This window comes from Clostridium sp. CF012, from assembly GCF_018861755.1.
Classification (GTDB): Bacteria; Bacillota; Clostridia; order Clostridiales; family Clostridiaceae; genus Clostridium_AD.
In genome coordinates this window covers 230,687-288,357 of the sequence record NZ_JAHLEF010000002.1, presented here as the reverse complement: position 1 = coordinate 288,357, position 57,671 = coordinate 230,687, and the positions used below count along the sequence as shown (strand labels likewise).

The window sequence follows — 57,671 nt, the reverse complement described above, 5'->3', positions numbered from 1 at the left end:
ATGGAAATTTTTAATCCACAAAATATTAAACTTACAAAATATTTATTTTATACAGGGAAGGGAGGCGTAGGTAAAACTTCAACGGCTTGCGCTACAGCAGTTAATCTTGCTGATAGAGGAAAAAAAGTGCTTCTTATTAGTACTGACCCTGCATCAAATTTGCAGGACGTTTTTAACACTGAACTTACTAATAAAGGTATACCAATTAAAGAGGTGCCAAATCTTGTCGTTGCTAATCTTGACCCAATAAAGGCAGCAGCAGAGCACAGAGAGAGCGTTATTGCCCCTTACCGTGGCAAATTACCTGATTCAGTGCTTAATAATATGGAAGAACAGCTTTCTGGTTCTTGTACCGTTGAGATTGCGGCCTTCAACGAATTTTCGAAATTTATAACGGATGAAAAAGTCCAGGAAAAATATGACCATATTATATTCGATACGGCTCCCACGGGTCATACTCTTAGAATGCTTCAATTACCGTCAGCCTGGAGTAATTTTATTAGCGAAAACACTCATGGCGCATCTTGTTTAGGGCAACTATCTGGTCTGGAGAGTAAAAAAGAAATCTATAAAAAGGCAGTAGAAACCTTAAGTGATGGAGCTTTAACAACGCTTATGCTTATTTCACGTCCTGAAATGACACCTCTTAAAGAAGCAGAAAGAGCCTCAAAAGAACTTTCAGAAATCGGTGTAAACAATCAAACTATGATAATCAATGGTGTACTGAATTCCTATGATGACAGTGTATCTGAAAGTCTGTACCAGAAACAGCAAAAATCACTCCAGGCAATGCCACAGGGCTTACAGGGAATTACCACCTACATGGTACCGCTCAGAGCCTACAATATAACTGGTATGGAAAATGTGCGTGCATTACTTACCAAAGACAATTACAGTATCAGTAGTGAAAAGATAAAAGCTGAAACAATTCCACAGCTTAAAGATGTCATTGAGGATCTATACAAAAGCAATAAAAAAGTTATTTTTACCATGGGAAAGGGCGGAGTAGGTAAAACTACAATTGCAGCGGCTATTGCACTAGGATTATCTGCAAGAGGCAAAAAAATTCACCTTACCACAACTGACCCCGCGGCTCATCTAAAATTTGTAATTAATGAGAGTAGCAATATAACTATGAGTCACATTGATGAGCAAGCTGAACTTGAAAAATATAAGGAAGAAGTGCTATCCAAGGCAAGAGAAACCATGGCTGATGAGGATATTGCCTATGTAGAGGAGGACCTTAGGTCACCATGTACACAGGAGATTGCAGTGTTTAGAGCCTTTGCACAAATAGTAGATAAGGCAGAAGATCAAATTGTTGTAGTGGACACAGCTCCAACAGGGCACACTCTCTTGCTACTTGACTCCACACAAAGCTATAACCAAGAAATCAAGCGCTCACAGGGGGATATCCCGGAATCTGTTAAAAGGCTATTGCCAAGGCTCCGAAACGCTGATGAAACTGAAGTCATAATTGTAACCCTTGCTGAAGCTACACCTATATATGAAGCAATGCGTCTTGAAGAAGATTTGAAACGTGCAAAGATTGCCACAAAATGGTGGATTATAAACTCATCACTGCATGCCACAGTTACTACGAATAAACTGCTATCTGCAAAGGCCAGCAATGAAATAGAATGGATTAACAAGGTTGACGCAAATGCTAAGGGTAAATTTGCTGTAATACCTTGGAGTCCTGATGAAATCAAAGGTGATAAGTTAAAAGATTTATTAGTATAAAAACTTATCAAATACACTATAGGATATAAATTGCTCCAAATAATTAGACATAGTTCTCTAATTATTGGGGGCTTTTTTATGGTAAAAGCAGAGAAAAGTGAGAATATAATTCATAATATAAAAGAATTACTTTATTTATGTACAATATGAACATAAATAGTGTTTTAAAATAAATTATGTTTTTTATTGAACCTTAGTGTAAAATAGTGGTACAATAAAAATGTTGATTTAAGAACGTTTACATTTTATAGATATTTACATATATTAAATAGGGGGGGATTTGGTTGCGTAAAAGTATAATATCGTTGATAGTGACAATTGGATTAGTTACTACAATGAGTATAACCATATTTGCAGAACCATTATCAGATAGTTTTAGAAATAAAAAGGACACCTATGAGCAAGCACAAAACAAGGTAGAGGATATACAAATTTCCATTGAAAAATTGGATTCAAATATAGAAAAAATTTATGCAGAAATGGATAAATCAAAAGTTCAAATGGGTCAAACTCAGAAAAAGATAGAAAAAACAACAAAAGATATAGAATTTGCAGAAGTTAATATTAAAGAAGAAGAAGACCTATTTAATAAGAGAATGCGAAGCATGTATATGAATGGTGTGGATAGTTATTTAGAAGTTTTATTAGATTCTGAGGGAATAGAGGATCTTATTTCAAGAGTTGAAAACATCAAAAAGATTGTTGAATATGATAATAAAATTATTGGAGAATTAACAGATAAAAAAAATGGAATTGAAAATCAAAGGCAAACGCTTGAAGCTGAAAAAACTAAGCTAGTGCTTTTGACAACTGATAATAAAAACAAAATAGTGAAGCTTGAAGGTAAGAAGAAAGAACAAGAAATACTAATTGCAGAAGCTAAGGTGCAACGAGAATTATATGCTGGTCAAGTTAGTGATGGACAAGCTATCGTAAATGTTGCTATGGTGCAAATAAATCAAATAAAAGCAAAGGCACCTAAATATACCCCATCTAGAGGATCCTCATCACTTAGCTCGAGTTCCGTAGTGGCTTATGCAAGTAATTTTTTAGGAACACCATACGCTTGGGGGGCTAATGGTCCTAGTAGTTTTGATTGTTCTGGTTTTGTGAAATATGTATATGGTCATTTTGGAGTTTCCATGAGTAGATCTACCACAACACAGGTAAATGAAGGTTCCTATGTAGCTAGAGATAATTTAGAGCCAGGAGATTTGATTTTCTTTGGATCTGGAAGTCCACATCATGTGGGAATGTATGTAGGTAATAACTCATATATTCACTCGCCAAGTACTGGAGATGTGGTTAAAATATCAGCACTTACAAGAAGTGATTACCTTACTGCTAGAAGAGTCAAGTAATTTTAGATATGGACAAGTTAATTTAAATTGGACATTTTAGAATATATATTCTAAAATAATTATTGATTTTGATTATAAATATAGTATAATATATTTATAAAATAGGTGATGGAGTTCACCTTAACTATTGCGATTTTGCAATTAATGACTCCTACTTAGAGCTTGGCTTTAAGTAGGAGTCTTTTATTATGGAAAAATTTCGAAGGAAAGGTAGTGATTACAAAATGGCAATGAGTTTAGCAATTATAATTATTTTAGGACTAATATTCAATAAGTTATTTGTTAAATTAAAGCTTCCTGGGCTGCTTGGAATGTTAATCCTTGGTTTGTTACTAGGACCCTATGGAGCAAATATAATAAGCAAGGACATACTTAGAATTTCTCCGGATTTAAGAAAAATTGCACTGATTATTATTTTATTAAGAGCGGGTCTTGGAATTAAAAAGGAAACTTTGAATAAAGTAGGTGTTCCTGCATTAAAAATGAGTTGCATACCTGGTATTTTTGAAGGGCTAAGCATAATGTTTATAGCAAGTTATGCACTTGGAATATCAAAAATTGAGGCTGGGATGCTTGGATTTATAATAGCGGCAGTTTCACCGGCGGTAGTTGTACCACCTATGCTTAATTTTATATCCAGAGGAAAAGGAGAAAAAAAAGGCATACCAACCATAATACTAGCAGGGGCATCAATTGATGATGTTTTTGCAATAACTATATTTTCAGCCTTCTTAGGCTTGTACACTGGTAAAAATGTAAATATTCCAATGAAAATATTGGAGATTCCTATATCTATATTACTTGGAATAACAATAGGTGTTATTGTAGGAATTGTATTAACGTTAATATTTAAAAAATATCACATACGGGATACTAAGAAAACTTTTATATTAATAGCATCAGCAATAATGCTCACAGGAGTTGAAGATGTATTTGTGAATATAGTACCCATTGCAAGTCTTCTAGGGGTAATGACTATTGGGTTTGTATTGTTAGAAAAACACTCTACAGCAGCGAATAGGCTATCCTTAAAACTTAATAAGGTATGGGTAATTGCAGAAATTTTTCTTTTCGTATTAGTGGGAGCACAGGTTAACATATACGTTGCCGTAAGTTCTGGTGTATTAGGGATAATTATCATTATCCTTGGGTTAGTAGCTAGAAGCATAGGGGTATTAATATCACTTCTGGGAACTAATTTAAATGCAAAAGAGAGGCTGTTTTGTGTGATTTCATATATTCCTAAAGCTACTGTTCAGGCAGCTATGGGCGCGGTACCTCTAGCTTCTGGAGTAAAATCGGGGGAACTTATATTAGCAATTGCGGTATTATCTATATTTATTACAGCACCATTAGGAGCCATTGGTATTAAAATAGCAGGCGAAAAATTGTTGCCAGATGATTAAGCAATAAGAAAAAAAACCTGACATACTGACTTGTTTGTTCCTTTATGTATTAAAATTTATAAAGTGGTTAATAATTATAAATAGCTATAATATCGTTAAAACGTTTACAGGGAAGAGATATTATAGCAAATATAATGCCATAAATCAATATAAATTATAAAGTAAGTTGATTATATATCATGAATTATATATAATAGAAGTACACAAGAAAAAACATGCAATAGATATAATAATATTATCCATATTATATAAGGAGGAAGATAAATGAATATAGATGTAAACACACCAATTGACGACCTTTTAGAGACTTGGGCTACCTATTCAAAAACACTTTTCTCCACAATGCTAATTAACAAATCAGAAATAGATGAATTTAATAAAGTAAAATTAGTTTTAAAAACAAAAGGGATTACAAATCTAGAAATACATAATGTTTATGAAAAAGAATATATTTTGCACTATACGAAACAAGGCGGACTATTTAAAAAGCAATTCATTATAGATAAATAACTTAAAAGGCAATTTGTAGGAAAAATAGTGCACACTATTATAAAGTGCCATATTTTCTTCAAATTGCATTTTTCGTTATAGAAAAGACAAATAAGAGGTCTTTGAAACATAGGAAATCCATGGGTTTAAAGATGTTAAAAGAAATTGGTGAGAGCACCTTTTAAGAATAATTCACACTGTAAAAAGTGTAATTTTCAGGTTGAGAAATTATTTCTCAACCTTTATTATATTATAATCGAATATAATCGAATATAATCAAATGTAATATGGTATAATTATATTTAATTAATACAATTGGAGTTTTTATAAATTTATTAAAGTTAATCGCATTTAATTAGATAATTAAAGTATTACAAAATATATAGTTAAATAAAGAGAGTGATGTTTACTTAAAAAGCAACACTTTGAAATATAGGTTTCTTTAAAAATAATTTAAGAAAGGAAAAGACATAACTGTATTAACAAAAATATAAAAAAAGGGTAGGTGAAAATCCTGATTTATGGTTAGTTAATAGGAATAAAATACTTGGAATAGTGTGTTTTTATAACGGTACTGTTTGTATAACAGAACTATTTGTATAACAGAACTGTTTGTATAGCAGAACAGTTTGTATAACAGACCTGCTATAAATAACATAGCGAACCTAAGTAGTTGAATCCTGTGATACACCATGCTGTTTAGTCGACAGAACGAAAATATTGGATGAATAGATTGCTTAATATTTAGAAATCGGGAAAATATTGAATAATAATAATTATAAAAGCAAAGTTAAAAATAAAATCAGAATTATTCCACTAGGTGGACTTGGAGAAATTGGAAAGAATATTACTGCAATAGAATACAAAGATGAAATTGTTGTTATAGATTGTGGAATTTCTTTTCCAGATGCAGATATGTATGGAGTGGATTTAGTTATTCCAGATGTAACATATCTTCTAGAGAATAGAGACAAGGTAAAAGGAATTTTTCTAACCCACGGTCATGAGGATCACATAGGCGCTTTACCTTATATTTTGAAACAAATCAATGTTCCGGTATATGGAACACGTTTAACCTTAGGACTTGTAGAAAATAAATTGCAGGAACACGGGATAATAGCAGACTGCACGCTAAATGTAGTAAAACCTGGTGATATTGTAAAGCTAGAAAAGCTTAGTGTAGAATTTATAAGAGTTAGTCATAGTATAGCAGACGCTTGCTCTATTGCTATTCATACGCCTATTGGTAGAATTATACACACAGGAGATTTCAAAATAGATTATACTCCTATTGATGGAGAAGTTATAGATTTAGAGCGTTTTGCAAAATTAGGTGGTCAAGGAGTACTATTATTAATGGCTGATAGTACTAATGTTGAACGTCCTGGATTTACTATATCTGAGAAAGTAATTGGAGAAAATTTAAATAAACTATTCCAAAAGGCAGATGGCAGAATAATAGTAGCTTCATTTGCATCAAATATCCATAGAATACAACAAATTGCCAATGCTTCAATTTTAGTTGGAAGAAAAATAGCCTTTAGTGGAAGAAGTATGGAGAGAATCTCACAAGTAGCTATTGAACTTGGATATTTGCATATACCACCAGAAGCTATAATTACTGTGGCAGAGATTCATAATTATCCTAATGAAAAGGTAACAATAGTAACTACTGGTAGTCAAGGTGAACCCCTTGCTGCATTAACAAGAATGGCATCATCAACGCATAGGAGTATTGAAATACAAAAGGGTGATTTAATCATTATATCTGCATCACCTATTCCTGGAAATGAAAAATTCATATACAATGTTATAAATGAATTATTCAAAAAAGGTGCTAATGTAATATATAACACTACAGAAGAAATCCATGTTTCTGGGCATGCTTGTCAAGAAGAATTAAAATTAATTCACACATTAGTTCGCCCTAAATTCTTTATGCCAGTACATGGTGAATTTAGACACTTAAAACAACACGCGCAACTGGCAGAAAGAATAGGAATGAATCCTGATAATATTTTCATTGGAGAAACAGGACAAATATTAGAAGTATCACAAAATGAATGTAAATTCGCTGGAAGAGTACAAACTGGAGCTATAATGGTAGATGGACTTGGCGTAGGAGACGTTGGGAATATTGTACTTAGAGACAGAAAACACTTAGCTGAAGAGGGTATTCTTACTGTTGTAGTTACTATAGAAAGAGAAACTTATAGTATCCTAGCAGGACCGGATATAATAACTAGAGGATTTGTATACATGAAAGAATCTAATGAACTTATTAATGAAGCTAGGGACATTGTTAGAAAAGAGTTAGAGCAATGTTTAGATAATAAGATTAAAGAATGGGCAGTAATAAAATCTTGCATAAGAAATGCATTAGGTCAGTTTTTATATATAAAAACTAAGAGAAGACCTATAATTATACCAATAATAATGGAAATATAATAAAGACTAAATAAAAAACCCATTTCTTAATTTAATTAAGAAATGGGTTTTTAATTTTGTGGAACCATCATTTTATCTGAATATTAATATAATATATATTAGTACTAATATGATTTTTGAATGGTTTTTTTACTTATATTTATAAAAATTAAAAAAAATAACCATTTGTTGAAATATATTGTTAAAAGGTGTAAATAAATGTATAATAGAAATAGTAACAAATAAAATTAATAGATGTATAATTGAAATAGTAGCAATTATGCATATTTGCGAGGCGAGGTGCATATGAGTAATTTAACCCTTAATAATATTACAATGGAAGATCTCAACAAACGAATAAATGATCTAAGAGATATTTTAAATGAAATCTGCTGTACAGACCAGAATACCGAAGTGCAAGAACAAAGGCTTATTACAAGTAGGAATTTAGACGAATTAATTGTTAAATATATGAAGGGAATTGAGAATTAGGAGCCATGAAAGATAAATATAAGTGCCACTCGCGTGGCAAGTACGAATCCTGTGGCAAATTATTAAATTAAGGCATGAAGATGAAAATTAACTAAAGTATAAATTAACATAGGAGGATAAAAGCATGGACGTTTTTCTAGCCAGACAACCCATTCTTGATAGAAATGATAAATTAGTTGGATATGAATTATTATTTAGAGATAGTGAAAAAAACATATACCAAAGCGATGATGGAGATAAAGCGACCATTGCAGTTATAAGAAATAGCTTTGTAAATATAGGGATTGATAAAGTAACTGGTGGTAAAAAGGCTTTTATTAACTTCACCGAAAATATATTAAAATCTGACATTTTTGAGGTTTTGCCTCCTCAATCAGTTATAGTTGAGATACTGGAGAATATAGAGCCTACAGAGGAAGTATTAGATCTATGTAAAAAATTGAAAGCATCAGGCTATACTATAGCCTTAGATGATTTTGTCTATTCTAATAAATATAGAGAACTAATAGAAATAGCAGATATTATTAAGGTGGATTTTCAGGTAACTAAAGGATCCCAAAGAAGAAAAATAATGGAACAGGTGAACTCTAAACATATAAAGTTCCTTGCAGAAAAAGTTGAAACTATGGAAGAGTTTAATGAAGCATTATCCCTGGGATATACATACTTTCAGGGTTACTATTTTAGTAAACCTACAATACTTTCAGGCAAAAGGATATCAGAAAACAAGGCTGTTTATATGAAACTATTGCATGAAATCAGTAGTAATAAATTCGCAATAGATAGCATAGAGAATTTAATAAAAAAAGATGTATCCTTATCCTTTAAACTATTAAAACTCATAAATTCAGCAAATTATGGTTTTGTAAGTGAAATAAAGTCAATGAAACAAGCACTGGCACTTCTTGGAGAAAAAGAAATAAAAGATTGGCTATATTTAATGGTCTTTAGGATTATGGGAGAAGATAAGCCTGAAATCCTAATAATTAATTCTTTAACAAGAGCAAGGTTTGCAGAATTAATTGCGAGTAAAATGGGGAAAAAATTTAACCCTTTTAATGCTTATTTGGTAGGAATGTTGTCTATGATAGATTTGCTCTTAGATAGGCCCTTAGAGGAAGTACTGCAGGAATTATTAATACCCGTTGAAGTAAAGGATGCTTTAAATGGAATTAATGATAATAGCTATAGTAAATTACTCAATTTAATTGTAGCCTATGAAAATGGACAATGGGATGAGGTATCAAAAATTTCAAAAGAGCTTAATTTAGATGAAAATTCTTTGCCAGATGCATACTATGAAGCCATTTTCTTTACGAAAATTTAGTGCCACCCACGTGGCAAGTGGCAAGTTGTAAGTATCACCCGGGTAGGTCACTATGATTTCTAAATCAATAAACAAAAAGGAATGGGTTGTAATACAAACCATTCCTTTTTTTGTTTATTGTAGAAAATTCTATTCTTCAGCGACACGGTCTATAGCCACATCTGCAACTTTTGAATTTTTAAGTTTTTGTTCTTTAATAAAGAATAATTTAAAGACAATCCATGCAAGTAAAGTACTGCCAGCTGCAAATATTGTAGGGAGGTTTATACTTATAGAAGTTATAAAACCCGCAATAATTGGAGGTATAGCTTGAGCAAGAGACAAAATAGATTGGTTTATACCTAAAATTTCTCCTTGCTTATCCTTGTCTGCTAAATTAGAGATAATGGCTGTGCTATTTGGTTGAGTAAGTCCTTGAAATATAGCTATAAAAGGTATCAATACGTAAATCCAAATAGCTTTAGTAGGTATTAACAATAGTGGGAAGGTTAAAGCTAATAATATTATGGAAACACTTAAGATGCTCATAGGCTTAAATTTTTTAGATAAGGGGCGCAAAATTGCACCTTGAGTAACTGCAATCCAAAGTCCCATATAAGCAAATAAATCACCTATTTTAGACTGATTAAATTGAAATTTACCTATTAGAAATACTTGGAAAAACTGAGTGAAGAAATTAAAACCTACAGTTAATAGAAAAGCAACTAAAAACATAGTTCTTAATTCCTTATAAGAGAAAGCCTTTTTAATATTCTTAAAACCCGTAAGTAAGCTAACTTTAGTCGCTTGCGTTGCTTTAACTAAGGTTTCTGGGAAGTACAATAAAACTAACAATATATTTATTGATGTTAGTATAACGGAAAGCCAAAATGGTGTAGCGTAAGTAAACCAGCTTACAATAGAAGGATCTGCGATCTTTCCACCTACGTAAGGCCCAATAATAAAACCTAAACCAAAAGCCATACCTATAAGTCCAAAATTTCGAGATTTTGTTTCTGGAGTGCTGATATCAGCTATAGCAGATTGTGCAATAGAGATGTTACCACCAGTAAAGCCATCTAAGATTCTGCCAATAAACAAAAGGTAAATATTACTATATATGATTCCAAGAGCAAATAAAACATAACCAACTAGGGTTCCGATTAATGAAACTGTTAATAGCTTTTTTCTTCCCTTTTGGTCAGCTAAGGCACCTAAAATAGGGGCACCGAAAAATTGAGCCAAGGGGTAAGAGGCTATTAAGAACCCATATATTAAGGTTCTAGTTGAGAAATCATAACTAAAAGGTAATACTGCGGAGCGAGGATCTAATAGAACCGCTGGTAATATGGGAATTACAATACCAAGACCTAGCAGATCTAAAAATACAGTAAAAAATATGGGTAGTATGGTGAATTTCTTATTTTTCAAATTTATCACTCCTTTATAAAATATTTATTATTAGCTAAGAAAATATATATATATATATTATAGTGAACGTTGTTCATAAGTGCAACAAATATTCAAAATATTTATTTGAATATTTTGAATATTATAGGAAATAAGATATATGCAATATACTAAAAACAATGTATAATATATATGATTGGTGTCATATAAAAGAGTATATAGCTCATTATTATATAATTGAAAATTATGAATAATCATAGATAAATGGTGAAAACCGGAAAATAATGAGAAGTTTTTGACTGAAAATGAAGATTTATAAAGGAGCTTGATATGGAGATTATTGAAATAATCAAAGAAAGATTGTCAATATTTAAAAATTTATATGATACAGTAAGAGTTGTAGATCCAATTAATAAGAAAGTCGTGAATTTCGAAGGAGGTAATACCGAAATAGTAGCAGATTCATGTTTTGGGTTTTGGAAAACAGATGGATATTGTAAGAATTGTATTTCCATGAGAGCTTGTCTTGAAAATGATACTTTTATAAAAATGGAGGTAATAGGAGCAAAAGTTTTCCTTATTATTTCTTCTCCTGTTACTATAGAAGATAAAGTATATATTGTAGAAATGTTAAAGGATGTATCGCAAACGGGAAGCATAATTAATAATGAAAAAAAAATAATCAATATTGAAAATTTAATAAAAGAAATGAATGATGCTGCAATTAGAGACGAACTTACGGGAATGTATAATAGAAGATATATAAATGAAAGACTTCAATTAGATATAAATGATAGCATGATTAGTAACAAGCCACTATGTGTAGTTATGGCAGATTTAGATTTTTTTAAAGATGTAAATGATAATTATGGACATGTTGTAGGAGACTGGGTTTTAAAGGATTTTGCAAAGATTCTTTCATCATCTGTAAGAAGTGACTCAGATTGGGTTGGGAGATACGGTGGGGAAGAGTTTCTAATAGTTCTAAGGAATACTGATGGCAATAATGCATTTGAAGTAATAGAGAAAATTAGGAAATTAGTTCAAGAAAATGTTTTTGAATATAAAGATATAAAAATTAAAATAACATCAAGTTTTGGTGGCTATATCACTATGAATGAGAAAATTACCATTGATGAACTTATAAATAAGGCAGATAAAAATTTATATTCCGCAAAAAATAGCGGAAGAAATAAAACAATTATATTACACAGTGAAGACCACTTTGAATGAATACCTCGTTATACTCTTGCAAATCTTTTTCATGTAGCTGAGCAACATGAAGAAGATTTTTACTCCTTATTTAATAGGGAGTATTTTTTTGTCCGAATCGGTGAAAGGGTAATAGGTTCACCTACGTAGTTTTATTAATTCGTATAATATAAATGGAAACATCCCAATGATGAAAGAGAATTTCTTATCTAAATACCAATTCACAGTACCTTCTAAACTCCATTGCATAGGAATTTTATCCGGTAAAATAGGTATAAGTAGTACTGAAATAATTACTGGTATTATTAAGATTAATAAGTCTTTTTTATTAAATTTCATTTAAGCCACCCCCATTTTATAAAAGTGCATAATAAATATGTATATACTTTTATTATATCTAAAATTTATGTTAATACCAATAGTTCATATACTTATATAGATTTATCTTTAAGATAATGACAGATAAAAATTCACAGCATAACGGCTAAAAGATAGATTTTTCAATAAACTTAAATGCTGTTAACGAATGCACTACTATCTATAACATTCCTACGTCCTTTCACCTTCGTAATTATAAGTTATAATAGTCATTGACATCTCAGAAGGATAATTTCTTACTTCTATGAGTGGATTTATATGATTAGATAAAATTAAAAGTATGAAATTTGTCCAGAGTGACTTGCAATACGATACGAAGAAGCTGTTGAAATTAGAATTTCTTAATCGAATTTCCAGTTTCAAGTTCGTTTGCAAGGCACGTAGGAGAAATTTCATACTTTCGCTACTTTTTTTAAATAATTAAAGCCCGCGATACTTATGATCTATATATTCTTTACTCTTTTTGCTCCCCGCTATTCTATTTATTTCATTCTGTTTCCTTTGGAATATTTTGGCTTCCTTTTGTAGGGCTAAGTAGCTTTTATATCTTTTTTCATCCATAATACCATCTTCAATAGCTTGCTTTATGGCGCAACCCGGCTCTTTTTTATGCAAGCAATCAGAAAACCTACATTGGGCGGCTAAGGCTTCTATATCTTCAAAGGCTTCACTTATACCTTCAGTGCCACCCCATAGCTGTAACTCTCTCATTCCGGGGGTATCTATCATAATAGCCCCACTATCTAAAATAAACATCTCTCTAGAGGTTGAGGTGTGTCTTCCTCTATCATCATAGGCTCGAACTTCCTTTGTCTCTTGAACCACGTCTCCCGCTAGGTAATTAAGCAAGGTAGATTTACCAACCCCTGAAGAACCCAGCAGTGCTATGGTTTTACCGGGCTGTAGATACTGATTTAGTTCAACCATGCCCCTGGCATCAATTGCACTTATTACATGAATTGGTACTCCCATAGCTACTTTTTCTGTTTGTTTTAGCTTCGAGTCTAAATCTTCACATAAATCAGCTTTACTAAGCAAAATAACTGGATCAGCGTTGCTCTCCCAGGCCATAATTAAATAGCGCTCTATTCTTCTCGCATTAAAATCCTTATTTAAGGAATTTACAAGAAAAATTGTATCTATATTTGAAGCAACAATTTGCTCCTTAGTATTAATCCCCGCAACCTTCCTTGAAAACTTACTTTTCCTAGGAAGCACTTTATGAATAGTAGCTCTCATTTCAGAAGTTCTAAGACTTACTACTACAAAGTCTCCAACTGTTGGAAATTCCTCGTCACTTATTGCCTCATGTCTTAGTTTGCCTGATATTTCAGAAAGCATTTCCCCATTCTCTGTATAAAGTTTATAAATATGCTTATGCTCTGCAAAAACTCTTGCGACGGTATAACCATCTTCTATAAAAGTATCAAATTCTTCTTTATAAAATTCGTCCCAGCCTAATTGTTTTAAACTATAAATAAATATCCTCTCCTATGCATTTAATTTTGACTTTTCATTATTCATATTAATCATCTACTTCGAAGCTGCAATACCAACGACTTCAGAAGGAGATTTTCACTCCCATTAAAATTTGACCTTCTTATAGTAATTCTCTCCACTTGCAGAAATGATGGACTTACCTTCTGAATTGCCGTTGGAAATTATCTTTCTAATGCTATCCTCTGATAGATTATAAGATTCTGTAAGTTTAGTAATTGTAGTTCCAGCTTTATAAAATTTATATATTTCCATATTACGTTTTCTTAGAATATTACGAGTACCATTATTCTCACCCCAAGCCTTCCGAACATTAGCCTCTTTTGGAATATATATAATCTCTCCTTGAATATACTTTTGCAGTTCCTTTAAAAGTGCTGCTGGCAATACATCCTTCCCATTCTTGTAACACAATATAAAATTCCTCCTCTTTATTTTCACTGATAATCAATAAAGTATTAGAAATTCCCATTGAAACCACCTCCTGTATTTATTTGTAGGGATAACAACTATGAAATGTTATCTTATTTATTTTTCTATAGAAAAATCCCGTGGATATAAAAACCATCCACGGGAATATTAAAAAAGGCAATAAAAAAACACGATAACTTCGTGCATTCTGCCAAACTTTAAATTCGTTTTAACGTTTCAGATGACGGTTATTAATTATATTTCGAAAGCACACAAAATAATGGGTCACTGAACCCAATTTCATATTTTATAGATATAGTAAAAAACTTAACTACAAAATTTTATGTTGCCTTTCGAACAATATTCAGTTATTGATTAAGCACCTCAAAAGCTACAATTAAATTCATCATATATCAACATCTCCTTCATCTGAATTATTTTTATGTTTAAATTGATTATTCACACAATTACATTTTAGTATAAAAATCCTTTTATGTCAATAATAATTGGTGACACCCACGTGGCAAAGTTCATATAAAAGGAGGCAGGTAGCCTCCTAGTATTGATCTGAGGTAGCTAAAAATTATTAATTGTTAGCTACCTCAGATTTAATGGTAAACTTTTAACCTTTTTAGGTCAAAAGCCACCTCCTAGTTATGATCAATGTTACCATCTCCTTTCACTAGATTACTGGTTAGTTATATTATTACATATTTTTAATTGTATTCTCAAGTTAAAGAATTATTATAATTGTTTTTTCCTAAAAATTCACGCAAAATCAAAGACGATTTATCTGTTTTATGTCTTGGATTGTTGACTCTACACAATGTAATACGAGCGTAATTGTGTTACATTCAAAAAACTTCAAAACATAATAAGCATTTAATTTTACATTTAACTTTAGCCATAAGGATATTATCATTTTTAACAATAAAAATGGTAAAAAAATATGTGGAAACAAGTTCCACAAAATGAATTTATTTCTTCGTAACTACTTCACAAAGTGTTAATTTTAATATATAATAAAGTTGATAATAATTTTAATATAAAATATTATAAATATTTTAATGTGATTAAAAAATATATACAAAGGTTGTGTTTTATAATGACAATATCTAACGAAAAGAAATTCCAATTAAAATTAGACAAAACAAGTAAAACATTATTTGTAGAGGTTTCTGGTTCTTTTGGACCTACCGATGCTAATGTCTTTTTACAGGAATATACTGAAATTCTCAAAAGTATTAATCCAAAGGAATATAAACTATTGTTTGACGGCAAGGAGTTAAAAGTTTCAGGAAAAGATGCAAAATCAGGAATTGATATGACTGAAATGCTAAAGGGCTGTGTTCAACAATACAAGAAGGATGATTTTAAAGAAGTGATAATTGATTGTGGAACAAATATTGTAATGAAAATGCAATCAGCGAGAATTGCAAAAGAAGTCGGTCTTCTGAATTTTAAAGCTATTTAATTAAAAAAACGTGGAAATCTCCACGTTTTTTTTAATATCTTATAAGCATAGTACATATAGTCCAATGAGTACCAACTGACCATAAACAAACAAGGTCTCCTCTTTTTATCTTACCAGTTTTGATTCCTTCATATAATGCTATAAATGGACTGGTTGTTCCCGTATATCCATATACGTCACCTATATAAATGAATTTATTTATATTTACTCCTAACTTTTCTGAACCAAGGGTTTGAAATACTTTTGCATATTGAGAAAAACAATAGCTATTTATATCTTCCATTTTAAGCTTGTTTCTATCTAATAGTGTATGAATTGAAGATACTGCATAATCAATCGCAAATGTACCGTCAAAAGGTGTGAAATCCATCCTTCTATCTTCAGATGATATATTTTCTTTATATATATTTGAAATGCCACAGCCTGGGTATTTAACTAAGTCCCATGTAGCACCATTGCTTTTACACAAGCTATCTACGAACCCGCTGTCTTCTTCTGTTTTTTCTAAAATAATAGCGCACGCTCCGTCTCCAGTTAGAGGGTAAGTCATTTCATCATCTTTGCTACAGTGAATTGAAACATAATCAGACCCTACAATTAATGCTTTTTTTACATAAGGATTACTCATCATAGCCCGTATAGTACTTTCAACTGTTACCAACATGCCAACACAACTCGCATTAGTATCCATACACATGCAATCTTCTTTTCCTTTTATTGCATTATGGACTATAAGTGATTGGCTTGGGGCGGTATATTCGGGAAATTGAGAAGAAAATAACACCATGTCAATATCTTTTCCTCCTAATTTGGCAAGCTTTAATACTCTTTTGGCTACTTCTATACCCATAGTAAGAGTGTTTTCGTCGTCATTGTCTATAATATATCTTTTTTCTCTTCCAAGAGCTTTTAATAAGCCTGAAATATCTTTTCCTTGTTTTTTAAAATGTTCAAAATAAAAACTATTATCTACCTGTTTCTCAGGATGATAAACGTCTATCGCCATAATTTGTATGTTTTTCACTGATTTAAGTCCTCCTTAGTTTAATTAAAATATAATTAGAAATTAGTTTGTTGAAGTAAAAATATAATAAAAGGATATATATATATATACTACAAATATTGTAATATATTACATTATATTAATACATTTTGTAACATTTTAGCATATTACAAGTATATATGCTACAAATTAATTTTATGGTATTAGCCAAAGAAGGGTTGCAATGAATTTTGTTGAGGGTGTAACTGAGGTTAAGTCTCTTTTTCTTTTTTTCTCAGCCATTGCGTGATGACTGATTTTGAGTGGGATGAAGACATAAACAGAGGTGTAATTCTTTATGCTAGAATTAAAGACGGTGTATTAGTAGAAGGTGCTTTAAGCAAATTAGAAGATGTTGAGTACATTGAGACTGTAGAGGAAAGAATAAGATATCTCTAAAATTACAGAGAACATAACTAAATGAGGCTATTTTAATTTAGAAAGTAGATTCTACATTAAAACAGCCCCTAATTTAGCTTAAATATTTTTTATTTATAATTTAATTATCCCTATCGAATTCAAGAAAACAATTATAAGTAGAATTGGTGTGATAAATTTAATAAATACGTACAAAACATTTATTACAGCACCATTATTTAAAGTTCCTTGATTGGATAGCTCTAATTTAAAATCTTCCTTTTTAACAAAGTATCCAACAAAGATTGCTGTTAAAAGCCCGCCTACTGGAAGTAATATATTTGAAGATAAGTAATCAAAGGAATCGAAGAATCCCTTTTGTCCTAAGATATGAATATTACCAAGGACACTTGATGGATGAGCAGATAATGTTGCTAGTATTCCAATGGACATCATTATGCCTGTTGTAAGTAATACTGCGCTTTTTCTGCCCATGCCTTTTTCTTCCGTAAAATATGCAACCGGAACTTGGACATTTGATATCATTGCTGTTGTAGCTGCAATAGCAGTTAATAAGAAAAATGCTACTAATAGTACATTACCAAAAGGCATTTTTGAGAATACAAGTGGAATGGTTTTAAATAAAAGTCCAGCGCCTTCACTAGGTTTCATACCAAAGGAGAATACGGCTGGGAATATTGCAATTCCTGCAAGTATTGAAACTAGTGTGTCTGACATTGCAACCCTTGCTGAAGTTGCTATCATATTATTATTTTGTGTAAAATAACTTCCATATGTAATCATTATTCCCATTCCCAATGACAATTTGAAAAATGCTAGTCCAAGAGCAGTTAATATAACAGCTCCATTTATCTGTGAAAAGTCCACATGGAATAAAAATCTTAATCCTTCTGATGCCCCAGGAAGTGTTAATGCAGTTACATCACATATAAGAATTAGTATAAATAATACAGGCATAAGTGTTTTTGTTATTCTTTCAATACCATTTTTAACGCCTGCAAGTAAAACTAATGAAACTACTGCAAGAACTATAAACTGCCATACAAGTGGAGGCATTGGTCCAACTAGTGTTGACATGAATTTTGTGGAAGAGGTAGCTGAGGTTACCCCCGCGAAATCACCCTTTATTGCTTTGAAAACATAGGAATAAACCCAACCCGCAACACAACTATAGAAAAACATAATTAGAAAGGCTGAAACTACCCCTATAAATCCAATACTTTTCCAACCTTTTGCAGCCTTTAACTCTTCAAAAGCTCCCACTGCATTTTTTCTTGATTTTCTACCGATGTAAAATTCACATACCATAATTGGGATACCAACCAATGCAACACATAAAACATATATTAAGAGAAAAGCTCCTCCACCATTGGCTCCTGTTAAATAAGGAACTTTCCATATATTACCTAAACCTACTGCTGAACCTAAGGTTGCGAAAAATACTGCAAATCCTGATGAAAAGGTCTCTCTCTTTTTTTTCTCCGACATTACAAATCACTCCTCTTTATATTTAATTAAATCATCACCTGCGGTGATCCATAGCCTAAAATAGCACAAAAAAATAGACTTGTCTTTTCTCTATGAGGCAAAAAGATGTCTACGTTACCACAAAAATTTATAATGTACTTTTGACCCTTAGTTTGCATAACCTTCATATCTTTTCATGCCTTTAACAAAGTATCATGTATATATTGTTAAGTCAACAGAGAAATCGAACATAACAAATCATATAAAAAATAGCTATAGATGAGGCAATACCTATTTGAAAAACCAATTTGCATATGATTAAAGTAGAGTGTAAGCTTTATGTGTATTAATTTAACTAGAGTAAAAAGGTTACAATTAACCACTCTAAGAATAAAACATTATAGTAGGGATGTAATCCTATAAGGCCTCTGGAAAAAGTAACAAGCGAGTATGTTATTCTATTTTTTTCAGAAGCCTAAAAATATTTAACCCTACAATTTTTTGAGGAGGAATTAAGATGAATCAAATTATAAAGCCAGATGAAATGACGCCCAGAGAAAGAATGGAAGCTTTTTCAGCTGGAAAACAAATTGATAGAATCCCTTGTAGTCCATTTTTAGGGGAAGCCTGTGCACCACTTTTTGGACATACAATCAAAGAACATAATTTTTCAACAGAAGTGATTATAGATGTAGCAGTGAAAAGCTTTGAAACGATTAGACCTGATAGCATAGGGATTGGTCCAGGACTCCAGGGTATACCTGAAGCTATGGGAAGTGAATTTAAGTTTCCTGAAAATGGTACCCCATATTTTAGCAGTCCTATATTAAGAGACTATAAGGATTTAGGTAAATTATCACCTTTAAATCCTTATAAGGATGGAAGAATATCATATTTTCTTGAAGCACTTAAGGTAACGAGTGGAAGAATTGGGCATGAAGTATTCGTAGGAAGTTCTATGGGAGGCCCCTTTACTACTGCGGCTTTTCTAAGAGGAACAGAGGATTTTCTAAAGGATATAACTAGAAACCCTGAAATGGTACATAAGCTACTTGAGCTATCCACCCAAAGTGTTATTAACTATATTGATGCAGTATGCGATTTAGGCTTAAGTCCAAGTATAGCTGAACCTGTTGCTTCTGGCACTATGATTAGCGCAAGGACCTTCAGAGAATTTGCAAAGCCATATTTGAAAAAATGTATGGATAGAATTATTGAAAGACGAGGAAGTGGCACCACCCTACACATCTGTGGCACAACTAAAAAAATATGGGCAGATATGGTGGAGGTTGGTATTGCAAATTTAAGTTTGGACAATATTGATGACATAGGCGAACTTAAAGAGCAATTCGGAGATAAGGTTTGCTTAATAGGAAATGTAGCTCCAGTTGAAACTATATTAAGAGGAACTATTGAAGATATACATAATGCAGGAAAATTGTGTATAAGTAAAGCAGCAGATAGTCCAAAAGGATTTGTTTTAAGCTCAGGTTGCGATATACCTATAGGAACCCACCCAGATAAAATAATAGCACTTATGGATTCAGCAAGAATATATGGTCGAAGGAGCTAGTGCCATCCACGTGGCAAGTGGCAAGTTGATTACAGTAGATATTGCCACCCAAAGGGCTTGTGGTAAGCAGTAGGTTTTTCATAAATTTTAAAATTAGAAAGTGAGGTGGATACTGGTTTTTAAATTAAATGTTTAGATATATTTAGATTAAAAAACCAGTAGTAATATATGTCAGATTTAAAAGAAAAATTATTACAAGCAATTTCTGATTCCGTGGTAGACATGGAAGAGGAGAATACTATAGAAATCACTAAACAATTTATTGAAAATAATTTTGATGCTTACGAGGGTATTGATATGGGACTCGCTCATGGAATGCGTAGAGCGGGACAATTATACGACGAGGAAGAATATTATATTCCAGAATTATTAATTTGCTCAGATGCTATGTATGCAGGTCTTGATATATTAAAGCCTCATTTAAAAAGTAAAGATGGGGATAAAAAACATAAGGTAGTCATAGGTGTAGTAGAAGGTGATACCCATGATATAGGTAAGAACTTGGTTAAGATTATGATGGAAACTGAAGGTTTTTATGTAGAAGATTTGGGTAGAGATGTACCTGCTATTAAGTTTGTAGAAAAGGCAGTGGAAATAAATGCAGATATTATATGCCTATCTACGCTTATGACTACAACTATGTGCGGTATGGAAGAGGTTATTAAAATATTAGAGAGTGAGAATTTAAGAGATAAAATTATGGTTATGATAGGAGGAGGCCCGGTATCATCTAGCTTTGCTGAAAAAATAGGAGCAGATGTATATACCGCGGATGCATCTAAAGCTGCTAAAACGGCAAAGAATTTGGTTAATAAAGCAAAGGAAGCCGTTAAAATATGATTACTCCAAAGGAAAGATTGTTTAGGGTTTTAAAAGGGGAAAAGGTGGATCGTCCACCTTGCATTTGCCCTGGTGGAATGATGAATATGATAACGGAAGAGTTAATGGATATTACAGGAGTTAAGTGGCCAGAAGCTCATAGTGATGCTGGAATGATGGCAGACCTTAGTTTGGGTGTTTACGAAAATGGTGGCTTTGAGAATTTTGGAGTGCCATTTTGCATGACAGTAGAAGCAGAAGCCATGGGAGCGTATGTATATATGGGTACGAAAATTAATGAGCCTAGGGTTACTAAGTATCCAATTAATAATGCTTTTGAATGGGGTAAATTGACCGATATAGATGTAAATGTGGGTAGAGCAAAAGTGGTGTTAGATGCAATTAAAATTCTAAAAGCAAAAAATCCACAGGTACCTATAGTGGCAAATTTAACAGGACCTGTGAGTTTAGCTTCTTCACTAATGGAACCTATGGTTTATTATAAGGAGCTTCGGAAAAGTCCGAAAGAAGCTCATAAACTTATGAAATTTGTTTGTGAGAATCTTATTATCTTTGGGAAAGCGCAGTTAGAAGCTGGAGCAGATATTTTAACTATTTCTGATCCTAGCGGAACTGGTGAAATATTAGGCCCCAAAATGTTTAGAGAATTTGCTTTGCCTTATTTGAACGCAATAATTGATGCACTAAAAGAAGATTGCGCGGGTGGAACCATCATTCATATTTGTGGAAGATTGAAAGGTATATACAGTGAACTAAAGGAGCTACATAGTAATGTTATAAGTTTTGATGCAATAACTAATGTTACTCAAATGGTAGAGTTTGTTGATAATAAAGTTATTATGGGAAATGTAAGCACCTTTGCGCTAGAGAATAATTCTAGGGAAGATATAAAAACTATAGCTGAGAATTGTATGAATGGTGGGTGTGATATTTTATCTCCTGCTTGCGGAATAGGTACAAAAACCAGTATGGATAATATTCGAAGTATGGTAGATGCGGCAAAAGAATATAGTAGGAAGATATAGTGAATTAATATAATAAATAATATAGAAATAGATACAGTTAATCAATAGAGAAAATATAATATAGGAAATAAACAATGAGGTAATATAATATGAGTTATTTAACAATTGCAAATACTGGAGAAAAATATGAATTTATAAGGAAAATTTCCCTATTAAATATAATACAAGAAAAGGGAATAGGCATGGAGGGTCCATGTGGTGGACAGGGCAGCTGTGGGAAATGTAAAATAAGAATCTTAAAAGGTGAGATAAATCAGCCAACAGAGGAAGAAGCTATCCATTTGACAAAAGAAGAAATAGTTCAGGGAATACGGTTAGCTTGCTATGTAAAACCTCAAAGTGATTTAACCGTAGGATTATTAGAAGACAAAAACATTAAACATGAAATTTTAACGCAGGGGTATATGCCTTCTCTAAATATAAATCCAATGATACACAAAAAAACTTACAAACTTATGAAAGAAAGCTTTAAAAAAGATTTATCCTATACAGAAATAATAGAAGAGGTTGTTCAGCAGAAAATACAACTTAATAACATTGATTTACTTAAACTTTTGCCAGAGGTTTTTCAGCAGGGTGAATTTACTACAGTTAATTCAGGTGAAGATATTATAGGCATAGAAGCAGGTAACACTATAGAAGAAACTTATGGAATAGCTGTGGATATTGGAACCACAACTGTTGTAGCATCACTAGTGGACTTAGTGGTTGGGGAAGAAATTGCCTCAGTGAGTGAAATAAATCCTCAAACAGAGTATGGGTTAGATGTACTTTCTCGAATTGCCTTTGTTCAGTATAATCCTAAGGGGTTAGAGCTATTACATAAGGGCATTATCAATTGCTTAAATAGCTTAATTTCGAAGTTATGCCAAGAGAAAGGTATAGAAACTCCTAGTATATATGAAATAACAATAGCTGCAAACGCAACCATGCTGCACTTACTATTAGGTGTTAATACAAATTCTATAGGAAAAGCGCCCTATACACCAGTGTTTAAAAAGGCTCAAAATATTTCAGCAGGGAGCCTTTCCATAAATATATCACCCTTTGGTAGGGTATACTGTCTGCCCTCAGTGTCTAGTTTTATAGGCGGAGATATTACAGCAGGAATAGTAGTTTCAAAGCTTTCAAAAGTAGATAAAAACGTATTGTTTATTGATATAGGAACTAACGGGGAAATAGTAATATCAAAGGCCGGACAACTTTCTTCCTGCTCCTGTGCTGCGGGGCCGGCACTGGAGGGTATGAATATTAGCTGTGGCATGAGAGCGGCAGAAGGTGCCATTGAAGGTATAAAAATTTATGAAGATAAAATAAGCTTAAAAGTAATAGGTAATAAAAGCCCTGTAGGTATTTGTGGTAGCGGAATTTTGGAGTGTATTTCAGAGATATGGCGGGTAAGACTTATTGGAAAAACTGGCCGTATAAAAAAGAAAGAGGAAGTATTGGAAATCAATCCTGGTCTACAACATTTAATAGTAGAGGAAAATGGGAAACGAAAGATACATATTGCAATGGGAACTGTGGAAATATATATAACACAAAAGGATATTCGTCAGGTGCAATTGGCAAAAGGGGCTATTTCATCTGGTTTTTATGCGTTACTTAATTTAATGCAAATAGATATGTTAGATTTACAAGAGGTGATTATTGCAGGACAATTTGGTAAACATTTAAATGTGGATAGCTTAATAGGTATAGGCCTAATTCCGGAAGACTTAAGGGACAAAATAACTTATGTGGGAAACTCATCTAAATCTGGGGCAGCCATGTGTTTATTATCACAACAGGTAAGAAATGAAATAGAAACTATAGCTAAAGATGTAAATTATTTTGAGCTTTCTACCATGGAGGGCTACGAGAAACTATTTACGAAATGCTTGGGATTTTCTTAGAAAAAATGTAGTGCCACCCAAGTGGGTGGCACCTAGGAGGTAAAAATGCAGGATAAATTGGATTTTAAGTGCGTTGGAGATAATTTTGAACAAATACCAGAAGAAATTATTGAAGATTTAAGATTAAAATTTCCAGAGATACATAATAACTCGGGTGATATGGTAAAACTATCTATAGAACTAAAAAAACATAATAGGGATGGTTTATGTAGATTACCCTTTTGTGTAACGGTAGAAGCAGAAGCTCTAGGCGGGGACATAAAACTTGGAGATGAAAAAATAGGTCCAAGAGTTAATAAATATGCATTTGATAACTTAGAAGGATTAAAGAATATTAAAGAAATTGAATTTACAAAAGGACGCATACATAAAGTACTCGCAGCAGTGGAAGAATTAAGTAGCCAAGGAGAAATAACGGTTTTAAATGTAGTAGGTCCAATGACAATAATATCCTCACTTATGGATCCAGTAGTATTTTATAAAGGCATAAGAAAAAACAGAAAAATTATTGATGATTTTATAAAAGTCATTGAAAATAGTATTGTGGAATATATTATGGAAGGCTTTAAGAGTGGCGCAAGCATAATATCCTATGGCGACCCAGCTGGAGCTTTGGACATAGTTGGTCCAAAGATATTTAGTGAGATAAGTGGAAAAGCTACTTATAGTATATTGAAAACAGTTAAGGAAAAGTCAAATCATGGCATGATTCATATTTGTGGAAAAACCTCTACAGCTTTAGAAAAAATGGGATTTGTACAATCAGAATCTACGGTATATGATAATCAGCTTACTTATGGTGCTGCTCTAATAGACTTGTTAGAAAAAAGCAAAGAACTTGTGTTTATAGGGCATAGGTGCATTAAAACAACGCCTTATAAAGGCGGAAATTGTAATATGTGGAACATTAAATTATCTTGAGGATAACCACTTTAGAAGGAGAATTATATAAAATACCATAAAAATCCTAGGAAAAAATCTATTTTTGTGATATATTTATTAGAATATAGAGAAAATTTAAAAGCCAGCGAAATTACAAGTATACTAGCTTACAAGTATGATTATTTGCTTGTAAGGCGCTTACAAATAATAAAATTATCCGTAAAACTTACGCATAAGTCAGATTAAAAGGAAGGTGACAAATATGGAAAACAAAACTATTTCATCAAATTTTATAAGAAATATTGTTATGGATGATTTAGAAAGCGGAAAACATAGTGAAATCATAACTCGTTTTCCACCAGAACCAAATGGATATTTGCACATTGGGCATGCAAAATCAATTATTTTAAATTTTGAATTAGCAGATGAATTTAAAGGTAAGACAAACTTACGTTTTGATGATACGAACCCAGCAAAGGAAGATAAAGAGTACGTTAATTCCATAGAAGAGGACATAAAATGGCTTGGATATGAGTGGGATGAACTATTTTTTGCATCAAACTATTTTGATGAAATGTATGATCGTGCTGTATTACTAATAAAAAATAACAAAGCATATGTTTGTGATTTAACAGCGGGTGAGATGAAAGAATACAGAGGAACACTAAGAGAGCCAGGAAAAGAGAGCCCATATAAGAATAGAACTGTGGAAGAAAACTTAGATCTATTTGACCGTATGAGAAAAGGTGAATTTGCAGACGGAGAAAAGGTTCTAAGAGCTAAAATCGATATGAGCTCACCTAATATAAACATGAGAGATCCAATAATTTATCGTATGTCTCATGCAGAGCATCATAATACAGGTGATAAATGGTGTATTTACCCTATGTACGATTATGCGCATCCAATTGAAGATGCGATTGAAGGAATTACACATTCAATTTGTACCTTAGAATTTGAAGATCATCGCCCTCTATATGACTGGGTTATAAACAATTGTGAAATGGAACATAAACCAAGACAAATAGAATTTGCAAGATTAAATATAACAAATACTGTAATGAGTAAAAGAAATCTTAAGCAATTAGTAGACGAGGGCATAGTAGATGCTTGGGATGACCCACGTATGCCAACTATAGCTGGACTTAGACGTCGTGGCTACACTGCAAATGCTATACGTAATTTCTGCAGAGAAATTGGAGTTGCAAAATCTAACAGTACAGTAGATGGCCAAATGCTTGAGCATTTTATAAGAGAAGATTTAAGCGCAAAAACACCTAGGACTATGGCAATTCTAAAACCATTAAAAGTAGTTATTACAAACTACCCAGAATCTCAAGTTGAAATGCTAGAAATTGAGAATAATCAAGATGATGCATCTATGGGAACTCGTCAAGTATCATTCTCAAAAGAAATATATATAGAACAAGAAGATTTTGTAGAGCATCCACCAAAGAAATATTTTAGATTGTTTCCTGGAAACGAAGTAAGACTCAAGGGAGCATATTTTATAAAATGTAATGATTTTGTTAAAGATTCAGAGGGGAATGTATGCGAAATACATTGTACTTATGATATTGAAACTAAGAGCGGCAGTGGATTTACAGGAAGAAAAGTTAAAGGAACAATCCATTGGGTAGATACAACAAATGCAGTGTCAGCAGAATTTAGGTTATATGAGCCTTTAATTTTAGATGAAGAGCAAGAAGAAGGAAAGACTTTCTTAAATCAAATTAATCCAAATTCAATGGAAATTTTGCAAGGATTTGTAGAACCAAGCATGGAGGAGTCAAAGCCACAGGATAAATTCCAATTCTTTAGACATGGATATTTCAATGTAGATTCTAGGTATACGTCGCAAGATAAACTAGTGTTTAACAGAGTAGTGTCTTTAAAAAGTTCTTTTAAGGTTTAAACAAAATATAATATTTAACAAACATAATAAAAACCGGTTCAGGAATTCCTGAACCGGTTTTTATTATAATAGTCTAGTTTCTATTTCATTTTTAATTCGTGCAATAAAGGAATCTAGTGCAATTGCACCTTCATCATCATTTCTGCGACTTCTAACAGAAACTTCATTTAATTCAGCTTCTTTTTCACCAACTATTAGCATGAAAGGTGCTCTTTCATTACGAGCTTCACGGATTTTGTATCCGATTTTTTCTGCTCTAAAGTCTCCCTCTACTCTGATGTTCGCTGCTTTGAGCTTTGCTACTACCGTATCTGCATAATCATGATACTTTTCAGAAATAGGTAATACCTTAACCTGTAATGGTGCAAGCCAAGTTGGGAAAGCACCTGCATATTTTTCTATTAAAAGGGCAAGTGTTCTCTCATAGCAACCAATTGAAGTTCTATGGATAACATATGGACGTTTTTTAACTCCATCTTTATCAACATAAGACATATCAAATCTTTCTGGTAGTGAGAAGTCAATTTGTACAGTAATTATAGTATCTTCTTTACCATGAACATTTTTGATTTGAAGGTCAAGCTTAGGGCCGTAGAAAGCAGCTTCACCAATAGCTGTTTTATAGTTTATTCCTAAGTGGTCTAGTATATCCTTCATCTTAGATTCAGTATCTGCCCAAGCTGCTGGGTTGTCGATATATTTTTCTTTGTCATTTGGATCCCCTTTAGAGAATCTATAAGTGATATCATCTTGGAGCCCTAATGTTTCCATGAAATAGTTAATTAAAGCTACAACATCCTTAAATTCTTGTTCTAGTTGATCAGGCCTAACAATTAAATGACCCTCAGATATAGTAAATTGTCGTACCCTGATAAGACCATGCATTTCACCTGAAGACTCATTTCTAAACAATGTTGAAGTTTCAGCATATCTAATTGGAAGGTCACGATAACTCTTTTGATCAGCATTATAAATTGTGAATTGGAATGGGCAAGTCATTGGGCGAAGTGCCATAACTTCCTCTTCTTTAGATTCATCCCCAAGGACAAACATTCCGTCTTTATAATGATCCCAGTGACCAGACATTTTATATAAATCGCTCTTAGCCAAAAGAGGAGTCTTAGTTATAACATAGCCTCTTTTTTGCTCTTCATCTTCAACAAAACGTTCGAGTAGTTGGATTACCCTTGCACCATTAGGCATAAGTAGTGGTAAACCTTGACCAATAACATCAGAAGTTGTAAAGAATTTTAGTTCACGCCCAAGCTTGTTATGGTCTCTTTTTTTAGCTTCTTCCACTCTTTCTATATGAGCATCTAAATCAGATTTTTTTGTAAAGGCAGTTCCGTATATACGACTAAGCATTTTGTTTTTTTCGCTACCTCTCCAGTATGCTCCTGCAACTTGAGTAAGTTTAAAGGCTTTTACATACTTTGTAGACATTAAATGTGGACCTGCACAAAGATCTGTAAATTCTCCATGTTTGTAGAAGGATAAAACTGCATCCACTGGTAGATCTTCGATTAATTGAACTTTAAAATTTTCATCTTTTTCTTCCATTAAAGCTATGGCTTCAGCCCTTGAAAGTTCAAATCTTTCTATTTGTAAATCTTCTTTAACAATTTTCTTCATTTCTTCTTCTATTTGTTTAATTTCCTCAGCAGAGAAAGAACCTTGTTTATCAAAATCGTAGTAGAAACCTCCATCTATAGCAGGTCCTATGGCAAGTTTTGTACTAGGAAATAATCTTTTTACTGCTTGAGCTAAAATGTGAGTAGCACTATGTCTGAAGGCTCTTTTGCCTTCCTCATCATCAAAAGTTAATATACTAAGTTCAGAGTCCTCAGTAACTTCGAAACGTAAATCTACAGTTTTACCATTGACCATGCCAGCACAAGCAACTCTTGCAAGTCCCTCGCTAATATCTCTCGCAATTTCGATTACTGTCATTCCAGATTCATAAGCTTTCATTGAACCATCTTTTAATTTAATATTTATCATATATATTACTCCTTTCTTTTTTACCTTCCAAGGTATCTTAAAAAAATAACTAGAGCATAATATTATGCACAAGTTTTTAAAAACATATTTTTTATTTTTTATAAAACAAAAAAAACCTCATCCCAATTCTAACTATAGAAAAGGGACGAGATTATAATTTCCCGCGGTTCCACCCAAATTGTTTATAAAAATAAACCACTTTATAATTATAACGGAATTACCGGACTTTATTGGAGTCACTCAGAGGTAGTCTTCAGCTACTTCCATTTAAGAACACTTTCAGCTAATGTATTCTCTCTCTGTAAACGGTATATGGCTTACTTTTCTCTTCGCAGTATTAAATTATTTAATTAAGAGTAATTATAGCACTTACAATAAGAATGTCAAGGTAACAATAATATTAGTCTATGTTATATGATTCGTTTATGTTACTACTTTAAATTGTGGTGCATAAATATCCTTAGAAAGTACATCAAAGATAAATCCTTGATTTTTGAGACCCTGAATGATTTCAGGTAAGGCTTGTACAGTAGTAGTCTTTGGTTCTAAATCATGCATCAATATAATGGGGTGCTTAATTTGACTACTTTGATTCAAAACTGCTTGTACAATAATATTTTTGTTTTGACGATAGGTGGAAGCATCGCTAGAATCAACATTCCAATCAAAGTATTTATAGCCTGATGCATTCATCTCTTTAATTATGGCAGTCATTATTTCCTTACCACCGTAATCAGAACTGATATTATTATTAGATCCACCCGGATATCTTAAAATATGATTAGATTCCTTGCCAGTTACTTCAGTAAGAAAGTCATCTAATTTTTTTGTATCTCTTTTATAATTTTCCACAGATGAATAAACATTTTTATAATCATGACTATAAGTATGATTTGCCAAGGCATGTCCATCATCAGAAATTTGCTTATATAAATACCTTAAATTAGGGTGACCATTTACAAAAAAAGTAGCTTTTATGTCATATTGTTTTAGGATTTTTAATATCTCTAGTGTGTTTGCTGATGGCCCATCATCAAAAGTTAAATAAGCTATTTTTGCATTTTGTGAAGTTTGTTTATAGGAAGTTTCATTTTTTTTGATACTGCTTTGAAGATTTTTATTTTCTGATCTTAACTTCTCATTATGGGAATGCATTTGGTTTATTTCTTTATGTAATAAAGCACTTTCATTTACACTTTTTACAACGGTTGCTTCACCAACAGCTGCTTTCACAATTGAAGAAATAAATAAAGTAAGAATAAAAACTTTTACTAATAGAAGTGATATTGAACCCTTTTTCCTTTTTCTTGAAGTTCTCATAGTACAACCTTCCTTTTTTAATTTATTTTAATTTTCTTATATTAATTTAAAGTAATTTTTAATTTACTAACTTTTTCTTCAACCTTCGCATTTGTTTTAAGGAGCTGATAATTAATTTCCTTTAAATTTTTATTTTCAGATTTTAGGGACTGAAATTTGGTTTTTAAATAATCATTTTCTATTGTAGTATCTTTAATTTTGCTATTATTTATAAAATAAACAAATATTGAACCTAAAAATAATATAATAAAAAGAATAGTGGCAAGTACATTGTTTTTTTTCATTTCATAAGCTCCTTTATTAAATATTTACCGATATATAATATAATACGATATATTATATTATAATACATTACGATAAGGTTACAAACATAAATTTTAACAATATTAGCTAAAATATAGGATGAAATTTATTGAAAATTATTCTATTATATAAGTATATACAAATTTATGGTTTATATTGTATAATTATACTTCCTGCAATTAATTATAGAAACCTTAATTTTTTTAAAAAAAATTAAATATAAATTGTTGAAAACTATTAATAAAAATCATAATTTGACGATAATTATAAAGGATAATGTTAAAGTGAAAATAAAATATAAAACGGGCTGAATTGCACTGTAAATGTTAATAGGAGGAGTCTAGGTGAATGAAAAAAAAATTGACTTAAATAAGATTGCAAAAAAACAATTAAAGATGAATAATGAGGTACCTAATATTGATTGTTTATTTCAAGATGATACTGGACTAAAAAGGATGCCACTGAAAGTAACTTTGTTTTATGCCTTAATTGGTGGACTTTGGATATTATTTTCAGATAGAATTTTAAACTATCTTATTGAAAGTAAATCTTTAATGGTACATGTGCAAACCATCAAAGGATGGGCATATGTCTTAATATCGTCTTTTATAATATATATTTTAATTAATGAATTTACTAAGAAAAGTAATTCTTATTCTCATACATTAAAAGGGAATTATCAAGAAATTCAAGCTACCTATGTGCAATTAATAGCTGCAGAAGAGGAGCTAAGGGCACAATTTGATGAATTGAATGAAAAACAAGCAATAATTGAAAAAAGTGAAGAAAGATATAAATTGGCTTTAGAAGGATCTAATGACGCTATATTTGAAATTGACCTTATAACTAATGAATTTTTTTCTTCGGATAAAATTAGTGAGATTACGGGATATGACAAAGATTCAATAACCTCATTAAATGGTTTGCTTAAGCTAGTTTCAAAAGAAGATAGAAGAATTGCGGTAAATGATTTTAAGGATCACATTAGTGGTAAAACATTACATTATCAAAGCAGCCTTAAAATTATGTTTAACGGCGGAGGGGATAAATGGGTTTTAATTAGAGGCAAGTGCCTGAGAAATAAAAAGGGCATTGCAACGAAAATTTCTGGCTCTGTCACAGATATTTCTGGACAAAAGGATTTTGAAGAAAAAATTAATAAATTGAAGTATTATGATATATTAACAGAGATACCTAACAGAAGACTATTTATTAATACCCTGGGGAATGAGATTATTAATGGAAGGGATAAAACCGTTAAACATGCTGTATTGTTTATTGATTTAGATAATTTTAAAGAGATTAATGATACATTAGGTCATGATTATGGAGATGAATTACTGAAAGAGGTTGCAATATCTCTAAAAGCCTCTATTAGACAAGGGGATCTTGTTGCAAGGGTGGGCGGAGATGAATTTTTTATTTTAATGAAAAATACTGAGGATTACACAATCATAAGCAACCTATGTGAAAAAATATTAGGTGTGCTAAACTGTGAAATAAGTATAGCTGGTAAACAAGTATATACTTCAGCAAGTATTGGTATTACTGTTTTCCCGGATGACGGTAACGAAACTAATATACTATTAAAAAATGCAGACACTGCAATGTACAGTGCTAAATATAATGGTAAAGCTAAATATTCTTTCTTTAATAAGAATATGAGTGATATAGTGGTGAGAAGGGTTGAAATAGAAAAAGGCTTAAGGAATGCACTTCAAAATAATGAGTTTGAAATTTATTATCAACCACAGATAGACATTATAAACAATAAAATAAAAGGGTTTGAGGCACTTTTAAGATGGAACAATTCTGAGCTTGGAAGAATATCTCCCGCAGAGTTTATACCTGTGGCAGAGAATAGTGGACTAATAATTCCTATGGGTGACTGGATTATAAAAACTGCTTTCCTACAAAGTAATTTATGGAAAAGCAAAGGATATATATATGATACTATTGCAATAAACTTATCAGCAGTTCAACTTCAGAATGACAAATTTGAAGAAAATCTAAAAAGGATTATAACTGAAACAGAAGTGAATCCGAGATTTGTGGAACTGGAAATTACAGAAAGTATTCTCATGAAGAATTTTGAAAAGAGTGTTAAATTACTTACAGAAATCAGAGACTTAGGTATAAACATTGCCTTAGATGACTTTGGAACAGGATATTCTTCTCTTAGTTATTTAAAACAGCTACCTATAAATACATTGAAAATAGATAAGTCCTTTATCGATAATATTGTTACAAATGAAAGAGAAAAAGCCATAGTAGATGGAATAATACAACTTGCACAAAAAATTGACTTAGACGTTATTGCCGAAGGAGTAGAAACAAAGGAACAAATTAAACTATTGCAAGGCATAGGTTGTAATCAGATTCAAGGCTATTATTTTAGCAAACCTCTTCCAGCGGATGAAATTGAGGAAAAATTCTTAAAAACAAATTGGATTCAACCATATAATTAGAAACAAAGAGCTGTGATTTTTTAAAATCACAGCTCTTTGTTTCTAAAAAAAATAATAAATATTAATAAGGTATGTTCAATAGAAAATATTTATGCTACAATAATACATAAATGTATAATTAAGTAAAAAATAAACCTTCACAGAAACTACGTAAGGTTTTGATACATTTTGTGTATGATTTATTATTAAAGCCTAAACAACGAGGGGGATGTAAAATGAAGCATGTTTTTAAAAATATGGCAATTGTGACAACCTTATTTTTTACTTTAAATATAACTGCATTAGCGGCTGAGACAAATGCTAAGTTACAACCACAGAAGGATTTACTAACTAAAATCCAAACCGAAAGTCAAGCAATTGAAAGAAAAATAGAAGAATTTGATAATGAAATTGAGAAAAATATGGCTAAAACAGAGGAGAATAAAATTAAAATATTACAAACTGAGAAGGCAATTAAAAGTGCAGCAGAAGAGATAAGTATGGTTGAAAATAAAGCAAAAAAGGAACAAGAATTATTTGATAGTAGAATGCGAACCATGTATATAAATGGCTTTGAGGGGTATACCAGTATATTACTAAATTCAGAGAGTTTTGGAGATTTTATATCAAGAGTAGAAAATATAAGAATAATAATAAAGTTTGATGAAAAAATAATGAATGAGTTTGAAGCCATCCAAGATAAATTAAATGAAACCCAGATTTGTTTAAATAATACGAAGGTTGAATTACTAGATTTGCAGTTAGACAACAATCTAAAGTTAGAGAAGATAATCCTCGCTAAAGAATCACAAAAAAAATTGATAAACCAGCTAAATATCAAGGAGAATCTTCTTATAGATGGGACAAGTAAGTCTCAAGTATTATCAAATAAAAGCACGACAAAACCAAGCGAAATGCAAAAATCAGTGGCTAAAATTATGCCTTCAAGAGGAGCAACTAATTTATCAAAAGATTCTATAATAGACTATGCTTCTAACTTTCTTGGTACACCATATTTATGGGCTGGGACATCACCTTCTACGGGCTTTGATTGCTCAGGATTTACTCAATATGTATATGGACATTTTGGGATATCGGTAGGAAGGTCCACATCTGATCAGATAAATGATGGTATACGGGTAGCTAAAAACAATCTTCAACCGGGGGATTTAGTGTTTTTTGGAAGCGGCAATAATCCTCAGCATACAGGAATTTATGCTGGGAATAATAATTATATTCATTCTCCTCGCAGCGGAGATGTGGTTAGAGTTTCACCTATGACAAGAACAGATTATATAACAGCTAGACGAGTGAGGTAACTGCCAGTCTAGTAAAACAAAAAAATATACCCTCAGACGGGCATTCAAATAAATAACAAGTCATTAGCCTTAGCATATTGACTTGTTATTTATTTTTAAGCGTCTAAGGGATTAATAATTTGCTGATTATAATATCATACAAATTTTCTTCATCACTACCCACTAATAGTTCCTTGTTAACCATAGCTACAGGATGTGACTTACATTTATGACACTTTCCAAAACATTTTTTCATGGATATCTTTATATTTGGATGAGTTTCAGTTATCATAGTAATAACAGTATCGTTCCATTGATTATGCTTACAAAATTTAACTTTCATCGGATCAACTCCTTAAAATGTAGCGCATTTAGATGGAAAAAGTATATATTTATATTCTATGCTAAATCTTAGGGGAATAGTGCAAAATAATGGGGGACGGTTAACAAATGATTAAACAAATCAAAAATAGTGGGGGACGGTTAACAATTAATTGCTTCTATATTCATTAATATTTGTAAATTGGATTTTAAAGAGGAGTGATTTGACATGGATAATATATTAATTATTGAGGATGAAGAAAAGGTTTCGGAAATACAGAAGGCATATCTCGAAAAAGCAGGGTATAATGTTTATTGCACCACAAAGGGTATGGATGGCATAAGGCTTTTCGAGAAAATACCATTCAGCTTAGTTATATTAGACTTAATGCTACCAGACATATCTGGGGAAGAAGTGTGCAGTATTATAAGAAAAATTTCCCAGGTTCACATATTTATGCTTACTGCAAAGAGTACTTTAGAAAACAGGATAGAAGGATTAAACCTTGGGGCAGACGAGTATTTAGTTAAGCCTTTTAGCCCACGAGAACTAACGGCAAGAGTAAATGCGCTATTTAGAAGACTTAATATACATGAATCTGAAACAAGAGTTTATAATAATGGCGATTTGGAAATTAATTATGAAAAAAGAATAGTTAAGGTACGCGGGGCGGAGATATCTCTTACACCAAATGAATTTGACATAGTAAATATTCTCTCATCTAATGGGGGCAAAGTATTTAGCAGAGAGCAGCTCATTGAGAGAATTATGGGGATAGATTTTCAAGGGTTTGATAGAACAATAGATGTACATATTAAAAACATACGTAAAAAGATAGAAGAGGACAGCAGGAATCCTAAATATATAGTAACCGTAACTAGAATTGGTTATAAATTTGGTGGTGAATAATTTATGCAAAGCATAAGAAAAAGATTAAGTATTATTTTAGTATGTACTGCTATATTGGCGCTTTTTATATCCACGCTATTGGTAAATATAACAATATCAACAACCTTTAACAAGTACTTATTGGAAATACAGAATAAGAGGAATACTAGAATAGTTACATATTTAGAAGATGTATATAAGAAAAATGGTAAGTGGTCGGAAACTTCCGGAATAGAAATTTCCCATGAAGCTTATATGAGCAACTATTGCCTTACACTTAAAGATGTAAATAACAAAGTGCTTTGGGGAATGAATCCTAATGAAATTGTTAACAACATGAATGTCAATATGCAAGTTAAAGATGGAGGAGTTTATAATACAAGCACCTTCGATATAAAATCTGGGGGCAAAATTGTAGGGTATATAGAAATAGGACAATACGCACCAGTACTATTATCCAAAGAAGATGTAGATTTCAAGGTCTCAATAAATAAGAGCATTATTTTAAGTGTTCTACTTTCAATTTTAATAACAATATTAATTAGTTTATTTATTTCAAAGCAATTTTCTAATCCTCTTAGGCAAGTTTCAAAGATATCAGTTCACCTTTCAAATGGTAATTATGATGAAAGATCACAGGATAAGAGCAATATTTTAGAACTTGAGGATTTGAGAAATAGCATAAATACACTTGGAGACAAGCTTCAACATCAGGATGTTCTTAGAAAAAGATTGATATCAGATATATCACATGAAATTAGGACGCCTCTTAACATTCTCCAAAATAATTTTGAAGCAATGATCGATGGTATTTTTCCAGTGGACAATGAGAGACTATCTTATCTTAATGAAGAAGTTATTAGGTTTGGAAAACTTATAGATAATTTAAATGGACTAAAGGAAATTGAAAGTGAAGAAACCAGTTTAAGTATGGAGAAGATTTCACTGAAGGATATTTTATCCTCAGTTGTAAATGAATTTGAACTAGTAGCAGAAAATAAGAATCTTAAAATGACATTAGAATGTGATATAAGCAAACAATTCAATATTTTAGGGGATACAGATAAAATAAAACAAGTAATTATTAATATACTTTCAAATGCGGTTAAGTTTACTAAAGAGAATGGTAAAGTAAATATTACGTTAAAAGAAGCAGATGAAAAAGTAATATTAAAAATAAAAGATACAGGCATTGGAATTAGTAAGGAAGATCTACCTTATATATTCGAGAGGTTATATAGAGGAGACAAAAGTAGACATGAAACAGCAGGCACAGGAATAGGGCTCACCATAGTAAAGAATATATTGATCCTTCACAAAGCAAGCATAGAGGTGAAAAGTGAAGAAGGGAAGGGTAGCGTGGTTATTGTTTATTTTAAAAGGGGTTAGTCACTTGGACTGACAAGTGGACACTGACAAACAGGGACGAACAGGAACAGGGACGGTTAACAATTAGATTAATAAATTAACAGGAACAGGGACGGTTAACAATTAGATTAATAAATTAATAAAAGAATGGGCTAAATAGTGGGGGACGGAAACAATTAGTTAGCCTATTCCTTAAAAGGTAGAAGTTTTTTAAGAAAAACTTCTACCTTTTAATTTTTAAATACATTTATTAACGGCTTGTTTTAATTACTTTTAGGATATATGCGTATATTTCTTTATTTTAGATGATTGTCCAATTTTAATATATTAAAAATAAGTATCAACTATTTTCAGATTTTTTGTAGTTAATACAACAGAACAGTGAATATATCTTTTGGGTAAATATTTAAAATGAAATTTAATTATTAGCTTTAGATTAGGTATCAAGGCTAATAATGAAAGAGATAATAAAGCACCTGTATATGAGTATTTGCTAAGTATAACATTTAATAAAATCTCCGATAATACTTTCATATTTTTCGTCAGTACTAATTAATTCAATGCCTATGACAGTTAATTGAGACACTCTAGCCTGCGTAATATTTCCAAGAATGATGGATATATCACTGGACTTTAAATTACCAAGGCTCCTCATTAGAACAATTGTTAATGCTTTTGCATGTACAAGCTTTCTACTATACTTAACATTAAGAAGAAGCTTTGATACATTCATCTTTGAGGTTATGAAATCTATTATATCTTCAGGCGTGAAATATCTGAAAAGTACATTTCTTCCACTTCTATATTCTGTTTTTTCATCTTTAAATTCGATCTCTTCTTTTAATTTTTCATCGTTGCATCCAAAAACAAGACTATAGTAGTTTTTCCTTGCAGTGCCAAGGTCATTGCCAAAAAAGCCCAAGACAAATCCATAATCAACTATGTTGAAATGGTCACGTCTTTTACCAATATATATTCCTAAACTAGAAAAAGCATATTTCTCAGGACAACCTTTAAATTCTCCTATATCTGTAGGATTATTATGTATATATAAGGAGACAGTCTTCAAGTATTGGCCATTATCAACTATTATACTCTTGAATCTATCTTTAAAAAGATGTCCATCTCTTTCATGTTTTTTATTAAAGTACATTGCGTAAGAAAAATTTATTCCGTGCATGACTTTTGATATATCTGCACCATTAGCATCGACCAATAAATGTGCATGGTTATCCATAAGGCAATACCCGTAAATTTTAACATTATAGAGCTTTTTATACTTCTTCACAAGTGATAAATACTTTTCCTTATCTTCAGAATCCCTGAATAAATCTACCTCGCTGATACTTTTGCACATAATATGAAATATAGCATCAGGTGCCTTTAATCTTGCCTTTCTTGCCATAAAAAATCAACCCCTACTCCTAAGCTTTTTTTAAAATTATTGCCTATGGATCGAGATGATATTCACATTCTTATGCATAATTTAATTATTTAAACAGTTATTAACCGTCCCCACTATCCCGTCACTATTCTCATTGAAAAATAAAAAAATATAATGTTTTGACGAAAGTTGAGGTATAATGGAGTTATTAGAAAGGAAATTTATAAATTTTTTGTAAAATTGTCATTATAATTGCATAGAAAAAATATGCTTTAATAGTAAGAGGATTTTAAGGGGATAAGATTTATAATTGATATCCCTATCATAGATGGACAAGGGGGAATGGTTAGATGAAAGGTAAGGAATTTTTCATTTCATTAACAATAATAATGGCATTCTTTGCAACATTAAGTATAAGTAAACAGCCCATAGTAGCTAGAGAAAATATTGCTACGTTTGATTATATTTCCACTTATAATAAAAGTAATAATTATGGAATATCCAAAGCCATATCTAAAATGGACTATGAAGATCTAGTGTATAAACAGGAATTAGAGCACAAGCTAAGTAAAGTAGCAGAAAATGCTGTGAAACAAGCTCAGTTAGACAACTTAGAAAAAGAGATTAAAACTTTTTTAGGAGAAAATATAAACAAAGTTGGTTTAGTTTACTATGATATAAATTCTAAAAAATTTATTGAAATAAATCAGGACAAACAGTTCGTAGCGGCTAGTACAATAAAAGTACCTATAAACATGCTTATGTATGATATGGTTCAGGAACAAAAAATTGATATAAACGAAAAATTATTATTTAAAGAAGGCGATTTCGAAGAAGGTGCAGGAATACTTCAAGAAACGGATTTAAGTAAACCTATTGCACTCAAGACCTTAAGTGACTATTCGATTAGGTATTCGGACAATATAGCTATAAATATGATTTTAAGAAAAGTAGGTAATGAAAATAAATATGATTATATCGAAAAAATCGTTGCACATCCTATAGTACATAGTGGAAATAATACTACACCAAAGGATTCTTTTAAAATCTTAGAAAAATTATATTTAAATCTTGATAAAAATAAATACTACAGTGCTATGATTGAAACCATGAAAAAAACAGAGTATCATGATAGGATAGATAAGTATATTCCTAAGGCAATTGTAGCTCATAAAATAGGCGACTATGGCGAATGTGTAAACGATATTGCCATTGTAAATAAGGAAAATCCATATATTCTTGTAGTTTTCACACAGAACCTGACCGAAGCAAATGAAGTTATCGCACAAGTGTCTAAGCTTGTATATGAAGCCCAAGAATAATAAGGGACAAGTACTCTAGAGTAATTATGAGATTTAAAATATTTAAAGCATGTATGCCAGAATATATTTTGGCATATAAGAAAAGTATAACCCACGTAAAATTAATTTTACATGGGTTATACTTTTTTTATTTTCAGTGACGATTTCAACTTTAAATTCATAATATAATGCAAAGGCACATTCCAATAAATATACTATCGCCTTTGGCATCTTAGTTATTATCATGTGCCTAAATACCTTAACTTAGCGAAGAGGTGATAAAATGGAAAATACATCAATAAAACTAACAGAAATTGCCGTAGGCAAAAAGGTCCAAGTGGTAGAATTATGTTCAATAGGCTTATCAAGACAACGAATGCTGGATTTAGGGATAGTACCAAATACTATTATCCATGTGCTTAGACAAAGTCCCTTTGGAGATCCTACTGCCTACCTTATAAGAGACACTTGTATTGCACTAAGAGAGGAAGAAGCAAAGAATATTATGGTAAGACACATATAGAAGCAACTCTGACATGGCAATCTGTAAAGTAAAAGGATGCAAATAGCAATAGAAAAGGGGAAGAAATATGGGGCTAACTCACAGTTCCAGCACCAAGCAAGGGTTAAAGGATCTATTTAATGTAGAAAAATTAAAGGAAGAGGATTACGTAATTGCACTTGCAGGAAATCCTAATACAGGCAAAAGTACGGTGTTCAATGCACTAACAGGACTTCATCAACATACAGGAAATTGGCCAGGTAAAACTGTAGTAAACTCTCAAGGGAAATATAGTCATAGAGAAACAGACTTTATTATTGTGGATTTACCAGGCACTTATTCTCTTCTCGCAAGTTCTGTAGAAGAAATAGTAGCTAGAGACTTTATATGTTTTGGAAAGCCAGATGTAACAGTGGTGGTTTTGGATGCCACCTGTATTGAGAGAAATTTGAACTTGCTTTTGCAGGTAATGGAGATTACGGGTAATGTAGTAGCTTGCATAAACCTCATGGATGAGGCTAAAAGTAAAAATATAAGAATAAATATTGAGGCCTTATCAAAGGAATTAGGTATTCCAGTTGTACCAACTACTGCTAGAAGTAATATAGGAATGCATATTTTGAAAGACAACATATATGATTTATGCACTAATAAAATTCATACCTGCCCAGTACAAATTCAATATCCTAAGAGCATTACAGCGGAGATTCAGAAGCTCACCCCAATGCTCAATTCAATTTTTATGGATAAAATTAATACTAATTGGCTTGCACTAAGACTTTTGGATGGAGATGAATCCCTTTTGAATTCTATAAGTAAATATCTGGATTATGACCTAGGCATCTTAAAAAAATAGATTAGCATACTGACTAATTATTTTTAAAGGGTGCCTACACCAGCAATTAATAGGAAGGTGTAAATATTGAACTTAAAGAAAGACATAAATATAAAGGCAATTTTAGAAGAAACCAAAGTTTTTAGAGCTAAAAACAATGAAAAAATAAGAGACACCATTGTGTCCACTATTTATAAAACTGCAGAGGACATAACTAGAAAAACTGTTACGAGGGACACTGAAAGATTGTTATCGGGGCAAAAAATTGATGACATAGTCACCTCTAAAAAAACTGGTATCCCTATCATGATACTACTACTCGCGGTGGTGTTTTGGCTTACAATTCAAGGAGCAAATTACCCTTCGCAACTTATAGCAAAATTCTTATTTTGGATAGAGGCAAAGCTTGGTTTATTCTTTATCTATATAAATGTCCCACTTTGGCTAAATAACCTTTTAGTATTAGGAGTATATAGGACTTTTGCCTGGGTAGTAGCTGTAATGCTTCCACCTATGGCGATATTCTTTCCTATATTTACACTCCTAGAGGATGGCGGATATCTGCCTAGAATATGCTTTAATTTAGATCATGTTTTTAAAAAAGCTTGCTGTCATGGGAAACAAGCACTAACCATGTGTATGGGCTTTGGTTGTAATGCCGCAGGTGTCATAGCATGTAGAATAATAGAATCTCCAAGAGAGAGACTCATAGCAATTGTAACCAACAATTTTGTACCCTGCAATGGAAGATTCCCCACTTTGATAGCTCTATCAATGGTTTTTGTAGGCGTGAGTTTTTCCTCAGTTACCAGCTCTATTATAGCTGCATTAATGGTAGTAATTTTAGTACTTATAGGGATAGGAATTACCCTACTATCCTCCTACGTACTATCAAAAACAATATTAAAAGGCATGCCCTCAAGCTTTACCCTAGAGCTGCCACCCTATAGAAAACCTCAACTTGGTCGAGTACTATATACATCTATAATTGATAGAACAATGTTTGTACTAGGTAGAGCCATAACTGTAGCAGTGCCTGCTGGAGCTATAACCTATATTCTTGGAAATATAATAATAGGAGATATAAGCATACTAGCTCATGCAGCAAATTTTATAAACCCTTTTGCCAAAATGATAGGACTCGACGGGTTTATCTTAATAGCTTTTATTTTAGGTTTTCCAGCAAACGAAATCGTCCTTCCTATTCTTTTAATGGCATACCTATCAAAAGGGTCTATGCTTCAGTTTGAAAGCATAAGTCAGCTTCGAGAAATTCTGCTCAATAATGGTTGGACTTACTTAACGCTAATAAATACCATGTTATTTTCACTACTGCATTTCCCTTGTGCTACAACAGTATGGACTATCAAAAAAGAAACAGGCAGTATAAAATGGACATTGCTGTCTATACTAATGCCCACAGTCATAGCTATAATCATTTGTTTTTGTACCACTCAAATCTATAGAATCTTTTAAACCAAAAGCCCGGGGACGGTTAACAAATTTAAGCATTAACCAAAAATCATGGGGACGGTTAACAACCCTAAAGCATTAACCAAAAATAGCAACACCAAAAGGGACGGTTAACAAATAATTAAATAAATATTTATTTAATTATTTGTTAACCGTCCACACACGTCCCATGCATCCCTGCGAAAACACCTAAAAAAGTCTTGTTTAAAAAACATAGGAAATAATGTATAATGTTATATAATATTAGTAATTATTTGGAAAGGTGTGAATTAAAATGACTTATATGAAAAAATACGAAGAGTGGTTAAATAATGAATACTTTGATGAAAAGACCCGAGAAGAATTAAAGTCAATAGCCGCAGACGATAAAGAAATCCAAGACAGGTTTTACATGGATTTAGAGTTTGGAACTGCAGGGCTAAGAGGGAAATTAGGCGCGGGTCTTAACAGAATGAACATATACATTATTTCAAGAGCAACTCAAGGACTTGCAGATTATATTAAAGGTTATGGCAAGGAATATATGGATAGAGGCGTAGCTATAGCTTACGACTGTAGACATTTTTCTGAAAAATTTGCAGCTACAGCAGCGCAAGTTTTAGCAGCAAATGGAATAAAGGCTTATTTATTTGAAGAATTAAGACCTACTCCAGAATTATCTTATGCGGTAAGAACATTACATACTGCCTCAGGAATAGTAGTAACTGCTAGCCACAATCCTCGCGAATACAACGGATACAAGGTATATTGGGAAGATGGCGCGCAAATTTTATCATCTATTGCAGAAGATATAACAGAAAAAATTCAGAGCATTTCAGACTTTAGTGCTATAAAAGTCATGGATATGGAAGAAGCAAAGGAAAAAGGATTAATAGTAATGCTTGGAAAAGCCATGGATGATGAATACTTTGAAAAAGTAAAAGGTCTAGCTATAAGAGACGACGTAGATAAAGATATAAAAATTGTGTATACTCCTCTAAATGGAACAGGAAATATACCTGTAAGGCGTGTCCTAAAGGAAAGAGGTTTTACAAATATAATAGTAGTGCCAGAGCAAGAGAATCCAGATCCAGACTTTACAACAGTTGGATACCCAAATCCAGAGGATGTAAAGGCCTTTAAATATGCTCAGGCTCTTGGTAAAAAAGAAGAGGCAGAGTTACTTATAGCTACAGACCCAGATTGTGATAGACTTGCCATAATGGTTAGAGATAAAAATGGTGAATATGTTGCCTTCAATGGTAATCAAACAGGAGCTATTTTAATAAAATATATAATAGAAGGAATGAAAGAAAAAGGCACACTTCCAAAGAATGCAGCCATAGTAAAATCCATAGTAACAGGGGATCTAGGCAAGGCAATAGCTAAAAAATATGGTGTAGAAACCTTCGAAGTACTAACAGGCTTCAAAAACATTTGTGGTAAAATTCCTGATTTCCAGAAGGACAATAGCAATGAATTTATCTTTGGATATGAAGAAAGCATTGGATATGTTGCTGGTACTTTTGTTCGCGACAAAGATGGGGTAATATCCTCCATGCTTTTATGCGAAGCAGCAGCTTACTATAAATCACAAGGAAAAACTCTAATAGATATACTAAATGAGATCTATGAGGAATTTGGGTATTATAGAGAAAATCTATTATCTATAGTTTTAGAAGGTATTGAAGGCCAAAAGAGAATTTCTAGAATGATGGTAGAATACAGAAAAGACAATCCAAAGACTTTAGGCGACGCAAAGCTTATTAAATATATAGATTATGATATACAAAAATCTTATGACATAACTCTTGGCACAGAAGAATCTACTGGAATTCCAGTATCTAATGTACTTAAATTTTATTTTGATGATGAGAGCTGGTATGCTGTAAGACCTTCAGGTACAGAACCGAAAATTAAAATATATATGTATTCTAAGGGGAAAACTTTAGAAATATCAGAAAAGAAATTAGAAGAAATGAAAGAGATAATCGTAGGAAAACTTCAAAGCACAAAATAGAAATACAAAAGGGAGCCCTACCAATACATGATTTCAACTTCACAATCTAGAGCATAAAAATACCCAATAGAGTAGGCATATTATTGTCACTCTATTGGGCTTATTTTAGTTCAAACTGTTTATGCAGTGTTAAAATCAATTTCCATATGAACATTTACTTAATCAGCGTTAAACCTTATCTAATGCTTTGGATTAGCAGATACTATGTCTATAGCTTTTGTAATAGCCATGACAACATTAATTTGTTCTTGTTTATCAACTTCATTTAGTGCTTTCGTATATATTTCACCTTGCTCAGAAACAATATATTTTGTGGACAAGGCGTTCAATGCTAAAGCCTTAATATCCAATTTACACTTTTCACATTTACAAATAGTATCATATCTTTGTAATATCTCGTCTAACAGTTTGCTTACTTCTATTTCAGAAAAATTCTTCAAATTATACATTATAAACCTCCTAATGCTTGTCTCGTTAGATAATTAATATAAAAATTATAGCACAGATATTCACTATTTTATATACAAAATTTAGCATATTTTATAATGCATTTTCATTGAGGATTCAAAGAAATTCATCTGTAATTTCTTTCATAGGAAGAGTTACTTACTCAGCGTAGCTTCAATTTTTACCATATAAATAAATGTATTTTTGCAAACAATTACAGAAAATTATAAAAAAATACAATTTTCTTGTAAAACCTTGTATATAAATTTTTAAAGGACTATAATTAAATCAGAAATAAAAAATAAAATTTAATAATTCCACATAAACACACAAATACATAAATACAATTGCGGAAGAAGAGTTTTTTCATTGCATTAACAGTTTTAGTATTTTGTTAATTAAGGCACTGAAAACTCAGGGTCTTTTTTGTTTTAAAATAAAAATAAACATAAGTGTTGCAAAGTTTACAATTGTACTAAAATAAAGGAGGGGAAGTAAATGAATAAGGTTGTATCTTTAGATAGCGTTAGACCATTACTTAAAGACGGAATGTCAATAATGATAGGTGGATTTTTAGCCTGTGGAACACCAGAAAAGATGATAGACTTATTAATAGAATCAAATGTTAAAAATTTAACTATAATAGCAAATGATACAAGTTATGTAGATAGAGGTATAGGGAAACTTATAGTTAATGGACAAGTTAAAAAGGTTATAGCTTCTCATATAGGAACAAATGCTGAGACCGGAAGACTTATGACAGAAGGAAAAATGGAAGTAGAACTTGTACCACAAGGAACATTAATTGAGAGAATAAGATCAGCGGGAGCTGGCCTTGGTGGAGTGCTTACGCCTACAGGAGTTGGTACTATGGTGGAAGACGGAAAACAAAAACTTACTATAGAGGGAAAAGAATATTTATTAGAACTTCCAATTAAAGCAGATTTAGCACTTGTTTATGCAAGTGTGGTAGATGAAATTGGAAATGCAGTTTATTATGGAACGACAAGAAACTTTAATCCAACTATAGCTACTGCTGCAGAAATTGTAATAGTAGAAGCTAGAAGTATCGTTAAAGCAGGAGAGCTTGATCCAAATAATATTGTTACTCCAGGTGTATTGGTTGATTATATAATAGGGGAGGCTAACTAATATGATTACAGATAGTAAGCTTGCAAAACAAATCATTGCAAAAAGAATCGGTAAAGAATTAAAAGATGGGCAACTTGTTAATTTAGGCATAGGTCTTCCAACATTGGTTACAAATTATATTCCAGAAGGTGTCCATGTTACTTTCCAATCAGAAAATGGCATGGTTGGAATGGGAGCAACTCCGCTAAAGGAAGAGGAAAACAATGATGTAACTAACGCAGGTGGTCAATGCTCTACAATACTTCCTGGTGGAGCATACTTTGACAGCGCAATGTCTTTCATCTTAATAAGAGGCGGACATGTTGACATGACTGTTCTTGGAGCACTAGAAGTAGATCAAGAAGGCAATTTAGCTAATTGGATTGTACCAGGCAAAATGGTTCCTGGTATGGGTGGAGCAATGGATTTAGTAGTAGGAGCTAAAAAGGTTATTATTGCAATGCAACATACAGCAAAAGGAATTCCTAAAATATTAAAGAAATGTACCTTACCACTAACCGCAAAAGCGCAAGTTAACCTTATAGTTACGGAACTTGGAGTAATGGAAGTTACGGACACGGGGCTTGTACTTATTGAAATTCATAAAGACACAACAGTTGAAGAAGTTAAATCACTTACGGGTGCAGAACTCATCATATCAGAAAATCTAAAAATAATGGATGTATAGATAATAAATTATACCTAAAAGGCGGATTCCTTGGAATCCGCCTTTTAGGTTCAGAAGAAAAAAGAGATGTCCCCCTCTAGAAATTACTTTCTAGAGGGGGACATCCTCATAACTATTAAAATAAAACCTTCTAAAAAAAGAATAATCCGAGTCCAATAATAACACCGGAGTATAATAAATCAACTATACAAAAACCCATTACGTCCTTAGCATTGAGTCCTGCAATTCCAAGAGCAGGTAATGCCCAGAAAGGTTGAATCATGTTAGTCCATGCGTCTCCCCAAGCAATAGCCATAGCAGTTTTTGCAGCAGGTACACCAAGGGCTGCACCAGCAGGCATCATAATAGGAGCTTGTACAGCCCATTGCCCACCACCAGATGGTACAAAGAAGTTAACAAGTCCTGCACTTAAGAAAGTGAATAGTGGGAAGGTACGTTGGTTAGATATACTAACGAAAGAAGTAGACATAACTCCTGCAAGAGAAATTCCTGAAACGCTTGTACCTACCATCATCCCCATAATACCTGCGTAGAATGGGAATTGAAGTATAATCCCAGCAGCTCCCTTAGCAGCATCTGTTATTGCAGCAACAAACCTTCTAGGGGTTCCATGAAGAGCAACTCCAAGGAATAAGAAGATAGCATTAACAATGTTTAAGTCGAGGCTACCACCTTTAACGAAATAATAAATAATATAACTAAAGCCCATAAGTGCCAGTAGCATTGAGATAATAGTGCTATTCTCAAGTTTATCAGCAGGAGTCATTGATTCCTTAGATATTATAACCACTGGTTCATCCACCAAGAGCTTTGGATCTATAGTAACGGTATTAGCCTTATCAGGATGCATTGCTTTGTTTATAAGAGGTAATGTTACTAAAAGTACACCTAATATAATTAAATTAAAACCTGAAAATAATGTAGTACTGGTTGGTATAGCTGTAGTGACAACGCCTGCAGTAGCTTTTACTACGTCAGGACCACCTGCAGCGACTACTAGTGGTATAGAACCGGAAAGCCCAGCATGCCATACTAAAAAGCCTGAATAAGCAGAAGCTATTAAAAGCCTATAATCTACACCTTTAACTTCTTTAGCCAGTTCTTTCGCAAAAATAGCTCCAATAACTAGTCCAAAACCCCAGTTAATCCAACAAGCTATAGTAGAAATAAGAGTAACAAGAACAATCGCTTGAGTTGGTGATTTAGGTATTTTAGCAAGGGTTTTAAGACCCTTTTTAAAAGATGGTGCATTGGCAAGCGCATGGCCTGTAACTAATACTAATGCCATTTGCATTGAAAATGCCAGCAATGTCCACAAGCCTTTACTCCAGTGAATAGTCATGGCTAAAGGACTTTGACCAGTAAGAACTACACCTAAAACCAATACAAAAAAGGTTAGAAGTACAGCAAATATGAATGGGTCTGGCAAATACTTTTGGACAATATTAACACAACCTTTTGTAAATTTTTTAAACATTAGATTCCTCTCCTTTGTATATTTAGTTTTTAGAAACGTTATAAAGTCACATAGACAAATATAATATGTTAGTACTCGAAAGTAATGATTCTGATTTATGTTTTTTTACATTTGTATTACTATAATAATAAATTATAGTAATACAAATGTTATTGAAAATAATAAAAAAATTTAACCTATAATGTGAATTTATAATATAACTAATATCCTTATTATATACCTCGAAACTACTTCATGCCTGTTTGTGAAAAATTTATTTATCTAATGAAGAAGGACATTGTTAAAGACTGTCCCCAGCATATACTTCACATGTTATAATATAAGGATAACCGCTAGAGAAAAGATATTTATTATGGTAAAATTATACATGATGTAAGATATAGAGGCAATTATAATAAATAACAAGCAGTAAGCTTGTTATTTATTTTCATATTGCTTAAAGTATAAAAAAGAAGGGATGTGTTTTTGTGAGTTTAAGATTTATTTATGGAGGAGCTGGAAGAGGGAAAAGTACGTTCTGCCTCGCGGATATAAAGCAAAGGCAAGTAGAAGAGTGTGAAAAACCACTAGTACTTTTAGTTCCAGAACAATTCTCCTTTCAAGCTGAAAAAAATCTTATAAAAGTAGTTGGATCCACAGGAATAAAAAACGTCCAAGTGCTTAGTTTTAATAGGTTAGCTTACAAAGTATTTAGTGAAGTTGGAGGCATAAATCTTAAAGCTATAGATGCCTCAGGAAAAGCAATGCTTATTCACAGCATAATGCAAAAGAAACAAGAGGGATTCAAGGTATTTAGTGCAGCGTCCAGGCAAAAAGGCTTTGTAGATAACGTAGCTAGTGCCATTACAGAGTTTAAAAAATATGGAATCTCTGTGGAAGATTTAAATATGGTAAAAGAAAAATTAGGGGAAACCCCTTTGTTAATAGATAAAATAACTGATTTATCCCTTATATATGGAGAATTTGATAATATTTTAAATCAGAACTACGCGGACCCAGATGACGATTTGACCCGTTTATATAGTGCCCTTGATGAATGTAATATTTTTGATGGTTCAGAGTTTTGGCTAGATGAGTTTACGGGCTTTACACCACAGCAATTTGGAATAATAGAAAAACTATTTAAAAAGGCTAAAAGGGTAAATATAACCCTGCCACTAAAAAGCTCCGAGCATTCAAAAGGTATGGAAGAATCTGATGCTTTTTATTCTATAAAATCTACAGAAGATAAGCTTTTAAAAATAGCTGAAGAAACTGGAACTAGCATAGAAAAAGCTATAGAACTACAAACCAATAAAAATCATAAATTTAAAGATAATGCACAACTTTCTTTTCTTGAGAAAAATTACTTCGCCTTCCCCTACACTCCATCCACCGAAAAGTGTGAAAATATAAAGGTGTTTAAAGGGTTAAATGCCTATTCTGAAATAGAGCATGTGGCAAAGGATATCTTAAGAATTTGCCGAGATGAAAACATAAGATTTAATAAAATAGCAGTAGTAACTAGAGATTTACCAGCCTATGAAAAGTTAATTAAAGCAATCTTTACAGAATATAACATTCCCTTATTTATAGATAAGAAAAAAGATATTACAAGTAATCCTTTAATTGTATTAATAACATCCACCGTTGAGATCTTCACTAAGAATTTTAGTTATGAATCAGTGTTTAGGTATCTCAAAACAGGCCTATTAGATATTGAGATCGAGTGTATAGATATACTAGAAAACTTCGTACTAGAAACAGGCATAAAGGGCAAGAAAAAATGGACAGAAGCCACGCTATGGCAAGAGAAAATAGAATATTATTTTAGAGATTACTATGACCGAAAAGCAGCGGAAATGGAGCTGCAAAAGACCATGGAAAATGGTGGATATGAGGGAAATCAGCAATCTAAAGAAAATGGACAACCTGAGGGAAATCAGCAACTTGAAGAAAATACAGCATCTGGGGAAAGGCAAAAGCACCTAGAATATCAAAAGCTAGAAGTAAATAATGAAAACCCAGAACCAAGCATTGAAAACCCAAGAGCCTACGAAGAAGTGGAAGCTGAAAAAATAGAAGCTACCATCAAAATTCTAAATGATACAAGAGATACTTTCATAAAGCCACTACTAGCCTTAAATGAAAAATTAAAAGGTAAAAACACCACAATAAAAATTTGCACTGCCCTATTTGAATTCCTGGAGTGCATAAAGGTATATAAAACTCTAGAAGGGTGGATAGAGAATTTTAAAAATGATGGTGCCCAAGAGCAGGTAACAGAGTACGGCAAAATATGGAACCTAGTTATGGAACTACTAGATCAGATGGTAGAGGTCCTAGGTAGTGAATGCCTATCCCTTGAGGAGTTTGTAAAAATCCTATCCATGGGCTTTAGCAAACATCAAATGGGACTTATCCCACCAGCACTAGATGGAGTTTCCATCACAAGCCTGGATCGGATAAAAAGTCACGACATAAGTGCCTTATACATTATAGGTGTAAATGATGGAGTCTTCCCAAAGGCCAATAAGGAAGAGGGAATATTTACAGACAGTGACAGATTAATCTTAAAAGAAAAGGGAGTAGAATTGGCCAATGACACAAAAACGGAAGTGTTCAATGAGCAGTATTTAATCTATGCTACAATAACTATCCCAAGTAAATATTTAAATATAAGTTATCCCTTGGGAGATTACGAAGGCAAAACTCTAAGACCTTCTATTATAATATCTAGATTTAAAGCCTTATTTAAAGGGCTTATAGAACAAAGCAGTTTAACGGAATATATTGACGATATTCATGAGATGCAAGGCATACAGGATATGCAAGAAGCTCATGAACTTTCAGAGGTATGTGCCAAAGTTCCCACCTTTAATGGCTTAATCTTTGCTCTTAGAAAATATTTAGAGGAGGGGTATATATCCCCACTTTGGGTTAAAGTTTATAAGTGGTACCAAAAACAAATAGAATGGAAAGAAAAGAGCGACAGCATGTTTCAAGGGTTCGACTATAAGAATGAAGTAAAGATGTTGGAAAAAGAAAAAGTAAAACTACTTTATGGAGATAAAAACTATTTTAGCGTATCTAGAATAGAAAAATATGAAGAGTGTCCCTTTGCATATTTTGTGCAATATGGATTAAAAGCAAAGGAAAGAAAAACTTTTACCTTTTCTTCCCCGGATCTAGGTAGTTTTATGCACAGTGTCCTTGATAATTTTTCAAAGCTTGTGGATAAAAGTGAACTAAAATGGGCAGATCTTGATAAAAATTGGTGCGAGACAAGTATCTCAACCATTGTAGAAACAGAAGCAGATCAAGGGGCAAGTGGGTATGTACTAAACAGTACTCCTAGGTATAAGTACTTTACAGAGAGATTGAAAAGAGTTTTAAAGCGAACCATCTTTGTCATAGTTGAGCAGATGAAAAATAGTGGCTTTGAACCTTTTGGCTATGAAGTATCCTTTGGCTTTAATGAGGGAGATTATCCACCAATCCAAGTAGAACTATCCACAGGAGAAATCGTGAATTTGGTGGGCAGAATAGATAGGGTAGATAAGTTAATAACTGAAGGCGAAGAATTCTACAGAATAATAGATTATAAATCCGGCAATAAGGATTTTAAACTATCCGATGTATATTACGGACTTCAAATACAGCTATTGACCTATTTAGACGCCATGCTTACCAATGAAACCGAACTTTCAAAGGAGCCAATTTTCCCAGCGGGTATACTATATTTTAAAATAGATGATCCAGTAATAAAAGCTAAAAATAATTTAGATGAAGAGGAACTGGAAAAAGCTATAATGAAGGCTTTGAAAATGAAGGGGCTACTGCTAGCAGATACTAAAATAATTAGAGAAATGGATAGAAATATTCAAGGTGCCTCTCTAGTTGTTCCAGCCTCTATTAAAAAAGATGGAGAATTAGGCTCAAGATCATCGGTAGCAACAAAAGAGCAATTTGATATGTTGCTAAAACATGTTAAGGAAAACTTAATAAGTACCTGTGAGGAAATGTTAAGTGGGGAAATAGACATAAAACCCTACAAGAAAAAGGATATGACTCCTTGTGCTTATTGTGAATACTCAGCTATTTGTCAATTTGATCCTACATTAAAGGAAAATACCTATAAGATAATAAAGGATAAAAAGGACCAGGAAATTTGGGAAATCTTAAGTAATGAATTTGATATATCGAGTGGAGAGATAAATCCTGGAGCTGAAAAGGAATCACATGGCCAGGCGCAGTTAAATAATGCAAATGCCCAAGAGACGGGAGGTAAAGAATAATGGAAAAGGATACAGGCGGAATTGTGCAAGTGGAAAAAAAGGTTTCATGGACGCAGGATCAACAAAAGGCTATATTAACTCGTGACTGCAATATTCTAGTAGCCGCAGCTGCGGGTTCCGGAAAAACTGCAGTGCTAGTTGAAAGAATAATAAAAATAGTTACGGATGAAGAGAGACCAACAGATATAGACAAGCTCTTAGTAGTTACCTTTACAAATGCAGCTGCATCGGAAATGAGAGAGAGAATAGCGCAAGCAATCTCAAAGGAGCTGCGTATTAATCCACAAAGTAAGCTATTGCAAAGACAGCTTACACTATTAAATAAATCTAGCATTACAACTATTCACTCCTTTTGTCTTGAGGTTATTAGAAGTAATTTTCATATAGTAGATTTAGACCCTAATTTTCGTATAGCGGACACAACAGAAGCCGTACTTTTAAAACAGGAAGCCCTAGAAGAGCTTTTTGAAGAAAGATACGTGTCCATTGCAGAAGAGGAGAACAATCAAGAATCAGAGAAAAACCTAGAAGAAAATAGCAGCCGAGCCTTAGAGCAGGACCCTAGTTTTGAAAAATTAGCTGCAACATCTAGCTTTTTAAGCCTAGAGGAAGCGCCTAGCTTTATCAAGCTAGTCGAAGCCTACAGTAATAATAAAGAAGACTTAGGCCTCCAAACCATAGTTCTTAGCCTTTATAATTTTGCCATGAGTTCTACAGATCCAACAAAGTGGCTACTAAATGCGGCGGAGGATTTTAACATTAAAGAAGGTTACAGCCTTAGCGATACCCCTTGGGCAACGGTTTTAATGGAAGATATAAAAATAGAGCTGCAAGGTATTGAAAAAGTAATGATAAAGGCATTGAAAATTGTAGAGGGTAGCGTTGCTATAGCATTGTATAATGAAGTTTTTATAGCTGATTTAGCCATAATTTCAGATCTTTTATCTGCATCTAAAAATTCTTTTGAGCAATTGGCAGGGACTATAGAAATATTGAACTTCCAAAAGCTACCTACAATAAGGGGCTGCGAGGATAAAGAAAAACAAAAGTCAGTTCAGGAGATAAGAAATAAGGTAAAAAAACAATTACAAGAGCTATCCCAGCAGGTAATGGGCGCAAATTCAGAAACAGCTCTTGAAGATATTAAAAAACTATACCCACAAATGATGGCGCTATCACAGCTAGTTATAGATTTGCAGGAAAAATACACACAAAAGAAAAAAGAACGGTCAATTATAGATTTCAACGACTTTGAACATTTTTGCCTTGATATTTTAATGGAAAAAGACAAGCAAGGAGAAATAGTATTAGATTCTGATGGAAAACCACAACCTTCTCCTGTAGCGGTACAACTAAGAAATAAATACGAAGAAATTTTGATAGATGAATATCAGGATAGCAACATGGTTCAGGAAACCTTACTCAATATAATTTCAAGAGAAAAAATAGGGGCTCCAAATGTATTTATGGTAGGAGATGTAAAACAGAGCATATATAGATTTAGGCAGGCAAGACCAGAGCTTTTTCTAGGTAAATATAGTTCCTATTCCAAAGAAGATGGTGCAAAAACCAGAAAAATAACACTATACAAAAATTTTAGAAGCAGAGAACCAGTTATAAATGCTGTAAACTATATCTTCAAAGGAATAATGTGTAAAAACATTGGAGATCTTGACTACACAGATGAAGAAGCACTAAATTTAGGAGCATTTTTTGAAGAGCTCAAGGAGCCGGGAGTAGCAGGTGGACCTGTGGAGCTACATCTTATTGAAAAGGAGGTCATGGATATCACGCAGGAAAATGAAGACTCTGAAGAGGAAAATGGTTCAGAGGGCGAGGAACTAGTCAAAAGCTCTGAGGAAGAAACCCCTACAAATATTCAGTTAGAAGCTAGAATTGTGGCTAAAAGAATAAAAGAATTAATGCTACATGAGGGTGACCAGGCTTTTAAAATTTATGATAAAAACATTAAAAATTATAGAAACGTGGATTATAAGGATATTGTAATATTACTTCGTGCTACCTCAAATTGGGCACCTTCATTTTTAGAAGAGCTAAAGCTGGTCGGTATACCAGTTTATGCAGATACAGGCACAGGATACTTTAACACCTTAGAAATTCAAATAATCATGAGTCTTCTTCAAATTATAGATAACCCAAGACAGGATATCCCTATGCTTTCAGTACTACGTTCCCCAATAGGTGGATTTACCCCAGAGGAGTTAGTAGACATAAGAATAGGTCAAAGGGAAATCTCTTTTTATGAGGCTATGCTAAATTATATACACGACGAGGAAACAAAGCACAAAGAGGAAAACGCCTCCATAACCCAAAAACTCACTAAATTCCTAGAAAGATTAAACCACTTTAGAAGAATCTGCAAGTATATGCCCATTGATGAATTTATCTGGTATTTATACACAGACACTGGCTATTACGGTTATATAGGAGCCATGCCAGGGGGAATCCAAAGGCAGGCAAATTTAAGAGTGCTTTTTCAAAGAGCTAGGCAATATGAAGAAACTAGCTATAAGGGATTATTTAATTTTATAAATTTTATAAATAAGCTAAAAATAAGCAGTGGAGACATGGGTAGCGCTAAAACTCTGGGGGAAAATGAAAACGTAGTTAGAATAATGAGCATTCATAAAAGTAAGGGGTTAGAATTCCCAGTAGTATTTCTAAGTGGTACAGGAAAAAACTTTAACCTCATGGACATAAATAAGAGTATATTATTCCATCATGATTTAGGCTACGGTCCAGATTTTGTAGACCCAATAAGAAGAATATCTTACCCTACAGTTCTAAAACAGGCACTAAGAAAGAAAATAAAGATAGAAAGCCTTTCAGAGGAAATGAGAGTGCTATACGTAGCCTTTACAAGAGCAAAGGAAAAGCTAATAATTACTGGGTCAATGAAAAATATAGAGAAAAACATAGGAAGAATGAGCTTTAGTTTAGAAGAAAACACTGAAAAACTTGGAGAATACGAAATTTTAAAAGCTAAAAGCTATTTAGATTGGATTGTGCCATCCGTAATAAGGCATCCAGATGGAAAAATGCTAAGAGAACTAATCGGAATAGAAGACGATAACGTAAACCTACTAGATCATCCCTCTAGCTGGCAAGTTAGGTTTTGGAATAGAGATGACATAGTAATATCACAAGAGGAGCAGGAAGAAGCCCTTGTGAGTACGCAGGAAAAGTTAACAAGGCTTCAGGAAAAAGTCACAGATGAGAAGTACCTTGCGGAGATAGAAAAAAGGCTAGGGTTTGTTTATAAATACGAAATGTCCACAAAAATGCCTACAGTACTTACAGTAACTGAGCTAAAAAGGAAATTCAATGTAGAGCTTACAGAAGGAACCTCAGAAAATATGTATGTACCTAGACTTATAAGCAAGCCCAAATTTTTAGAAGAAATAAAGGGGTTAACACCAGCAGAAAAAGGAACCGCCATGCACTCAGTGGTGCAAAGATTAGATTTAAATAAGGTGGCAAACACAAGTGAGATAGAGGCGCAAATCCAAATTTATGTTGAAAAGCTATTAATGTCAAAGGAAGAGGCCAAAGCCGTACGGGCCGAAAAACTAGTAAAGTTATTTAATACAGAGCTTGGAGCTCGGATGGTAAAGGCCTATAGGCTGGATCTATTAAAAAGAGAAGTTCCTTTTCATATGGAAATTAACTCAACAGATATATATAAAAATCTGGACAGCGACATATATGGAGAAGAAAAAATAATGCTTCAAGGGATTATTGATTGTTATTTTGAGGAAGATGGAGAAATAATCCTAGTAGATTATAAAACGGACTCAGTAAAAAATGGAGATGCGAGTGCTTTAGTAGAGAGATATAAGTCTCAGCTGGATTATTATGCTAGGGCCCTTAAGGCTACTCTTGGAAAAACAGTTAAAGAGAGCTACCTATATTTATTTAGTATAGATGAAGCCGTAGAAGTTAAATAGAGTTCTTAGGAAAGGGGAGAATAAAATGAGAATACTTCATACCTCTGATTGGCATCTGGGAAAGACCTTAGAGCAATACAGTAGGCTAGAGGAGCAGGAAGAATTTCTAGAGGAATTTATAGAAATAGTGGAAAAAAATAATATAGATTTAGTGCTTATAGCTGGAGATATCTATGACAATGGCAATCCTCCCGCAAAGGCAGAAACTATGTTTTATAGTACTCTTAAGAGAATCACAAGTAGTGGTAAAACAGCAGTGCTTGTAGTTGCAGGCAATCATGACAATCCAGAGAGGCTAGTTGCAGCTAGTCCCCTTGCTTATAAACATGGAACGATACTACTGGGGGAACCAAAAAGCGCAGCAAGAAAAGGCGGCTTTGGAGAATACAATGCTGAAAACAAATGCGATTTCGAAATAATAGAAAGTGGAGAGTGTTATTTAGAGCTTAGTATAAGAGGGGAGAAGGCAGTTATTATAACACTGCCCTACCCAAGTGAAAAAAGGCTTAACGAAGTGCTTTCAATGGGTCTAACTGATGAAGATAGGCAAAAAAGCTATTCTGATAGAATAGGACAACTATTTGAAGTATTATCCACTAAATATAGAGATGATACCATAAATTTAGCAGTATCTCACCTCTATGTTATGGGTGGAGAAGAAAGTGGATCAGAGAGAAGTATACAACTGGGGGGGAGTCTTTCAGTTTCTCCACTTAAATTTCCGGAAAATGCCCAATATTCAGCTCTCGGACATCTTCATAGACCACAAAAGGTACCAGGAACTAAGGGGAAAATAAGATATTCCGGGTCCCCAATTCAATATAGCAAAAGTGAAATAAATTATAGTAAGGGAGCATATCTAGTAGAGGTTAAAGCTGGTGGCGAAGCCGAAATATCACAGATAATGTTCAGAAACTATAAGCCCATAGAAGTTTGGAAATGTAACAGTGTGGAAGAGGCCTTAGAAAAATGTATAGCAGAAAGCGAGAGAAACATTTGGGTATACCTTGAAATAAAGACCAAAGAGATAATTAGTACAGAACACATAAAGGAAATGAAACGCAATCGCCGTGACATAGTTTCCATACAGCCAATACTAGAAGGCGAGCAGCGGGAAGAAGATTTAGCTGAAAGCCTAAGGGAAAAATCCATGGAAGAATTATTTAAAGAATATTTTATAAAGGAAAAAGCAGGACTCGAGCCTTCAAAAGAATTAATGGAATTATTCTTAAGTATAGCAATAGAGGGGGAAGCAGAAAATGAAACCAGTTAATCTTAAAATAAAGGGCCTCAATTCCTTTGTAGAAGAGCAAACTATAGAATTTTCAAAGCTTACAGAAAAAGGACTTTTCGGTATCTTCGGTCCTACAGCTAGTGGTAAATCCACCATCTTAGATGGTATAACCATAGCTCTTTATGGAAAAGTATCCAGAGATACTAAGGAGTTTGTAAACACAGAAACCAATGTGGTAGAAATAAGCTACGACTTTGAAATAGGGGTAGGAAAAACTCGAAAGCTATATAGAGCAGAAAGATGTATTAAGAGATTAAAAACTGGATACTTCAAAACTGCCTATGCAAGACTTATAGAAATAAACAAGGAAAACGCAGAAGCAAAC

At 32.7% G+C, this 57,671-nt stretch carries 42 protein-coding genes, 1 pseudogene, 1 riboswitch and 1 other annotated feature (1 of these 45 cut by a window edge); of the genes and pseudogenes, 30 read left to right on the top strand and 13 right to left on the bottom strand.

Going from position 1 to position 57,671, the window contains the following annotated elements; all coding sequences use genetic code 11:
• From arsA to KPL50_RS03815, 7 genes are all read left to right on the top strand, one after another.
• Window positions 1-1,743 carry an arsenical pump-driving ATPase gene (gene arsA / locus KPL50_RS03845; protein ID WP_216297118.1) on the top strand — a complete coding sequence of 581 codons (1,743 nt, stop codon included), beginning with the start codon at window positions 1-3 and terminating at the stop codon, window positions 1,741-1,743.
• 284 nt (window positions 1,744-2,027) lie between these two features.
• Entirely contained in the window at window positions 2,028-3,104 is a 1,077-nt protein-coding gene (locus KPL50_RS03840) for an NlpC/P60 family protein (protein WP_216297117.1), read from the top strand.
• 95 nt (window positions 3,105-3,199) lie between these two features.
• A riboswitch (Fluoride riboswitch) is annotated at window positions 3,200-3,265 on the top strand.
• Between the two features lie 63 nt (window positions 3,266-3,328).
• Window positions 3,329-4,510 carry a cation:proton antiporter gene (locus KPL50_RS03835; protein WP_216297211.1) on the top strand — a complete coding sequence of 394 codons (1,182 nt, stop codon included), beginning with the start codon at window positions 3,329-3,331 and terminating at the stop codon, window positions 4,508-4,510.
• 264 nt (window positions 4,511-4,774) lie between these two features.
• The gene (locus KPL50_RS03830; RefSeq protein WP_216297116.1) at window positions 4,775-5,020 is read left to right on the top strand and encodes a hypothetical protein; all 246 of its coding nucleotides are present in this window, start codon (window positions 4,775-4,777) and stop codon (window positions 5,018-5,020) included.
• A gap of 741 nt (window positions 5,021-5,761) precedes the next feature.
• A complete protein-coding gene (locus KPL50_RS03825) occupies window positions 5,762-7,447 on the top strand; it encodes a ribonuclease J (RefSeq protein ID WP_216297115.1) in 1,686 nt (561 codons plus the stop codon).
• 285 nt (window positions 7,448-7,732) lie between these two features.
• Window positions 7,733-7,918 carry a Spo0E family sporulation regulatory protein-aspartic acid phosphatase gene (locus KPL50_RS03820; RefSeq protein ID WP_216297114.1) on the top strand — a complete coding sequence of 62 codons (186 nt, stop codon included), beginning with the start codon at window positions 7,733-7,735 and terminating at the stop codon, window positions 7,916-7,918.
• Between the two features lie 124 nt (window positions 7,919-8,042).
• Window positions 8,043-9,245 (top strand): EAL and HDOD domain-containing protein, encoded by a 1,203-nt coding sequence (locus KPL50_RS03815; protein ID WP_216297113.1) that lies wholly within the window; start codon window positions 8,043-8,045, stop codon window positions 9,243-9,245.
• 129 nt (window positions 9,246-9,374) lie between these two features.
• On the opposite strand, the gene KPL50_RS03810 is transcribed toward KPL50_RS03815, so the two are convergent.
• Window positions 9,375-10,655 (bottom strand): MFS transporter, encoded by a 1,281-nt coding sequence (locus tag KPL50_RS03810; protein WP_216297112.1) that lies wholly within the window; start codon window positions 10,653-10,655, stop codon window positions 9,375-9,377.
• Window positions 10,656-10,964: 309 nt separating this feature from the next.
• Between KPL50_RS03810 and KPL50_RS03805 the strand changes: the two genes are divergently transcribed.
• Window positions 10,965-11,867, top strand: a complete 903-nt coding sequence (locus tag KPL50_RS03805; RefSeq protein WP_216297111.1) for a GGDEF domain-containing protein — start codon at window positions 10,965-10,967, stop codon at window positions 11,865-11,867.
• A 117-nt stretch (window positions 11,868-11,984) separates the two neighbouring features.
• On the opposite strand, the gene KPL50_RS03800 is transcribed toward KPL50_RS03805, so the two are convergent.
• From KPL50_RS03800 to KPL50_RS03790, 3 genes are all read right to left on the bottom strand, one after another.
• Window positions 11,985-12,185 (bottom strand): DUF1648 domain-containing protein, encoded by a 201-nt coding sequence (locus tag KPL50_RS03800; protein WP_216297110.1) that lies wholly within the window; start codon window positions 12,183-12,185, stop codon window positions 11,985-11,987.
• A 459-nt stretch (window positions 12,186-12,644) separates the two neighbouring features.
• Window positions 12,645-13,565 carry a ribosome small subunit-dependent GTPase A gene (rsgA, locus tag KPL50_RS03795; RefSeq protein WP_216297109.1) on the bottom strand — a complete coding sequence of 307 codons (921 nt, stop codon included), beginning with the start codon at window positions 13,563-13,565 and terminating at the stop codon, window positions 12,645-12,647.
• Between the two features lie 243 nt (window positions 13,566-13,808).
• Window positions 13,809-14,135, bottom strand: coding sequence for a CD3324 family protein (locus KPL50_RS03790; protein WP_216297108.1), 327 nt, complete (start codon window positions 14,133-14,135; stop codon window positions 13,809-13,811).
• Window positions 14,136-15,237: 1,102 nt separating this feature from the next.
• Here KPL50_RS03790 and KPL50_RS03785 point away from each other — a divergent pair.
• Window positions 15,238-15,606, top strand: coding sequence for a hypothetical protein (locus tag KPL50_RS03785; protein WP_216297107.1), 369 nt, complete (start codon window positions 15,238-15,240; stop codon window positions 15,604-15,606).
• A gap of 31 nt (window positions 15,607-15,637) precedes the next feature.
• Here KPL50_RS03785 and KPL50_RS26865 read toward each other — a convergent pair whose 3' ends face one another.
• Window positions 15,638-16,630 (bottom strand): 3-oxoacyl-[acyl-carrier-protein] synthase III C-terminal domain-containing protein, encoded by a 993-nt coding sequence (locus KPL50_RS26865; RefSeq protein WP_216297106.1) that lies wholly within the window; start codon window positions 16,628-16,630, stop codon window positions 15,638-15,640.
• 267 nt (window positions 16,631-16,897) lie between these two features.
• Between KPL50_RS26865 and KPL50_RS03775 the strand changes: the two genes are divergently transcribed.
• The gene (locus KPL50_RS03775; RefSeq protein ID WP_216297105.1) at window positions 16,898-17,047 is read left to right on the top strand and encodes a hypothetical protein; all 150 of its coding nucleotides are present in this window, start codon (window positions 16,898-16,900) and stop codon (window positions 17,045-17,047) included.
• Window positions 17,048-17,140: 93 nt separating this feature from the next.
• On the opposite strand, the gene KPL50_RS03770 is transcribed toward KPL50_RS03775, so the two are convergent.
• On the bottom strand, window positions 17,141-18,514 hold the full coding sequence (locus KPL50_RS03770; RefSeq protein WP_216297104.1) for a sodium-dependent transporter: 1,374 nt from the start codon (window positions 18,512-18,514) through the stop codon (window positions 17,141-17,143).
• 496 nt (window positions 18,515-19,010) lie between these two features.
• On the opposite strand from KPL50_RS03770, the gene KPL50_RS03765 reads away from it, so the two are divergent.
• From KPL50_RS03765 to KPL50_RS03740, 6 genes are all read left to right on the top strand, one after another.
• On the top strand, window positions 19,011-20,066 hold the full coding sequence (locus KPL50_RS03765; RefSeq protein WP_253200431.1) for a uroporphyrinogen decarboxylase family protein: 1,056 nt from the start codon (window positions 19,011-19,013) through the stop codon (window positions 20,064-20,066).
• A gap of 168 nt (window positions 20,067-20,234) precedes the next feature.
• Complete coding sequence (locus KPL50_RS03760) at window positions 20,235-20,906, top strand: corrinoid protein (RefSeq protein WP_216297103.1); 672 nt, start codon at window positions 20,235-20,237, stop codon at window positions 20,904-20,906.
• Entirely contained in the window at window positions 20,903-21,931 is a 1,029-nt protein-coding gene (locus KPL50_RS03755; protein ID WP_216297102.1) for a methylcobamide:CoM methyltransferase MtbA, read from the top strand. The genes KPL50_RS03760 and KPL50_RS03755 overlap by 4 nt, the downstream gene beginning before the upstream one ends.
• Window positions 21,932-22,020: 89 nt before the next feature.
• Window positions 22,021-23,826: an ASKHA domain-containing protein gene (locus KPL50_RS03750; protein WP_216297101.1), complete on the top strand. Its 1,806-nt coding sequence runs from the start codon at window positions 22,021-22,023 to the stop codon at window positions 23,824-23,826.
• A 45-nt stretch (window positions 23,827-23,871) separates the two neighbouring features.
• Complete coding sequence (locus KPL50_RS03745; RefSeq protein ID WP_216297100.1) at window positions 23,872-24,747, top strand: uroporphyrinogen decarboxylase family protein; 876 nt, start codon at window positions 23,872-23,874, stop codon at window positions 24,745-24,747.
• Window positions 24,748-24,970: 223 nt separating this feature from the next.
• Window positions 24,971-26,623: a glutamine--tRNA ligase/YqeY domain fusion protein gene (locus KPL50_RS03740; protein ID WP_216297099.1), complete on the top strand. Its 1,653-nt coding sequence runs from the start codon at window positions 24,971-24,973 to the stop codon at window positions 26,621-26,623.
• 63 nt (window positions 26,624-26,686) lie between these two features.
• Here the strand turns inward: KPL50_RS03740 and thrS are convergent, their stop codons facing one another.
• The 3 genes from thrS to KPL50_RS03725 all read right to left on the bottom strand — a co-directional run bounded on the left by thrS (window position 26,687) and on the right by KPL50_RS03725 (window position 30,228).
• A complete protein-coding gene (gene thrS, locus KPL50_RS03735) occupies window positions 26,687-28,624 on the bottom strand; it encodes a threonine--tRNA ligase (protein WP_216297098.1) in 1,938 nt (645 codons plus the stop codon).
• 138 nt (window positions 28,625-28,762) lie between these two features.
• Window positions 28,763-28,966 (bottom strand) — a binding site (T-box leader).
• An 81-nt stretch (window positions 28,967-29,047) separates the two neighbouring features.
• The gene (locus KPL50_RS03730; protein ID WP_216297097.1) at window positions 29,048-29,944 is read right to left on the bottom strand and encodes a polysaccharide deacetylase family protein; all 897 of its coding nucleotides are present in this window, start codon (window positions 29,942-29,944) and stop codon (window positions 29,048-29,050) included.
• A 41-nt stretch (window positions 29,945-29,985) separates the two neighbouring features.
• Window positions 29,986-30,228: a hypothetical protein gene (locus KPL50_RS03725; RefSeq protein ID WP_216297096.1), complete on the bottom strand. Its 243-nt coding sequence runs from the start codon at window positions 30,226-30,228 to the stop codon at window positions 29,986-29,988.
• 363 nt (window positions 30,229-30,591) lie between these two features.
• Between KPL50_RS03725 and KPL50_RS03720 the strand changes: the two genes are divergently transcribed.
• On the top strand, window positions 30,592-32,715 hold the full coding sequence (locus KPL50_RS03720; protein ID WP_216297095.1) for a bifunctional diguanylate cyclase/phosphodiesterase: 2,124 nt from the start codon (window positions 30,592-30,594) through the stop codon (window positions 32,713-32,715).
• A 215-nt stretch (window positions 32,716-32,930) separates the two neighbouring features.
• Entirely contained in the window at window positions 32,931-34,013 is a 1,083-nt protein-coding gene (locus KPL50_RS03715; RefSeq protein WP_216297094.1) for an NlpC/P60 family protein, read from the top strand.
• 103 nt (window positions 34,014-34,116) lie between these two features.
• Here KPL50_RS03715 and KPL50_RS03710 read toward each other — a convergent pair whose 3' ends face one another.
• Window positions 34,117-34,335 carry a DUF1450 domain-containing protein gene (locus tag KPL50_RS03710; protein ID WP_216297093.1) on the bottom strand — a complete coding sequence of 73 codons (219 nt, stop codon included), beginning with the start codon at window positions 34,333-34,335 and terminating at the stop codon, window positions 34,117-34,119.
• A gap of 207 nt (window positions 34,336-34,542) precedes the next feature.
• Here KPL50_RS03710 and KPL50_RS03705 point away from each other — a divergent pair, with 207 nt between their 5' ends.
• Window positions 34,543-35,223, top strand: coding sequence for a response regulator transcription factor (locus KPL50_RS03705; RefSeq protein WP_216297092.1), 681 nt, complete (start codon window positions 34,543-34,545; stop codon window positions 35,221-35,223).
• Between the two features lie 3 nt (window positions 35,224-35,226).
• A complete protein-coding gene (locus tag KPL50_RS03700; protein ID WP_216297091.1) occupies window positions 35,227-36,591 on the top strand; it encodes an ATP-binding protein in 1,365 nt (454 codons plus the stop codon).
• 472 nt (window positions 36,592-37,063) lie between these two features.
• On the opposite strand, the gene KPL50_RS03695 is transcribed toward KPL50_RS03700, so the two are convergent.
• On the bottom strand, window positions 37,064-37,975 hold the full coding sequence (locus KPL50_RS03695) for a transposase (RefSeq protein ID WP_216297090.1): 912 nt from the start codon (window positions 37,973-37,975) through the stop codon (window positions 37,064-37,066).
• Between the two features lie 329 nt (window positions 37,976-38,304).
• Here KPL50_RS03695 and KPL50_RS03690 point away from each other — a divergent pair, with 329 nt between their 5' ends.
• The 4 genes and pseudogenes from KPL50_RS03690 to KPL50_RS03675 all read left to right on the top strand — a co-directional run bounded on the left by KPL50_RS03690 (window position 38,305) and on the right by KPL50_RS03675 (window position 44,064).
• Window positions 38,305-39,276: a serine hydrolase gene (locus tag KPL50_RS03690; protein WP_216297089.1), complete on the top strand. Its 972-nt coding sequence runs from the start codon at window positions 38,305-38,307 to the stop codon at window positions 39,274-39,276.
• Between the two features lie 262 nt (window positions 39,277-39,538).
• Complete coding sequence (locus KPL50_RS03685) at window positions 39,539-39,778, top strand: FeoA family protein (RefSeq protein ID WP_216297088.1); 240 nt, start codon at window positions 39,539-39,541, stop codon at window positions 39,776-39,778.
• Between the two features lie 67 nt (window positions 39,779-39,845).
• Window positions 39,846-42,068: pseudogene (gene feoB / locus KPL50_RS03680) on the top strand (ferrous iron transport protein B).
• Window positions 42,069-42,339: 271 nt separating this feature from the next.
• Window positions 42,340-44,064: a phospho-sugar mutase gene (locus tag KPL50_RS03675; protein ID WP_216297087.1), complete on the top strand. Its 1,725-nt coding sequence runs from the start codon at window positions 42,340-42,342 to the stop codon at window positions 44,062-44,064.
• A gap of 179 nt (window positions 44,065-44,243) precedes the next feature.
• On the opposite strand, the gene KPL50_RS03670 is transcribed toward KPL50_RS03675, so the two are convergent.
• The gene (locus tag KPL50_RS03670) at window positions 44,244-44,513 is read right to left on the bottom strand and encodes a late competence development ComFB family protein (RefSeq protein WP_164958080.1); all 270 of its coding nucleotides are present in this window, start codon (window positions 44,511-44,513) and stop codon (window positions 44,244-44,246) included.
• Window positions 44,514-45,009: 496 nt separating this feature from the next.
• On the opposite strand from KPL50_RS03670, the gene atoD reads away from it, so the two are divergent.
• Both atoD and KPL50_RS03660 read left to right on the top strand, forming a co-directional pair.
• Window positions 45,010-45,663 carry an acetate CoA-transferase subunit alpha gene (gene atoD / locus KPL50_RS03665; protein ID WP_216297086.1) on the top strand — a complete coding sequence of 218 codons (654 nt, stop codon included), beginning with the start codon at window positions 45,010-45,012 and terminating at the stop codon, window positions 45,661-45,663.
• Between the two features lies 1 nt (window position 45,664).
• The gene (locus tag KPL50_RS03660) at window positions 45,665-46,330 is read left to right on the top strand and encodes a 3-oxoacid CoA-transferase subunit B (RefSeq protein ID WP_216297085.1); all 666 of its coding nucleotides are present in this window, start codon (window positions 45,665-45,667) and stop codon (window positions 46,328-46,330) included.
• Window positions 46,331-46,460: 130 nt separating this feature from the next.
• On the opposite strand, the gene KPL50_RS03655 is transcribed toward KPL50_RS03660, so the two are convergent.
• Complete coding sequence (locus KPL50_RS03655; protein ID WP_216297084.1) at window positions 46,461-47,807, bottom strand: TIGR00366 family protein; 1,347 nt, start codon at window positions 47,805-47,807, stop codon at window positions 46,461-46,463.
• Between the two features lie 467 nt (window positions 47,808-48,274).
• Here KPL50_RS03655 and KPL50_RS03650 point away from each other — a divergent pair, with 467 nt between their 5' ends.
• The 4 genes in view from KPL50_RS03650 to KPL50_RS03635 are tightly spaced (at most 25 nt apart) and all read left to right on the top strand, a layout consistent with a single transcriptional unit that may run on beyond the window.
• Window positions 48,275-52,084 carry a PD-(D/E)XK nuclease family protein gene (locus tag KPL50_RS03650; protein WP_216297083.1) on the top strand — a complete coding sequence of 1,270 codons (3,810 nt, stop codon included), beginning with the start codon at window positions 48,275-48,277 and terminating at the stop codon, window positions 52,082-52,084.
• Window positions 52,084-56,052, top strand: a complete 3,969-nt coding sequence (gene addA / locus KPL50_RS03645; protein ID WP_216297082.1) for a helicase-exonuclease AddAB subunit AddA — start codon at window positions 52,084-52,086, stop codon at window positions 56,050-56,052. The genes KPL50_RS03650 and addA overlap by 1 nt, the downstream gene beginning before the upstream one ends.
• A gap of 25 nt (window positions 56,053-56,077) precedes the next feature.
• Window positions 56,078-57,325 (top strand): exonuclease SbcCD subunit D, encoded by a 1,248-nt coding sequence (locus KPL50_RS03640; RefSeq protein ID WP_216297081.1) that lies wholly within the window; start codon window positions 56,078-56,080, stop codon window positions 57,323-57,325.
• Window positions 57,312-57,671: the 5' portion of an AAA family ATPase gene (locus KPL50_RS03635; RefSeq protein WP_216297080.1), read on the top strand. It continues 3,270 nt past the right edge of the window; the window shows 360 of its 3,630 coding nt (coding positions 1-360); it begins with the start codon at window positions 57,312-57,314; its stop codon lies off the right edge, out of view. The genes KPL50_RS03640 and KPL50_RS03635 overlap by 14 nt, the downstream gene beginning before the upstream one ends.

Coding starts and splice junctions, on each gene's coding strand:
- addA (WP_216297082.1), top strand. CDS start 52,084: ATGGAAAAGGATACAGGCGGAATTGTGCAAGTGGAAAAAAAGGTTTCA.
- KPL50_RS03715 (WP_216297094.1), top strand. CDS start 32,931: ATGAAGCATGTTTTTAAAAATATGGCAATTGTGACAACCTTATTTTTT.
- KPL50_RS03815 (WP_216297113.1), top strand. CDS start 8,043: ATGGACGTTTTTCTAGCCAGACAACCCATTCTTGATAGAAATGATAAA.
- KPL50_RS03725 (WP_216297096.1), bottom strand. CDS start 30,228: ATGAAAAAAAACAATGTACTTGCCACTATTCTTTTTATTATATTATTT.
- KPL50_RS03705 (WP_216297092.1), top strand. CDS start 34,543: ATGGATAATATATTAATTATTGAGGATGAAGAAAAGGTTTCGGAAATA.
- KPL50_RS03700 (WP_216297091.1), top strand. CDS start 35,227: ATGCAAAGCATAAGAAAAAGATTAAGTATTATTTTAGTATGTACTGCT.
- KPL50_RS03785 (WP_216297107.1), top strand. CDS start 15,238: ATGACAATATCTAACGAAAAGAAATTCCAATTAAAATTAGACAAAACA.
- KPL50_RS03835 (WP_216297211.1), top strand. CDS start 3,329: ATGGCAATGAGTTTAGCAATTATAATTATTTTAGGACTAATATTCAAT.
- KPL50_RS03830 (WP_216297116.1), top strand. CDS start 4,775: ATGAATATAGATGTAAACACACCAATTGACGACCTTTTAGAGACTTGG.
- KPL50_RS03740 (WP_216297099.1), top strand. CDS start 24,971: ATGGAAAACAAAACTATTTCATCAAATTTTATAAGAAATATTGTTATG.
- KPL50_RS03760 (WP_216297103.1), top strand. CDS start 20,235: ATGTCAGATTTAAAAGAAAAATTATTACAAGCAATTTCTGATTCCGTG.
- KPL50_RS03685 (WP_216297088.1), top strand. CDS start 39,539: ATGGAAAATACATCAATAAAACTAACAGAAATTGCCGTAGGCAAAAAG.
- KPL50_RS03800 (WP_216297110.1), bottom strand. CDS start 12,185: ATGAAATTTAATAAAAAAGACTTATTAATCTTAATAATACCAGTAATT.
- KPL50_RS03670 (WP_164958080.1), bottom strand. CDS start 44,513: ATGTATAATTTGAAGAATTTTTCTGAAATAGAAGTAAGCAAACTGTTA.
- KPL50_RS03755 (WP_216297102.1), top strand. CDS start 20,903: ATGATTACTCCAAAGGAAAGATTGTTTAGGGTTTTAAAAGGGGAAAAG.
- KPL50_RS03695 (WP_216297090.1), bottom strand. CDS start 37,975: ATGGCAAGAAAGGCAAGATTAAAGGCACCTGATGCTATATTTCATATT.
- arsA (WP_216297118.1), top strand. CDS start 1: ATGGAAATTTTTAATCCACAAAATATTAAACTTACAAAATATTTATTT.
- thrS (WP_216297098.1), bottom strand. CDS start 28,624: ATGATAAATATTAAATTAAAAGATGGTTCAATGAAAGCTTATGAATCT.
- KPL50_RS03805 (WP_216297111.1), top strand. CDS start 10,965: ATGGAGATTATTGAAATAATCAAAGAAAGATTGTCAATATTTAAAAAT.
- KPL50_RS03775 (WP_216297105.1), top strand. CDS start 16,898: ATGACTGATTTTGAGTGGGATGAAGACATAAACAGAGGTGTAATTCTT.
- KPL50_RS03675 (WP_216297087.1), top strand. CDS start 42,340: ATGACTTATATGAAAAAATACGAAGAGTGGTTAAATAATGAATACTTT.
- KPL50_RS03820 (WP_216297114.1), top strand. CDS start 7,733: ATGAGTAATTTAACCCTTAATAATATTACAATGGAAGATCTCAACAAA.
- KPL50_RS03640 (WP_216297081.1), top strand. CDS start 56,078: ATGAGAATACTTCATACCTCTGATTGGCATCTGGGAAAGACCTTAGAG.
- rsgA (WP_216297109.1), bottom strand. CDS start 13,565: ATGCTTTCTGAAATATCAGGCAAACTAAGACATGAGGCAATAAGTGAC.
- KPL50_RS03745 (WP_216297100.1), top strand. CDS start 23,872: ATGCAGGATAAATTGGATTTTAAGTGCGTTGGAGATAATTTTGAACAA.
- KPL50_RS03770 (WP_216297104.1), bottom strand. CDS start 18,514: ATGTCGGAGAAAAAAAAGAGAGAGACCTTTTCATCAGGATTTGCAGTA.
- KPL50_RS03750 (WP_216297101.1), top strand. CDS start 22,021: ATGAGTTATTTAACAATTGCAAATACTGGAGAAAAATATGAATTTATA.
- KPL50_RS03765 (WP_253200431.1), top strand. CDS start 19,011: ATGAATCAAATTATAAAGCCAGATGAAATGACGCCCAGAGAAAGAATG.
- KPL50_RS03690 (WP_216297089.1), top strand. CDS start 38,305: ATGAAAGGTAAGGAATTTTTCATTTCATTAACAATAATAATGGCATTC.
- atoD (WP_216297086.1), top strand. CDS start 45,010: ATGAATAAGGTTGTATCTTTAGATAGCGTTAGACCATTACTTAAAGAC.
- KPL50_RS03655 (WP_216297084.1), bottom strand. CDS start 47,807: ATGTTTAAAAAATTTACAAAAGGTTGTGTTAATATTGTCCAAAAGTAT.
- KPL50_RS03710 (WP_216297093.1), bottom strand. CDS start 34,335: ATGAAAGTTAAATTTTGTAAGCATAATCAATGGAACGATACTGTTATT.
- KPL50_RS03660 (WP_216297085.1), top strand. CDS start 45,665: ATGATTACAGATAGTAAGCTTGCAAAACAAATCATTGCAAAAAGAATC.
- KPL50_RS03730 (WP_216297097.1), bottom strand. CDS start 29,944: ATGAGAACTTCAAGAAAAAGGAAAAAGGGTTCAATATCACTTCTATTA.